This window comes from Nitrospirillum amazonense (assembly GCF_029594735.1).
Lineage (GTDB): Bacteria > Pseudomonadota > Alphaproteobacteria > Azospirillales > Azospirillaceae > Nitrospirillum > Nitrospirillum amazonense.
Genome location: NZ_JARPAF010000004.1, coordinates 1,436,732 through 1,493,418, shown reverse-complemented (window position 1 = coordinate 1,493,418; position 56,687 = coordinate 1,436,732). Strand labels below are relative to the sequence as shown.

The following is a 56,687-nucleotide window of genomic DNA, read 5'->3' as shown; positions in this document are numbered from 1 at the left end:
CCATCGTGGCCGTGGGCGTGGCCTCGGCCATCACCCTGCTGGTGCCCAACCATCTGCGCGGCCTGTGCCTGGGCCTCATGAGCGCCCTGGGTGTCTTCATCAGCCTGGGCCTGGCGCCCAGCATCGTCAGCCTGCTGGCGCAGGCGCTGGGGGGCGAGGAGCACCTGCCCCTGGCCCTGGCGCTGGAGGGGGCGGTGGCCAGCCTGGTGGGGGTGCTGACCTTCCGGCGGGCGCTGCGCGCGGCTCGTTCTTAAGGACAAGGGACAATAAACCCTTGAATTGTTTTTCAAGGGAAAAAGTCAATCCTCATATGGCAGCATTGTTGAGTTTTCCCGCCTGTCTATAGTCATCCCACCCATTCCGCGAAGAATTGAGGGGAGGAAGACTATGGCGATCTACACCCACGTTTCCGTCGGCACCAACGACCTGGCCAAGGCCCGGGGCTTCTATGACGACGTGCTGGGCAAACTGGGCCTGAAGCGGGTGGCCGACCTGGGCGACAACGGTTCCATCTGGGGTGAGGACAAGCCGTCCTTCTTCGTGCTGAAGCCGGCCAACGGCCAGCCCGCCACCGTCGGCAACGGCGTCACGGTAAGTTTCGAGGCGCCCAATCGCGCCATGGTCGACGCCTTCCATGCGGAGGCCCTGGCAAAAGGCGGTGTGTGCGAAGGCAAGCCGGGCCCCCGTGGCTGGGCGCCCAACGCCTATGCCGCCTACGCCCGCGACCTGGACGGCAACAAGCTGGCCGCCTATTGCTTCAAGCCCGAGTGACCGGTTCCACGATCTCATGAAAACGGCGCCGCAGCGATGCGGCGCCGTTTGCTTTTGAACACAAGTAGCCGGACGCGATTGCGCCCGGTGCCCATGGGTGTCCTTACCCGCCGATCTGCAGCATGCGCAGGTTGTTGGTGGTGCCGGCCTGGGCGAAGGGGATGCCGGCCACGACGATGATCTGGTCGTGCAGCTTGGCGAACTCGGCGCTCTGCGACATGGTGGTGGCGACATCCACCATCTGCTCGTAGGAGTGGATGTCCTCCGACAGGGCGCTGTGCGTGCCCCACAGCAGGCACAGGCGGCGCGACACGGCCTGGTCGGCGGTGATGGCCAGGATGGCCACTTCCGGCCGCTTGCGGGCGATACGGGCGGCGGTGGTGCCGCTGGAGGTGAAGGCGACGATGACCGGCGCCCGCACGGCTTCCGCCAGGTCGGCGGCGGCGGCGGCCACGGCATGCGGCGGCGTCTGCTCTTCCGCCGGCTCCGACGCGCGGATGAGGGAGTGGTACAGCTTGTGCCGCTCGGTCGTGGCGATGATGCGGTCCATCATGGACACTGCTTCCAGCGGATAGGCGCCGCTGGCGGATTCCGCCGACAGCATGACGGCGTCGGCGCCGTCATAGATGGCGGTGGCCACGTCCGATGCCTCGGCGCGGGTGGGGGTCGGGGCGGCCACCATGCTGTCCAGCATCTGGGTGGCGACGATGACCGGCTTCACCGCCAGGCGGCAGGCGCGCACCAGTTCCTTCTGGCGGCCGGGCACCTCCTCCTGCGGGATTTCCACGCCCAGGTCGCCGCGGGCCACCATGATGGCGTCCGACAGGCGGATGATGTCGTCGATCTGGTCCAGGGCCTGCGGCTTCTCGATCTTGGCCATCAGGCCGGCGCGGTCGCCGATCAGGCCGCGCGCCTCGATCATGTCGCTGGGCTTCTGCACGAAGGACAGGGCCACCCAGTCCACGCCCAGGTTGAGGCCGAATTCCAGGTCGGCGCGATCCTTGGCGGTCAGGGGCGACAGGTTCAGCAGGGTGCCGGGCAGGTTCACGCCCTTGCGGTTGGAGATGATGCCGCCCACCACGACCTCTGCCGTCATGCTGTCGTCGCCCAGGCTGGTCACCTTCACCCGCACGCGGCCGTCGTCGATCAGCAGGTGATGGCCCGGCAGGACGGCGGCGAAAATCTCGGGGTGCGGCAGGGGGATGGCGTCGCGGTCGCCGTCCTGGCCCTTCAGCACGAAACGGATGGTGTCACCCTTGGCCACCGCGATCTTGCCGTCCTTGATGGTGCCGACGCGGATCTTGGGGCCCTGCAGGTCCTGCAGGATGCCGATGGGCCGGCCCACTTCCTTTTCCAGCGCCCGGATGTGGGCGTGGACCTTGGCATGGTCCTCATGGGTGCCATGGCTGAAGTTCAGGCGGAAGGTGTCCACCCCCGCCAGGAACAGCGCCTTCAGCATCTCGGGTGAGTTGCTGGCGGGTCCGACGGTGGCGACGATCTTGGCACGGCGGTGGCGACGCATTGTTGTTTTCGGCCCTGGCGGGCCGCCCCAGAAGTGAAGGCCGGTTGGAAACGGTGCCCGGGCGCATCGTCGGCATGGCCAACGGTTGCCCGGTCCGGTTGGCGGCGATGGTAACCGCTTCGCCCGCCGACAACAACACGGGGATATGCGAAATTCCGGTTAAAGGCGGTAATTTTACTACATGGCAGATGGGCCCTCTGGGCGGGTCATGCCACGATGTTGGCACCCCCATCGATATAAAGGGTGCTGCCCGTCAGGCGCCGGGCGAAGGGGCTGGCCAGGTAGGCGCAGGTGTAGCCGACGTCCATGATATCGACCAATTCCCCAACCGGCGCGCGGCTTATGGCGTCGTTCAGGAGGCGATCGAAGTCCTTGAGACCGGATGCCGCACGGGTCATCAGCGGACCGGGCGACAGGGCGTGCACGCGAATGCGCTGTGGTCCCAGCTCATGCGCCAGGTAGCGGCACGACGCCTCCAGCGCTGCCTTGACGGGCCCCATGACGTTGTAATTGGGCACCACGCGGTCGGCACCCAGATAGCTCATGGCGAACATGGCGCCGCCGTCAGCCATCAGGGGAGCCGCCAGCTTGGCCATGCGGATGAAGGAATGGCAGGAGATGTCCATGGCACGGGCGAAGCCCTCGGCTGAGCAGTCCAGCAGGCCGCCCTTCAGATCCTCCTTGGGGGCATAGGCGATGGAATGCACCAGGATGTCCAGCCCGCCCCAGGTTTCGCGCACCGCGTCGAATACCGCCTCCAGCTGTCCCGGCGCCGTCACGTCCAGGGGCAGGAACAGGCGGGCGCTCAGCTCCCGCGCCAGGGGCTCCACATGCGGCTGGGCCTTATCGTTCAGGTAGGTCAGGGCCAGCTCCGCCCCCACCTCGTGGAAGGCCTTGGCGCAGCCATAGGCGATGGACTGGTCGTTGGCGATGCCCACCACCAGGGCGCGCCTGCCGGCCAGGATACGGTGGGGGGTGGGCAGATTGGATGTCTCGGTGCTCATCAGGTCGCTCCCGTCAGCAGGCGCCGCGTGTGGCGGGCGATCATCTGTTCCTCATCCGTGGGCACGATCCAGGCGGCCGTGCGGCTGCCGGGCGTGCTGATGCGCGCGGCACCCTCACCGGGGTGCGCATTGGCCCCGCTGTCCAGCTCCACCCCCAGCCAGGCGGCGTGGCGGCAGACCGCCTCGCGCACGCCGGCGCTGTGTTCCCCGATGCCGGCGGTGAAGACCAGGGCGTCCAGCCCGCCCAGCGCCGCCGCCAGCGACCCGATCTCCCGCCCGATGCGATAGGTGAACAGGTCCACCGCCAGCTTGGCCCGGGGTTCGGGCGAGGTTTCCAGCGTGCGCATGTCGCTGGAAATGCCGGAGACGCCCAGCAGGCCGGACCGCTGGTAGAGCAGCTTTTCCAGGTCGCGCGGCCCCATGTGCATCTCATCCATCAGGTACAACAGCACGCCGGGATCCAGGGTGCCGCTGCGGGTTCCCATGGGCAGGCCCTCCACGGCGGTGAAGCCCATGGTGCTGGCGACACTGCGCCCGGCATCGATGGCGCACAGGCTGGCGCCGTTGCCCAGGTGGGCGACGATGACCTTGGCGTCGTCAAGCCCCAGGGCCGGCAGCTGGCCAGCGATGTACTCGTAGGACAGGCCGTGGAAGCCATAGCGGCGCACGCCCCGGTCGGTGATGTCCGCCGGCAGGGCGAAGGCCTGGGCCAGGACCGGCTGGGTGGCGTGGAAGGCGGTATCGAAGCAGCCGACCTGGAACAGGCCGGGCGTGCTGGCCAGGATGCTGCGCGCTGGTGCCAGGTTGTGCCGCTGGTGCAGGGGCGCCAGGGGCACCAAGGTCGCCAGCCGGTCCAGCACGGCGGCGTTCAGCGCCGCCGGGGCGGTGAAGTCGCCGCCGCCGTGGACGATGCGATGGCCCACCGCCTCCACCGTGTGGCCTTCCAGATGGGTGTTGATGAACGCCATCAGGAAGCGCGTGGCGGCGTCATGGTCGAAGGCGCCGGCCTCGGCACCGGTCCAGCGCCGCTCCCCCACCAGGTCGCCGGCGGGGTGGCGGGCGATGAAGTGGGCGTTGTCGGTGCGCAGCCCCTCGATCTGGCCCTTCAGGAACAGTTCCAGCTGCCGCGTCTCATCCGCGAACAGCGAGAACTTGATGCTGGAGGAGCCGGCGTTGATGACGATGATGGCGTTGCTGATCTTTCTCCGGCGCATGGGCTTACCCCACCGCCTTGGCCGAGAGGGTGCGGCGGTGGCGGGCGATCAGGGCCGCCACCGCGCAAGAGGCCAGGCGCGCCGGCACGCTGTCGGCCCGGCTGGTCAGGATGATGGGGACCCGGGCGCCCAGCACGATGCCGGCGGCGTCCGCACCTGCCAGGAAGGTCAGGCTCTTGGCCAGCATGTTCCCCGCCTCCAGATCCGGCACCAGGATGACGTTGGCATGGCCGGCGACGGGGGAGGTCAGGTGCTTGATCGTGGCGGCCTGGGGGCTGATGGCGTTGTCCAGCGCCAGGGGGCCGTCCAGGATGGCGCCGGTGATCTGCCCGCGTTCCGCCATCTTGCACAGGGCCGCCGCCTCGATGGTTGAGGGGATCTTGGGGTTCACCGTCTCCACCGCCGACAGGATGGCGACGCGCACCTCGCCGAAGCCCAGGATCAAGGCCAAGTCGATGGCGTTCTGAACGATGTCCACTTTCTCCGCCAGCGTGGGCGCGATATTGACGGCGGCGTCGGTGATGATCAGCGGATCGTCATGCCCCGGAATGTCCATGACGAAGCAATGGCTGAGGCGGCGGGCGGTGCGCAGGCCGGTGTCCGTCTTGACCACGGCGCCCATCAGCTCATCCGTGTGCAGGCTGCCTTTCATCAGGGCCTCGGCCTTGCCCTCCCGCACCAGTTCCACCGCCCGCTGGGCGGAGGCCACGCTGTGCGGCGTGTCGATGATGGGCAGGGACGCGATGTCCAGGCCCGCCTGCTCCGCCACCGCGCGGATGCGCGCCTCCGGCCCCACCAGGATGGGGGCGATCAGGCCGAGACGGGCGCCGTCCACCGCCCCCTCCAGCGCGCTCAGGTCGCACGGGTGGGCCACCGCCGTTGGCGGCGGGCCGGCTTGGTGGGCGGCGGCGATCAGGCGCTGGTACTTCTTGTGCCGGGCGATGTCGGCCTGCACCGTGGGGGTGGTCGCGGCGGTCGGGCTGTCCATGGCGGTCTCCATAGCGGGGCGGTTTCAGGCGATGGCGGAGGTGCGGCGGGGCTTGGGCGCCGCCGGCGGGGGTACGGCCTGGAACAGCGCCGTCACCTCGTCCAGGCGTGCCGTCACATCGGGGCCTGGCGCCTCCCCCGCCTCGACCACCTGGCGCAAGGCGTCGGCGGCGCGGGCGCGCGCCTCCGGGTCCGCCGGCAGCAAGTCGGAAAGGGCCGCCATGGCCGCCGCAGTGTCCCGGTGCAGCAGGGCCGACTGCTCCCGTACCAGGGCCTTGAACTGGGCCAGGGTCAGGCGCGCCTGCGCCGGGGCCTGGTCGCGCAGGGCTCGCAGCACGGCGAAGCGCCGCTCGTCGGCGCCGGCATGGGCATCCGCCTGCAGGACGTACAGCAGGCCGCGGACGACGGCTGCGGGGATGCCGCCCTGGCGCAGCCGGTTGGCGCCGACCTCTGCATCCTCAAGGTCGGCCAGCACCGGCCGGTCCCGCGTCGAGGCGTTCACGCCGACGGCGGCTTGGAGCAGGGCGGAGCCGTAGAAAGTCAGGAAGAAGGTCTCCGTCGCCAGATCGCGCAGGTCGCGCCACGTGTTCAGCATTTCCACGATGCCGTCCGACACCGTCTCCTGCGCTTTCAGGAAGGGGTTGTCGTCCGCCGCGGGCCGGCGGTGGGCGCGAACGGCGTCCGCCAAGCCGGCGACGGGCAGCATCATGGGGTTCTTGTCGGAGAAGATCTCGAAGCGCAGGCGGTTGGGGTGCATCCGCCGCAGCCACTCCGCGCCCTGGTCCGTCGCCATGCGCTTAACAACCGGGCGCAGGGTGCGGCCATACAAGTCGCGGTTCAGGGCGGAGACGCGGGCCACGGTGGCGAAGCGGCGGTCGTCGCGCGCGTCGTTGCCGCCCAGCGCGCGGATGTCGTCCAGGCCGCGCCGCTCGAAGCGGGTCAGGTAATGGCCGGACACCAGCTCGGCATGGGCCACGCCCGTTTTTTCCGTGAACACCGCCTCGTACAGGCCCGGCGGCAGGACGTCGATCAGATCCATGGTCCGGGTGAATTCGTCATGCTCCTTGGCCGCGACCTTGGCGGAGACGAAGATGCCCAGGTGGCCGATGCTGGGGTGCAGGGAGTAGACGATGGTCTGGCCGCCGGCCGCCAATTCCGCGTCGCTGTCGTAGAGATCCAGGATCCAGTCCAGCGCCTGCTGTGGCGGGGTGATGTCGTCCCCCCAGGAGCAGAAGACGACGATGGGTGACTTGATGGCCCGCAAATCGACCTTGGTGCCATCCGACAGGGCGATGCCGCCCCGGGTCAGGCGGTTGCCCAGGAACAGCTCATCGGCGATGTATTGCATCTCCCCCGCGTTCAGCAGGATGGGGCTGCCCCACCAGCGTTCGAACTCCAGGAAGCGCGGGCCTTCCGTGTCCACTCTGGAATAGACGGCGTAGTTCTTTTTCCACAGGGTGTTGGCGGGGTTCATGCTCTCGAAATTGGCGATCAGGGCGGCGCCGTCGAAGATGCCGTTGCCCAAATCGCCGCTCAGCGTCGTCAGCCAGGTGCCGCCCAGCAGTCCGCCCAGATAGCGCAGCGGGTTCTTGGCATGCACCCCCGCCCAGTACGACAGCGGCGACCCCGCCAGCACGATGGGGCCCGTCAGGTCCGGCCGGGTGGCGGCCATCATCATCACCTGCCAGCCGGCCTGGCAATTGCCGATCAGGCTGGGCTTGCCGTCCGCCTCCGGATGCAGGCCGGCCACCGTTTCCACGAAAGTGGCCTCCGCCCGGCAGACATCCTCCACCGTCTGGCCCGGCACCGGCTGGGGCAGGAAGCCCACGAAATAGCAGGGATGCCCTTCCGCCAGGGCTACGCCGATTTCGCTGTCATGCTTCATGCCGCCGATGCCGGGGCCGTGGCCGGCGCGGGGATCGAAGACGACGAAGGGACGCAGGCGGGGATTGGTGGGCCGTCCGTCTGGCGGCAGGATGCGTACCAGGCAGTAGTTGACCGGCCGCGCCAGCGTCCGTCCGTCCGTCACCAGCTCGTAGGGGAAGCTCAGGACGTTGGGCCAAGCCTCGTCCATATAGCGGAAATGGTCGTTGCCGCGCTGGCGCAGCACATCCAGGAACAGCAGGGAGCGCTGGCCCGCGTCCACCCAGTAATCCACGGCCTGCCGGGCCAGGGTGGCCCAGGGGGCGAGGGGCGGCGATTCCGTCCGCGTGGGGGTCGTCGCGATGGCCGCCGATGCCGTATCCATGAAGTTTCCTCATTTCAGGAAGAATGCTGCATAGCGGTAATAGTAGAGTAGAAATATGAAAGATAGGCGAAATTCTCCAGTCAAGCCTGTTAGTTCGGCGACGAAACCAATTGAAGGCGGACTGGTGTCTATTTATGTAGTTCGAGGCTTTATTGAATATAGAACGCTTTGCTTATTATTTGATCGCAAAACGCTGAATTCTTGAAGCCGGGGCCATGCTCCCCGGCTTCACCCCGGACGGAATGGATTTGCGAACCATATCAGCGACCTACCAAAAAATATGCGTCACGGAGGATATAGGTCGCCTTCCGGTGATATCCGCGCGCTACCGCGATCACACATACAGCCGGGGATTGTGGCACCTCACGGTGAGGTGGGGCGCCAGCCGCCGCCCAGCGCCTGGGCGAGGGTAATGGCGGCGGCCAACCGGTCGGCGCGTGACTGCACCAGGGCCAATTCCGCCGACAGCAGGCCGCGCTCTGCGTCCAGCTGCTCCAGATAGGGGGAATAGCCGGCGCGGTAGCGGCTGGTGGCGATGGCCAGGGTGCGGGCCAGGGCGTCGCGCTGGCGTAACAGCACCGCCTCCTGCTCCCCGCTGCGCTGCACGCCGGCCAGCCCGTCCTCCACCTCGCGGAAGGCGGTCAGGGCGGCCTTGCGATAGCCGAAGGCTGCCGCGTCCCGCCGGGCCGCCGCGCCGTCGGCCTGGGCCCGCAGGCGGCCGCTGTCGAACAGGGGTGCCAGGATGCTGCCGCCCAGGGTGAAGACGTTGACCGGGTCGATCAGGCTGCTGACCACGGTACCGCCGGCGGCGCTCAGCTGCACGTCAGGCAGGAAGGCCGCGCGTGCCGCGTCCAGGCCGTGGTCGGCCGCCACCAGTTGCTGTTCCGCCTGCGCGATGTCCGGCCGGCGGCGCAGCAGGTCGGCCGGCAGGCCCGCCGGCACCGGCGGTGGCGTCAGGCCGGCCAGGTCCAGTCCGCGCTCGATGGCGCGCGGGTTTTCACCCAGCAGCAGGCTCAGGCCATCCTCCTGCCGGGTGATCGCCAGTTCGGTGGCGGGGATGAGCTGGGCCGTGGTCTCGTATTCGGCTTGCGCCTGTGCCAGGTCCAACTGGGCGGCGTAACCCGTCTCCGCCCGCCGCCGGGCCAGGTGCAAGGAGGCTTCGCGCGCCGCCAGGGTGCGTTTCAGCACATCCAGCCGGGCGTCCAATGCCCGCAGCCCGACATAGCCGGCGGCGGCCGAAGCAGCGACGGCCAGGCGCACGCTGTCATGCGCCGCCTCCGTCGCCAGCAGCGTGGCGCGGGCGGCTTCGCGGGCATCTTCCAGGCGGCCGAACAGGTCCAGGTCATAGGCGGCGGTGGCCTGCCACTGCCCGGCCGTCTGCTGGCGCGGCTGACCAAAGGGGCTGACGTCGCGCTGCCGGCCGCCGCCGGCGGCGAAGGCCACGTTGGGCAGGCGCTGGGCTTCCGCCAGGCGGTATTGCGCCCGCGCCTCCGCCACATGGGCCGCCCCCGCCATCACGTCGGTGTTGTTGGCCAGGGCCTGGTCGACGATGCGGGTCAGCACCGGGTCGCCGAAGGCCCGCCACCAGGCGGCCTCCACGGCGCCATCGGCGGTATCGCGACCACGCCAGGCGGGCGGCGGCTCCACGGCGGCGGTCAGCGGGGCCTCCGGCCTGGGGCCGGTGCAGGCGCACAGGAGAAGAAGCGCCAGGGGATGGGCCAACCGCCTCATCGTGCGGCCTCCGGCGCGGTCCCGTCGGGCTTGGCCCCGCCGGCGGTATCCACCCGCGTCTCCACTGACATGCCGGGGCGCAGGCGGTCGGCCAGGGGTTGGCCGGGGGTGATGGCGATGCGCACGCCGATGCGCTGCGGCACCTTGATGAAGTTACCGGTGGCGTTGTCGGGCTTCAGCACCGCGAATTCGGAACCGGCGGCCGGCGACAGCATCTCCACCGTGCCGGTCAGTTCGGCCCCGTCCAGCGCGTCGACGGTGAAGCGCGCCGGCTGCCCCACGGCCATGTGCGCGGTCTGCGCCTCCTTGTAATTGGCGATGATCCAGCGGTCGTCCGGCACCAGCGACAGGAACTGGGTGCCATTTGTGACGTACTGGCCCAGGCGTACGCCGACCTCGCCCACCTGGCCGTCCTCGGGGGCGTAGATCACCGTATGGTCCAAATCGATCTCCGCCAGGGCCAGCTGGGCCTGCGCCGCCTCCACCTGGGCCTGCAGCCCGTCGCGGCCCACGTCCACCGTGCGCACGTCCTGGCGGGCGATCTCGCCCCCCGCCTCGGCCTGGCGTACCTGCGCTTCCGCCTGGGCCAGAGCGGCCTGGGTCTGGTCGCGCTCCCGGATGGAGACGGAGCCGTCGCGCACCAGGTCGGTCACACGCGCCATGTCGGCCTTGGCGCGGGCCAGCTGGGCGCGGGCGTTGGCCAGGTTGGCGGTCTGGCCCGCCAGGCTGGCGGTGCGCGCGGCATGGGCCTGCGCGCTGTTGGCCAGGGCCGCGCGCTGCGCCGCCAGGGTGGCCTGGGCCTGGTCCACCCGGGCACGGTAGATGCGGTCGTCGATGCGGGCCAGCACCTGGCCGGCCTTGACGTGGGCGTAGTCGCCGACCAGCACCGCCACGACATAGCCGCTGACCTGCGGGGCGATCACCGTGGTGCGCCCCCGGATGTAGGCGTTTTCCGTCGCCTCCACCGCGCCGGCGAAGGGCGGCAGCCGCCAGGCGGCTAGCAGGGCCAGGATGGCGCCGACGGCGACGACCAGGATGGCCAGGGCGGTCAGCCGGCCGCGCCGGGGCGGATGCCAATAATGGTGGGTATCGGGGGCGCTCATGATCCGCGTCTCCGGCGCAGGGTGTTGAACAGGACGAGATAGCCGACATAAAGCGCGTTCAGCAGCGCCAGGCCGGCCACGAACAGGAAGACGTCGTTGAAGGCCAGCACGGCGGCCTCGCGCCCCAGGGCCTGGCCCAGCGCGCCGCCGCCCCCCATCGCCAGGCGGGCCACCACCTGCGGGTCGGACGCCACCAGATGTTCCGACAGGGTTTGGGCATGCCAGTGGGATGAGGCCACCTGCAGGCTGCCCAGCAGGGCCGACCCCGCCAACCCACCCACATTCTGGGTGATGCTGAACAGCACCATGAAGGTGACCAGGTAGTCCGGTCCCTTGGCCACCATGCGCAGGAAGCCCAGCACCAGGGCCGGCCCGATGAACAGGGTGGTGCCGAAGGCGATCAGCGCCTGGCTGAGGTACAGCTGCGGCGGGCGCACCAGGCTGGTGGCGTCGCTGTCGAGCCAGGCGCCGGCTGCGATCAGCAGCGAGGCCGCGATGATCTGGTAGGGCAGGCGCCGTTCCGACAGGGTCAAGGCGGCCGTCAGCGTGCCGCCCAGCATGGCCAGGACCACGATGGCGAACAGGGGGTGCAACTGGTCGTTGATCAGGCCGCCCGCCGTCAACAGGCCGACCGCGCCATAGGTCTGCTCCGCCAATGACACCCGCATCAGCAACGCGGCGGCGGCGAAGCGCGCCATGTCCAGCGTGGTCAGCCAGTGGACGCGGATCAGCGGCCGGTTCCGCCGCCGCTCGATCAGCCAGGCCAGGGTGAACAGGGGCACGGCCGCCGCCAGCGCCCAGCCCAGCCAGGGCGTGTCCACCCACCACAGCAGGCGGCCTTGGCCCAATACACCGCAGACCAGCACCAGGCAGGGCAGCATCAGGCCGATGACGGCGAAGTCCAGCGGCTGGAAGGCGGGCGCGCGGTCGCTGGGCGGCAGGGGCAGGGCGGTGATCGCCGCCAGCACCGCCAGCGCGATGCCGATCTCCATCAGATGCAGGCCCTGCCACTGGTGTAGGGCCAGCATCTCCACCGGCACCAGGCGGGCCAGCGGCGTGCCCAGCTGGGTCAGGCCGATGCCGATGACCAGGGCCAGGGGCCGTAGGCGGCCAGGAAACACCTGCAGCAGGTTGTAAATGGTCATGGTGGTCAAGCCGGCCGCCGTCATGCCGCTGACGGCGCGGATGATGGCGGCGGCGGCGAAGCCGGGAATGACGAATTGCAATAGGCCGGCCAGGGCGTAGGCCACCAGCAGTGTGCCGGTCACCGCCGGAATGCCGAATTGCACCCGCGCCTTCACCAGCATCAGGTTGGCGCCGGCGTTGAAGGCGACGTAGAGGGCGGGAAGCCAGCTGGCCTGGTCGATATAGATGCCCAGCGCGCCGGACAGGCTGGCCAGGTTCACGTTCACCAGCGCGTTGCCCAGGCTGGCCGCCACCCCCACCAGCACGGCGACGGCGGCATAGCCCAACCGGCGGCCCAGCGGGTGCGCTGGCGCGGCGGGCGAGCCGACGAAGGTCGGCCGCTCCTCCGGCCGGAACGCATAGTCGTCGCCGGTGACCGTCATGGGGCCGCCGCCGGGTCGCGCAGCTGATGCAGCATCAGCGAGGTGTCCAGGTGGACGCGGTAGTCGACGATCCAGCCCCGCTCCCACCGGCAGATGGCCAGGCGGGGCACGTCGAAGGCCCGTTTGAGCGGTGCGGCGTCCGGACCGTCCAGCAGGTCGGTCGGCAGGGTCAGGCCGCCGCTGGCGGTGCCGGTCAGCCGCGCCACGGCGCAGCTGTGGTGGCCGTCGTGGCTGCTGAACAAGTCCAGGTAGGACTCCACATGGATGCGGGCATCGGGGAAGGCGGCGCAGAAGCGGATGGCCTGATCAATGTGCGCGCGCTTGTGCAGGGGTGGTGCCGCACCATCGCCGTGCGCCACCAAATCCTCCCCCAGGAACTCGGCATAGTCGTGCCAGCGCCGGTCGTTCCAAGCGCGGTCCAGGGCGCGCATCCGGTCGAGCGTGCGGCGTACCGCCATGTCAGGCCCGCGGCGGGCGCTGTGACATTCCAAGTGTCAACCCCATCAGCACCACTCCCCATTTCCCCGGAAGCCGTCCTCCGGTTGCCTCTCGGGGGCCAATGCTAGGGGCGGGGACCGGCGGGGATGGAGTGAGCTGTCAGGCGCTTACGGTTAGCCCGCCTGGACCGCCGCTTTGGGCGGCAGCAGCCGGCTCATCACCGCCTGGAATCCCGGACGGTCGCGCCAGGCGTCGAAGCGGCTGTCGGTGTGCAGCCAGACGGTCGACAGTTCCCGCCGGTCAATGGCGTGGTTGAGGGCCGCCAGGCCGCGCGCCTCGTCGTTTAGGGCGGCGGCCAAGGTGGCGCGGGCGAAGGCGGTGGCGGGGACGGTGTCGGACGTGGCCAGCAGGCGCCAGCCCCGCTCCGGCTCGCCCAGCCAGCCCTCGATCTCCGCGCGGGCGTAAACCAGGTCGGGATGCTTGGCGGTGGTGCGTTCAATGGGGCCGACCAGGGTCCGGGCCCCGTTGGGGGCGCCGCCGAAGACATGGGCCAGGGCGCGGCAGACCAGCACCTCCGCCGATAGGCCCGCCGCCTGTCCGTCCGCTTGGGGCCCGGCGGCGATCAGTTGGGCATGGCGGCGGCCTTGATAGTGGCTGATGGCCTCCGCGATGTCTTGTTGCACGGAAAAAGGCTCGATGGCGCGGGCTTCGCGGAACAAGTGCTCCGCCTCCTCCTGCCGGTCGAGGATGGTGAGAAGGACGCCGTAGAGGCGGGCGGCGCGGGCATGATCGCCCAGGCGCAGGGCGCGGGCGAAGTCCGCCTCCGCCGCCGGGGCGTCGCGGTCCAGCCAGGCGGCCACGGTGGCGCGCGCCGTCAGCGCCTCCACCGACTGGGCATCAATTTCCAGGGCACGCCGCACGGCGGCGTCGGCCGTCGCCTTGGCCTCGGCATGGCTGAGCAGGCCCAGGCGGAACAGGTCGCACTGGCAGTCGGCCACGCCCGAATGGCCCCGGGCGAAGTCGGCCGCCCCCTCCGCCACCCGCTGGAATATCTCCAGCGCCTCATAAAGGGCGGTCGGCGTCTGCTGGTCCTGCAGCTGCCGGGCGCGATAGATGCGGGCGTGCGCCTCCAGCGCCACCGGGCCGGGAGAGATGCGCGAGGCGCGCATGGCGCTGCTGTCCAGGCGCACCCGGCTCAGCACCGTGGCGGCGATGCGTTCCTGCAGGCGCAGATGCTCATGGTCGGGGGCGTCGAAGCGGTCGGACCAGATGACGAAACCCTTGGGGTTCGACACCTCCACCGTCACGCGCAGCATGCCGTCCTGGCGGCGCACCGTGCCTTGCAGCACGGCATCCACCCCCAGCTCGCGCGCCAGGGCGGGCACGGTCCAGCCCTGGCCGTGCGCCTGGAAGGCGACCGCGCGCGAGGTGACGCGCAGGCCCTGTGCCCGGCCCAGGGCATAGATCAGTTCGTCCGTCAGGCCGTCGGCGAAGCTTTCATCCTCGGGCGCGCGGCTCAGCGCCCGCAACGGCATGACGGCCACGGCGGCGCCGAAACCGGGGGTGTAGGTCGGGCCTTCCGCCAGGGGTGCCGGCGCGTCCATCTCTACGGCCGCCGGCGTGGTGTTCAGGGTGAAGTGCGGGACGTAGCCGCCGGTCGGCAGGCTGACGACCACCGGATCGGCCCGGCCGGGGCCGGCGTAGTGATCCTCCAGCTTGCGGCGCAGGCGCCGCGCCTCTACCCGCACGGTGCTGTCGATACGGGGGTCGTAGGGCGGTTCGCGGCCATAGACGGCGTTGCCGATCACCGCCTCCCTCAAGGTGGCGCCGCCGTCCTTCAGCGTCTCCTCGACGATGAAGTGCAGGAAGGCCAGCAGCCGTTCCGACCCGGCGAACTGGGGGCTGGCCCGCAGCCGATCGACCTGTTCGCGCACGGCCCAGGGCGACGGCGTCTTGGTGGGATCCACGGGGGCCCTGTCCTTCTGAAAATTGGGGCTGAAAATTGGGCTGAAAATTTGACTATTGCGCAATTTATGACGGGCACCGCCAGCGCCGGTCAAGGCGGGCGCCCCGTCTCACAGGTTGGTATAACGGTTAGCGGGCGCGGACTAACGGTGCTTGGACCTTGTGAACCATTATTGTCCGGTGGGGCGGGCGCAAAGGGGGATGGGATGGTGGAGTTTCCGTGGTTGCAGATATCGGGCGCCGTCGCCGGTGGGGTGGTCGGTGGCTTCTCGGGCTTCGTGGCCAATACCTTTCATGAACGGCGCGTGCGCCTGCGGGCCAAGCGCAACATCGCCTGTGCCCTGATTGGCGAGATCGGCGCCCTGTCGCAGCATATCGAGGAGAATTACCTGTCGATGCTGCGCGCCGACCTGCAGGCCTGCGGCGACGCGCCATCGGTCGTGCATCACGCCTTCCGCGGTGACCGCGACTACATGCCTGTATTCCGTGCCCTGGGCAGCACGGTGGGCTACCTGCCCACGCCGCTGCCGCGCGACCTCGTCTCCTGGTACACCAGCCTGGCGGCGGGGCTGGAGCGGGCGCGGGCCCTGCATGAGCTGTCCGGCCAACGCGACCCGGAGGCCGTGGCCTTCGCCGTGCGGCTGGCCAAAATCCAGGATGCGGCGTTCATCGACCTGCTGGCCCGGTCGCGCAAGCTGCTGGAAAGCTTAGATCGTATTTAGGATACGATCTTATAAAATTCGTTCTGAAATGCGTTCATTTCAAGGGTGGTCTTCCCATAGGAAGGATCAGCAACGTTTTATTGTGGGCTTTGACTGGCAGCGCGCCTAAACGGACGTGTCTATAAATTAGGCGCTTAAGAAAATCCGAAATGATTCAAATACCTATCGACGGATTTTTGTAAATGTGCCGCCAGCGTTAAATCTAAAATTTTATGAATATTGTCTTTGTTGTTAAGCAAGATACCTTGCCGAGGCCTGGGCCGTGCCTAGATGAAAGGCATAGGCGGGGGCCGAAACACCAACTTATCCCATCTGTTCACGGGCTGTTATCGCCTGATTTATATAGAATTTCCAAGATGATGAGGGAATCGCCGTCGATTCATGGGTCGGACATACCCCCTAAGAGCTAGACGTTGAGACCTAGGCCCTTCGCGATATATTAACCTTTACGACCTAGAACTATTCCCTAGCAAAGCACCCGGTATATTCCGCATCCAGTTTTAAAAGGTATACTACGTGACCGCCCATCAACACTCAGCTGTCCGTGCTGTTACCGATACCATGCAGCGGCACGACCACCAGGACGACCCCTTGACCCGCGTCCTGTCCGCGTTGGCGGCACAGGGCCAGCTGGCCAACGGCGCGGTGGCGCGTGCGCAGGCGGCGGGTGGCCGGGTGGACCGTCGGCTGGTGGACCTGGGCCTGGTGTCGGAAGAGCATATGGCGGGGGCGTACGCCCAGGCCCTGGGCCTGGCGCTGTGGCCGGCCGACCATTTGCCCGAGGCGCCGGTGATGGTGGAAACGGCCAACCTGTCCTTCCTGAAGACCAAGCTGATGCTGCCCCTGACCGCGGGCGGCACCCCTGGCGACGGCACCCAGGCCGTGTTCGCCGTGGCCGACCCGCTGGATACCCAGGCGTTGAAGGCCGCGGCCTTCCTGGCCGGCCGCCCGGTGCGGCCCGTGGTCATGACCGGCACCGCCATCGCCGCGGCGCTGGACCGCCTGTATGAGGCCGCACCGGCCGCCGCCAACCAGGACGAGATACCGGACCTGCTGGAGGGCGATGCCGAGCGCCTGCGGGACCTTGCCAGCGAGGGCCCGGTGGTGCGCCTGGTGGGCAACGCCATCCAGGCGGCGCTGGCCGCCGGCGCCACCGACATCCATGTCGAGCCCATGGCTGACCGCCTGGTCGTCCGCCACCGCGTCGATGGCATCCTGCGCGAGGCCGAGGTGCTGCCCCGCCGCGTGGCCGCCGGCTTCATCACCCGCGTCAAGGTCATGGCCGGCCTGGACATCGGCGAGCGGCGCCTGCCCCAGGACGGCCGCATCCGCCAGACCCTGCAGGGCCGCGAGATCGACTTCCGCGTCTCCACCACCCCGACCGTGCATGGCGAGGACGTGGTGATGCGCATCCTGGACCAGCAGACCGCCGGCGGCCGGCTGGACAGCCTGGGCCTGCCCGCCTGGGTGGCGGACCCGCTGGCGGCCGAGCTGGACCGCCCCCACGGCATCGTGCTGGTGACGGGACCTACCGGCAGCGGCAAGACCACCACCCTCTACGCCGGCCTGCGCGGCATGGACGCCGCCCGCCGCAAGATCCTGACCGTCGAGGACCCGGTGGAATATCTGCTGGACGGCATCAACCAGACCCAGGTGAAGCCGGGCATCGGCCTGACCTTCGCCCATGCCCTGCGCAGCTTCCTGCGCCAGGACCCCGACGTCATCCTGGTGGGCGAAATGCGCGATGGCGAGACCACCAAGGTGGCGGTGCAGGCGGCCCTGACCGGCCACCTGGTGCTGTCCACCCTGCACACCAACGACGCTGCCGGCGCTGTGCCGCGCCTGATGGACATGGGGGTGGACCTCTACCTGCTGGCCTCCACCCTGAACGGCGTGCTGGCCCAGCGCCTGGTGCGCACCCTGTGCCCCCACTGCCGCCAGCCCCACGCCCTGTCGGCCGAGGCGGCGGCGGCCCTAGGCCTGCCGGCGCGCCTGACCACCGTCTACCGCGCCGTGGGCTGCCCCGCCTGCAACGGCACGGGCTACCGCGGCCGCTGCGCCATCGCCGAGTGGCTGCCCATCAACGACCAGGTCCGCGCGCTGATCCGCCAGGGAGCGTCGTCCGCGGAGATCGAGGCGGCGGCGGTGGCGACCGGCGGCATGGTGCCCCTGTATCAGGACGGCCTGCAGCGGGTGTTGGATGGTGTGACCACGCCTGAAGAAATTTTGCGCGTGACCAAGGCGGATTAAGAAAAATGACGACGATGGCCATGACCAACTTCACCTACCGATCCGTCGATGCCAATGGCCGCGCGAGCCGGGGCACCATCGAGGCCGCCGACCGCCGCGCGGCCGTCGATCAGCTGATGCAGCGCGGCCTGACGCCGCTGTCGATCAAGGCGGAAGGGGCCAGGAGCACCTTCGGCGGAAGTGGTGCCAAGGGCCTCAAGCGGGCGGAACGGCTGTCCCTGGTGCGGGACCTGGCCAACCTGGTCTCCGCCGGCTTCGCGCTGGAACCGGCTCTGGGTCTGGTCGCCGACCAGATGCAACGTCCGGCCGCCGGTGCCCTGGTGGGTGAGATTCGCGCCCGGGTGCGCGCCGGCGACAGCCTGGCGGCCGCCCTGGCGGCGCAGGGCGGGGTCTTTCCGCCGGAGTTCGTCGGCCTGGTTGCGGCGGGGGAGCAGGGCGGGTCCCTGGCCGCCGCCCTGGGCCACCTGGCGAGCTTGGAGGAGGATCGCGCCCAGTTCCGTCAGCGCCTGATCAGCGCCATGACCTATCCCGCCCTGATCGGCCTTCTGACCCTGGCGGCCCTGGCCCTGATGGCCGGCTATGTCCTGCCGCAGTTCCAGGACCTGTTCGCCGGCAGCAAGGCCAAGCTGCCCGCCGCCACCGCCGCTGTCCTGGCCATCGGTGACCTGCTGGGCCGCTTCGGCCCCGGCCTGCTGGCGGGCGGCGCCCTGGCCGTGCTGGCGACCCTGCGCGCCTACCGCCAGCCCGAGTTGCGCCTGCGCATGGACCGCATGCTGCTGGTGGCCACGGGCCCCCTGGGCCGGCTGATCGGGGACGCCCAGCTGGCGCTCTACACCCGCACGCTGGCCAGCCTACTCAGCGGCGGCGTGCCCTTGGCCTCCGCCCTGTCCACCGCCGGCGGCTGCGTCGCCAACCGCGCGTTGGCCGGCGCCGCCGACCGGGTGCGCGTCGCTGTGCGCGGCGGGTCCGACCTCAGCCGCGCCGTGCAGGCCGAACCGCTGTTCCCCCGCCGGCTGTCGCGCATGCTGGCCATGGCGGAACAGACCGCCAGCCTGCCCCAGGGCCTGCTGGATCTGTCGAAAGTGTTGGAGCGCGAAAGGGGCTTAGCGCTGGATAGGGCCTTGTCTTTGGTGACGCCCGTCCTAACCCTTGTTCTCGGCGGCATGGTCGGCGGCATCTTCGCCGCCCTCATCGCGGGGATCCTCAGCCTGAATGACATCGCCCTCTGACATCCTGGACCTGAACCCCATCTTCCGTCGTGACCGCGGGAGGCAGTGGGGGTTCACCCTGGTCGAGGTGCTGGTGGTGCTGGTGATCATCGGCCTGTTGGGCCTGCTGGTCGCCCCCAACCTGGTCGCCCGCTTGGGAAAAGCGAAGGGGGAGGCGGCGCAGGCCCAGATCAACACCCTGGTGGCGGCTGTTGACCTGTTCTACGTCGATGTCGGCCGCTATCCCACGATGCAAGAGGGGCTGGAGGCGCTGGTGACCGCGCCCGCCGGCGACGCCAGCTGGCGCGGGCCCTACCTGCGCAAGCGCCAGGCCCTGATCGACCCCTGGGGCAACGCCTACCGCTACAAGGTGCCGGGCGACCACGGCGCCTATGACATCTTCACGTACGGCAGCGACAACGCCCCGGGTGGCGAGGGTGACGCCCGCGACGTCACCAGCTGGTAGGTCATGATGATGGCCGAGGTCCCACCGCGGCATGCGGCCGGCTTCACGCTGGTCGAGGTGCTGGTGGTGCTGGTGATCCTGGGCATCCTGGGGGCGGCCCTGGCCCTGGGCATCCAGGACCGCCTGCCCGGTCTGCGCTTCAGCGCCGCCGTCGCCGCGCTTGAGGATGAGCTGCGCAACCGCCAGGTGGAGGCCATGGTGACCGGCCAGCCGGTGGCTTTTTCCCTGGATGACCTGAAGCATCCCGCCGGGGGTGCCGCCGGCCGGCGGCTCCGCCGTATCGCTGCCGTGACCCTGGCCATCGACAGCGCCGATGCCGGCCGGCCCGGCGCCGTGGTGTTCCTGCCCGGCGGCTGGTCCCCCGGCGCCGAAATCCGCCTCAGCGAAGGCGACCGCGCCGCCACTGTGCGGGTGGACTGGCCGCTGGGCACGGTTCACCGCGAATAGGAAGGGGCCAGATTGACGGGAATACCCATGCGCCGCGCGGCCGGCTTCACCCTGCTGGAAATGCTGATCGCCCTGGCCATCTTCGGCCTGGGCACGGCGCTGCTGATGCAGTCCGCCTGGTCCGGCGCCTGGGCGGCGCGGCAGGCGTGGGGGGAGACGGCGGCCCTGCGCCTGGCCCAGTCGGTGGCGGCGGAGGCGGGCGTTGCCATCCCCCTGGCCGACCGGCCCACCGACGTGCCGCTGGAGGGAAAGGAAGGAGGCCTGCCCTACCGTGTCAAAATTGTGCCGGTGGCCGTTTCCCCGACCGGCGACCGGGACTATCGGGTAGAAGTCCGCGACATGGCCCCGCCGCCCCAGACAATCACAGGCACAATTACAGGCGCGCCTGGGACGGCGCGGGGAACGGAGGGGCCCGTATTGGCGGTCGTCACCAGCCGGGCCGTGGTGGACGACACGCGATGACGGCGATGGCCCGCGCGATCCTGAATACCCCCAGCGGGCGCATTAACGGCCGCTCCGACAGCCGCTCCGATGGCCGCCAGGGCATGACCCTGGTGGAGGCGCTGGTTGCCCTGGCCCTGCTGGGCATGTTGGCTGTGGCGGCCGTGGGCCTCCTGCCCCTGATGAACCGCATGGCCGACCGCAGCGGCGCCCTGCAGCGCGCCGCCGCCGACCTGGGCCGGGTGCATGACTTCACCCGCTTCCTGGTGACCAACGCCCTGACGCCCGCCGACCTGGGCGCGGCCGGGGTTGATATGCCACCGTTGGAACGCGACGCCCGCCATTTCGACGTGCTGGCGCCCCTGCCCACCGGCTTGGGCCGGGGCGGACTCTACCGCATCGCCCTGACGGTGGAGGGGCCGGCCGGCCATCTGGCCCTGCGCCTGCGGGTGGCGCCCCTGCGCCCGGACGGCCCGCCGCCGGGCGACGGCGTGCTGGTCGGCGGCGCGACGCGCATCGCCTGGTCCTATTTCGATGCGCAGGCCCACGCCTGGACCGACCGGTGGACGGATCCCGCCCGCGCCCCGGCCCTGGTGCGGCTGGACGTGGCGCTGGCGGGTGGGGACGGTCCCTGGCCGCCCATGATCGCCGCCCCCCTGGTGCGGGGCGGGGTGCTGTGCGCCTACGATCCCGTGCAGGGCGGCTGCCGCCCGGGAGGGTCCTAGATGCCCACCCTGGCCCGCCGCCTGACACGCGTGGCCGTGCTGGCCATGGACGGATTGGCCGACGGTGTCGTCGCGGCCTTGCCGCGCCGCTGGCGCCAGCCCCTGGGGCTGGAGGTGCCGGTCGTGTTGGTGCCGCCCGGCGGTGCCGGCGTGACCGCGCCGGTGGGGCGTGCGCCCGTGCGCCTGGTTCTGGACCCGTCGGACGTGCACACGGTGGATGTGCCCCTGCCCAAAGGCGGGCTGGGCGGTGCCATCGTCGACGCGCGCGGCTTCGTCGAGATGCAGGCCCATCGCTTCATGCCCCTGCGTCCCGACCTGCTGGCCTGGGACGTGGTGATGGCGCCGCGGGGCGACGGGGGCGGCACCGCATCCGCCTATGTCGCCCGCGTCTACATGGTACGGCGGACGGTGCTGTCGGCGGCGCTGGGCTCGGCGGTGGCGGCGGGCCTGACCTTGGCCGGCGTCACCGCGTTGGTGGCGGGCGGACGGGCGCCGGAATTCCTCCGCTTCAACACCCTGCGTGTGCGCCGGCGGGCCTTGGGGATGGCCATGGTCGCCGGTCTGTTCTGGCTGGCCCTGCCCATTCCCTTCGCGGTTGCCATCTGGATCCTGGATCAGCAGACCGTCAACGTGGAGCAGAAGCTGGCGGCGGTGGCCAAGGAGGCGCGGGCCGCGCAGGACCTGCGCGACCGCATCCTGTTCCTCAGCCCCGACGCCCCGGCGACCGCCGTGCTGCTGGCCCAGCCGGGCCGGGGCCAGGTGCTGGACGAACTGGCGCTGGCCTTGCCCGACAGCGTCTGGCTGAAGGACGTGACGCTGACGCCTCAGGCCGTGACCCTGCAGGGCCGGGCATCCGACCTGGCCGATGTGCTGGCCCGCGTCCGGGCGGCCGGTCCCTTCACCAACCCGCATTTCACCGACCCGGCCGACGCCGTGGCCGCGCCGCCGACCGCGCCCGTGGCCGGCCAATCCGGCGGCCCGGTGCGCGACTTCACGCTGGTGACCAGCCTCGCCGTGGGGAGGCCTTGAGATGGCCGCCGCCCCCCGCCCCGTGTTTGTGCTGGCCATCGCCCTGTGCCTGCTGGCGCTGCCCCCCTACCTCTACCTGGCGCCCCTGGTGGATGGGGTGCAGGAGGCCGCCACCCGCCGCGTTGCCCGTCTGGACCAGTTGGAAAGCGCCCGCGTCCTGCTGACCCAGCGCGATGATCTCAGCCGCCGGGCGGCCCTGTTCGACCAGGCGTTGGGGGCACACACTCTGCTGCGCAGGGGCGTGGACGTGGCGGCGGTGCAGGCCGATGCCGAAGGTGACATTCGCGGCGCCCTGCGGCAGGCCGGCGTCACCGTCCGCACCCTGACGGCGCGATCGGACGCGGGCCGCGGCGCCTACCGCCGCATCCACCTGTCCGTGGCGGCGGAGGGGGACGCCGTGGCCGTGACCAACGCCGTGGCGGCGCTGGACGGCGTGCGCCCCCGCCTGCTGCTGCGATCCGTGCATGTGCATGCCGACGCGGCGGAACCGGCGGCAGCCGGGCCCAGTTTCGGCCGGGCCGCGCATGGCCCCGCGCCGGGCCCCGTGCCGGGCGAAGACCGCCCCGTGACCCTGGAGCTGGAGATCGACGTCTATGCCGACCTGGCCGCCTCTTGACCGGCCCGCGGTGATGCTGGCGACGGCCGGCCTGGCGATTGGTGCCGGCCTGGCACTGGCGGTGGCCGTCGATGCGTCGGACCAGCCGTTGCGTGTGCGCGCACCGCTGCCGGCGGTTCCGGCACTGGCCGGCCCGACCGCCATGGGCCTCTCCGCCGAGCCGGGGGAGGCGGCGCGCCGCCCCCTGTTCACGCCCGACCGGCGCCCCCCCCTGAAGGGAGGGGGGGCGGTGGCGCCGGATGGGCCGGACCTGCAGGTGACGGGCGTCGTTACCGGCGCGGCGGGCGGGGCCGCCACCGGCCTGGACCGCAAGACGCAAAAGCCATTCAGCGTGCGCCTGGGTGATGACCTTCAGGGCTGGACGGTGGAGGCGATCGGCCGCGCCACCCTGCGCCTGCGCCGGGGGGCGGCCGTGCGCGACTATCCCCTGGTCCTGCCACCGCCGCCCACGCCAGGCGTCCCCATCGTGCCCGCGGCGACGCCTGCGCCCACACCGTCTCCTGTCACGAGTGCTCCCGGTGGAGGAGCGCGTCCGCCGAGCGCATCTCTGCCCGCTGCGCCCTCCGCCCCCGGTGCACCCTCGGCCACCGGCACGCCGCCGCCATCCGGTGTGGTGCCGGGGCCGACGGCGCCCTCGGCCAAGCCTTCCGGGGCGCCGCCGCCGGCGACCGGCTCCGCCGCCAATCCGCCGCCGCCCGATCCCCAGCAGCTGGATGCCCAGCCCAGCCATCCGCCCTCCCGGCCCCCTTCTGACAGTACGCCCAGGCAGCAGCCATGAACCCAGTCCGACCCAGTGCTCCGCCCCGCCTGCTGCTCGCCGCGTGCCTGGCCTTGTTCGGCTGTTCGGAAACCACCGTGACGCGCGGGCCAGGCACGCCCTTGCCGTCCTCGCCGCCCGCGGCCACCGCCCCGGTCAGCAGCGTCATCGGCCCCAATGCCCCGCCGCCGCGCGTGCCGGCGCAGACCGTGACCGGCACCGGGCAGCTGGTGCGCCAGACCCGGCCGGTTTCGGGCGTGACCCCGGCCGGCGCGGACGCGGGTGAGCCGGTGGAGATGAACTTCGTCAACGCCGATGTCCGTTCCGTGCTCGACGCCGTCCTGGGCGGCATGCTGGGCTTGAATTACACCATCGATCCCAAGGTGCAGGGCCAGGTGACCATCCGCACCACCCGGCCGCTGGTGCGGGGGCAGGCGCTGGCGGCGGTGGACGCGGCCCTGCGCACCCAGGGCTTCGCCATCATCGGCGGCGACGGTTTCTACCAGGTAGTGCCGGCGGCCGACGCCGCCGGCCAGGCGCCGGTGCAGACCACCTCGGCGGCGGAGCGCACGGCGGGCTTCAGCACCGCCATCGTGCCTATCCGCCATGTCTCGGTGGCGGAACTGGACAAGATCGTCCACCCCCTGACCCGCCAGGGCTTCATCCAGCTGGCGGACGCCGGCCGTAACATCTTCATCGTCAACGGCACGGCGCATGAGATCGAGTCCTTCACCCAGCTTGTGGCCAGCTTCGATGTCGACTGGCTGGCCGGCCTGTCCTTCTCCCTCCACACCCTGCAGTCGGTGGAGCCGGCCCGGCTGGAGGCGGAGTTGCGCCGCGTGCTGCAACTGGACGGGGGGCCCTTGCAGGGCATGATCGACTTCGTGCCCATCAACCGGCTGAACGCCCTGCTGGTGGTGGCCAAGCGGCCAGAGTTGCTGCCCACCGTGGGCACCTGGATCGACCGGCTGGACCGGCCCGGCCCCGACGGTGGCAAGGTGGTGCACTTCTATGAGGTGCAGAACGGATCCGCCGTGGAGTTGGCCAACGCCCTGAACCGGTTGGTGGGCCGTGCCGGCGCCGAGCAGCAGCAGGCGGAGCAGCAGGGCCGGGGCCGTGCCGGCGGCCGGTCCACGACGACGACCACGGCGATAGCCGCCAGCCGGGGCGGGCTGTCCACCGGCGCCAGCACCAGCCCGCCCAGCGGCAGTGCCGCCACCGGCGCCTCCGGTTCCGCCGCCAGCGCGCCGCCCAGCCCCGTGGCCAGCGGGGCCACCCTGCCGGCCAGCGGTGGCGGCGAGGGTGGGGGGGAAGAGGACGGGCTGTCGGAACTGAAGGGCGTGCGCGTCGTGGCGGATGAGCGGCGCAACGCCCTGCTGATCTTCGGCTCCGGCGCGCAGTACGCCCTGCTGGAACAGGTGCTGACCCGCCTGGACGCGCCGCGCGAGCAGGTGCTGATCGAGGCGACGATCGCCGAGGTGACGCTGAACGACCAGCTGAACTTCGGCGTCCAGTGGTTCCTGGACCGGGGCAGCAGCACAGCGGGCTTTTCCAACACCAACGGCGCCACCGTGGGGGCCAGCTACCCCAACTTCAACTACACCTTCCTGACCCCCAATACCCGGGTGGTGCTGAACGCCCTGTCCAGCGTCACCGACGTGCAGGTGCTGTCGGCGCCCCGCCTGATGGTGCTGAACAACGAGACGGCGCGCCTGCAGGTGGGTGACGAGGTGCCGGTGGTGGTGCAGTCGGCCACCAGCACGCTGACCAGCGACAGCGCCGTGGTGAACTCAGTCGAATATCACGACACCGGCGTGATCCTGGAAGTGACGCCGCGCATCAACCGCAGCGGCGCCGTGGTGCTGGACGTGAACCAGGAGGTCAGCACCGTCACCAACACCACCACGTCCGGCATCGACAGCCCCACCATTCAGCAGCGCAAGATCACCAGCGTGGTGAACGTGCAGGATGGGGAGACGGTGGCCCTGGGCGGCCTGATCAGCGACACCTCCAGCCGCAACGGCGCCGGCATCCCCTACCTTCGCGACATCCCGGTGCTGGGCAAGCTGTTCGGCACCGACGGCCATACCAAGGGCCGGACCGAGCTGCTGGTCTTCCTGCGCCCGGTCATCGTGCGCGACGCCACCCGGGCGCGCGAGGTGACGGACGCCCTGCGCGCCAGCATGAGCCGCCTGGAAATCTTCGCCGGCGCCACCGGTGGCACGCCGGTACCGCCGCCGGCCGTGGTGCCGCCGCCGGTACAGACCATGCCCTTGCCGGCCACGCCGCCGTCCTACGAGCCGGCGGCGCCCATGGGGCGATGATGGCCGGGGGCGGGCCTAGGGGAGTGGGCTCCAGCAGGGACGGCTATGCCCTGCTGCTGGTCCTGTTCCTGCTGGCCATGGCCACGGCGGTGGGCCTGGTCGTCATGGGCAATGGCCTGTCGGCGCGCAAGCTGGCGCGCGTCGCCTCCATCGCGGCGGGGCAGGACCAGCGGGCGGCGGCCGCAACCTGGGTGGCGCTGGACGCCCTGCTGGCGCGGGGGGATGCCGACATCCCGCCGCCCCGGCGGCTGGTGCTGGACGGCCAGGCGCTGACCGTCATCGTGGCGCCGGAAACCGGCCGCATCGACCTCAACGGCCTGTCGCGCAAGGCGCTGGCCCAGGCCATCCACACCCTGGGCTTTTCGGAAGGCCAGGCGCTGAAGGCGGCCGATGCCATCGCCGCCTGGCGCGGCATGGATCCCCCGGGCGCCAGCGGCCTGGACCTGACCATCGATCCCGTGCGCGCCCTCTGGTCGCTTGAGGACCTGGATGCCATCCCGGGCCTGGATCCGGACGTCGCCGCCTGCCTTCGCCGCTGGGGCACGGTTTATGCCCGGGGCCCGTTCCGTGGCTTGGCGCCGCTGGTGCGCCGCCCTGGCGCGAAGCCGGCGGCGGGGGAGGGGCGGGGCGAGGGGCCGCTGGGCCTGGTCGCCGGCGGCATGGTGCGGGTGACGGTGGCGGAGGAGGGGCGGCCGCAGGTACGGCGCAGCGTGCTGCTGTATCGCGGCGTGGGCCGGCAGTCGGCCGGTTCCGGCACGGAGGCCGAGTCTCCCTGGCTTACGCTGGAATGGCAGCGCCCCGTCCTGGCCGGCCGCGACGCCTGCGCCGTGACGGATCGTCTGGGGACCGACCGGGGCGGGGTTCCCTGATGGGCGCGGCGGAAGACGTCCTGTGGACGGCACTCTCCCTCATGGCAGCCGCCCTGCTGGGCCTGGTGGCCGGCAGCTTCGCCATGGCGCTGGCCTGGCGCCTGCCGCGCGACGAGCCTTGGGTGACGGGACGGTCGCGCTGTCCCGCCTGCGGCACGCCGCTGGCGCCCTCGGCCCTGGTGCCGGTCTTCTCCTGGCTGGCGCTGGGGGGGCGGGCGCGCTGCTGCGGCGCCCCCATCCCGGTGGCCTATCCGGTGGGGGAGGCGTTGGCCGCGCTGGCCTTCATGGTGGCGGTGGCGCGCCTGGATTGGGGGCCGGAGACGGCGGCCCTGTGCCTGCTGGCCACCCTGCTGTTGGCCAGCGCCGTCATCGACCTGCGCCACCGCATCCTGCCCGATGGCCTGACCCTGGCGGCGGCCCTGTTGGGCCTGGGGTGCAGCCTGGCGGGTTGGACCGTGGCGCCGTTGCCGGGCCTGGCGGCGGCCGTCCTCGTCGCCCTGCCATTGCTGGCGGTGCGCTGGGCTCTCAGCCGGCGCTTGCGTCGGGTGGCGCTGGGCCTGGGGGATGTGAAGCTGTTCGCGGCCGCCGCCTGGTGGGTCGGCCCGGCCGGCATGCCCTGGCTGGTGCTTCTTTCCGCCGGCCTAGGCCTGGCGTTCTATCCGATCTGGTGGCTGGCCCGGCGGCATCAGGGGCGGGAGTGGACCGAAATGCCCTTCGGTCCCGCCATCGCGCTGGCCTTCTACGCGCTGGCCTGCTTCAGCCTGTGATCGTCACTTGTCGCCGGTATAGGCGGCTCGGCATTCGCCCACGTTGGCGCAGTTCAGGGACTGGGCGCCCGCAACGGTGCCGGTGTTCGCGGTGTTGTTGCGGGTCAGGCGGTCGCCCCGGCTGACCGGCGGCGGCTCAGGGGCGTAGATGCCTTTCAGCCGGCCGTATTCCTCATCATGGAAGGCCTTCACTTCTTCCGGCGAGGGCAGGAAGCTGGGGGTGACGATGATATCCTCGCCCATGGTCGCGTCTTGGCCCGGGTTCGTCGCCGGCCCGGCGGCCACCGGGGCGCCGCTCTGCGCCCGGGCCGCACCCGGCGACAGGGCGGCCGCCAGGATCAGCGCGAGCCAGCCCGCGCTTGTGATCGATCGCAATGTCATGATCAGCCCCCTTGGGTCAGCTAGGTATCTCAGCTTCGTATCAAGGCGTCGTCGTCCCCGCCGCACTCCGCCACGGCCTTCTGCCAGAAATGCCAGGCGATATAGGGCGCCAGGGTCAGCAGCAGGTTGATGGCGATGTGGCGCAGACAGTCGTTCAGGCCGGGCCAGGGCGTGGCCAAGGCGAAGCGGATTTCCAGTTCCATGATGCCGTGCGGATCGGCGGGCCGGATGAAGTCCAGGGTGCCGCTGCCGCCGATGATGCCCACGATCAGCATGGCGACGCTGGGCCACAGCGCCGCCATGCGCTGGCGGGTGGCCATCCAGGCGAAGACGGCCGCCAGGGCCAGGGGCAGGACCAGGCCGTGAACATAGGTGATGGTGGCGAAGGCGCTGTCGAACCAGTCGGGCAGCACGGGCCGGGCGTCCGGCGTGGGGCGATGCGTTTCCACGATGGCGGCGACGGCGGCGATGGCCAGCCCGTATGTCATCGCCACGCCCAGCATCGACCCCAGGCCGTAGACCGCCCAGGGTGCCCGGGCGCCCCAGGACCGGAAATCGCCGCGCGCCACCATCGCGCGGACTAGGTCGTCGGCCGTGCCCAGGCGGGCCAGGGCGCGGCTGTGCGCCTCCTCCGGCGCCAGGCCGGCGGCCAGTTCCTCGTCCGCCAGGTCGGCGGCGTGGTCGCGCAGTTCCGCGACATAGCGGCGGGCATGGCGGGGGGCGATGCCGGCGGTCAGCAGCCGGTGGCGCAGGGGGCCGAACATCTCAGGCATGTTGCACCCCGACCAAAATGGACTGGATGGCGCCGGTCAGGCGCGACCAGTTGCCGGCCAGGTCGTCCAGGCGCTGGGCGCCGGCGGCGGTCAGGGCGTAATAGACGCGGCTGCGGCCATTGACCGTCTTGCGGCTTGAGGACAGGGCGCCGTCGCGTTCCAGCGCATGCAGCACCGGATAGATCACGCCCTCGCCCAGGGCGATGGCGTCGCGGCTGCGCTCCCGGATGGCCTGGACCAATTCATAGCCGTACATCTCCTTCTCCCGCACCAGGCGCAGGATCAGCAGCTCGGGCACGCCGCTCATGAAGTTGGAATTGTTCTCTGCCATGGGACGTCTCTTGTCTCAGGTCTCGATCAGGTGACCATGCTCCGGGCCGCCGGGGCTTTGGGGGACGGCCTTGCGCCAGATGTGCCAGGCCAGATAGGGCACCAGGGTCAGCAGCAGGATCGCGGCGATGTGCCTGAGTGCCATGTCCAGGTTCACGTAGGGGCAGATGAAGGACCAGCCGACCACCAGCTCGACATAACCATCCGGCACCTTGGGCAACTGCACCTCCGCCACACCAGCGCCGCCGACGATCCCGACGATCAGCAGCGCCACGCTGGGCCACAGGGCCGGCATGCGCTGGCGTGTGGCCATCCAGGCGAGGGCGCCGCCGACCAGCAGCGGCAGGATCAGGTTGTGCAGATAGCCCAGGGTCATGGTCGCGGCACCGAACCAAGGGGGTAGTATCGGATGGGCGCCGGGGGCGGGGCGATGCGCCACCAGGATGCCGACGATGGCGCCCAAGGCTAGGCCATAGGTGGCCAGGACGCCCAGCAACGGGGCGACGCCATATACCGCCCACGGCGCGCGGGCGCCCCAGGATCGGAATTCACCGCTCTGCAGCAGGGCCTGGGCCAAGACCTCTTGCCCGCCCAGGCGCTTGAGCGCCAGCGCCTGCGCCTCCCGCAAGGGCAGGCCCGCGGCCATCTCCTCCGCCGTCAGGTCGGCCGCATGCTCCCGCAGTTCCATGACGTAGCGGCGCGCATGGCGGGGGGCGACACCGGCCATCAGCAGGCGTTCACGCAGGGCGTGGAACAGGTCGGACATGCGCGTCTCCGGGGGCGAGGAGCGACGGCACGCCCAGGCGCCGGTCAATACCTTGCAGCGCGAGGTATAATGCCTTGCGCCACAAGGTATGGCAAGAGCCATCCGCCATGGCTGCCCCGCCATTGCATGTTACCGGTATCAGGCCTACATTCCCGATCGCGACCGTTGATGCCGCACGCCCTCGAATGGCCCAGCTAAAAGGCACGTCCACCGGGGAAGTGTGGATTTATCGTACAAATTTGGCTAACAAGGGGCGGCGCCCCGGCAACAGGCCACCCGTCGGGGGGGCCACCAGAGGGATAGGAACACCAGATGTCTTTGCACGGTAAGCTGCTGATCGGCAGTGCCCGCGTCGCCACCGACGCCACCTTCACCGCCATCGATCCCGCCACCAACGGGGCTCTGGACACCGCCTTCGCTCAGGGTGGCCCCGACCATGTGGCCCAGGCCTGCGCGCTGGCTTGGGAGGCCTTCGACACCTTCCGTGAAACCAGCCTGGAAGTGCGGGCCAGCCTGCTGGAAAAGATCGCCGACAACATCCTGGCCCTGGGCGACGCCCTGCTGGAGCGTGTCGGCCAGGAAAGCGGCCTGCCGCGCGCCCGCCTGGAAGGCGAGCGGGGCCGCACCATGGGTCAGCTGCGCCTGTTCGCCAGCGTGGTGCGCCAGGGTGATTGGCTGGGCGTGCGCGTGGACCCGGCCATGCCGGAGCGCAAGCCGCTGCCCCGCGCCGACCTGCGCCTGCGCCACATCCCGGTGGGCCCGGTCGCCGTGTTCGGCGCCAGCAACTTCCCCTTGGCCTTCTCCGTGGCCGGTGGCGACACCGCCTCGGCCCTGGCCGCCGGCTGCCCGGTGGTGGTGAAGGGCCATCCCGCCCACCCCGGCGCCAGCGAGATGGTGGGTGAGGCCATCGCCGCCGCCGTCAAGGAACTGGGCCTGCCCGAGGGCGTGTTCAGCCTGCTGAGCGGCACCACCAACGAGTTGGGCGGCGCCCTGGTCGCCGACCCGCGCATCAAGGCCGTGGGTTTCACCGGCTCCCGCGCCGGCGGTCTGGCCCTGGTGCGCATTGCCCAGAGCCGTCCGGAGCCCATCCCCGTTTATGCGGAGATGAGCAGCATCAACCCGGTGCTGCTGATGCCCGCCGCCCTGAAGGCGCGTGCCGAGGCCCTGGGCCAGGCTTTCGTCGGTTCCCTGACCATGGGTGCCGGCCAGTTCTGCACCAACCCCGGCCTCATCATCGCCGTCGAGAGCCCCGACCTGGAGCGTTTCATCGCCGCCGCCACCGAGGCGATCGGCAAGACCACGCCCTTGGTCATGCTGACCCCCGGCATCGCCAAAGCCTACAAGCAGGGCGTGAAGGCCCTGGCCGACAGCCCCAGCACCACCATCCTGGCCCAGGCGGCCGAGGGCGAGGGCAACACCTGCTCCGGCGTGCTGTTCAGCGTGACGGCGGCCGACTTCGTGGCCGACCCGGCCCTGGCGCACGAGGTCTTCGGCTCGTCCTCCGTCATCGTCCGCTGCCCGGACATCGACGCGGTGAAGGCGGTGCTAGAAGGCCTGGAAGGCCAGCTGACCGCCACGCTGCACCTGGATGAGGCGGACTATGACGCCGCCGCCACCCTGCTGCCCACGCTGGAACGCCGTGTGGGCCGCATCCTGGCCAACGCCTGGCCGACGGGTGTCGAGGTTTGCCATTCCATGGTGCACGGCGGCCCGTACCCGGCCACCTCCGACTCCCGCACCACCTCGGTGGGCACGCTGGCCATCGACCGCTTCCTGCGCCCGGTCTGCTACCAGGACCTGCCGGATGCGCTGCTGCCGGCGGCGGTGAAGCATGGTAATCCGCTGGGCCTGAACCGCCGCGTCGACGGCGTGGTGCAGCCCGGCAAGTAAGTCGCCACGGGGGGCGGGCCGGAAACGCGGCCCGCCCCTTTTTTATAAAAATCAGGGGAGCTCAAGAGCGCATGTCACCGATCAAGATCGGCCTGGTGGGCGTGGGCAAGATCGCCCGCGACCAGCACCTGCCCGTCATCGCCGCCAATTCGGATTATGACCTGGTGGCGGTGGCCAGCCGCAATGCCACGCTGGACGGCGTGGACAGCTACGGCAGCCTGGACGCCCTGCTGGACGCCCGGCCGGAGATCGAGGCCGTCGCCCTCTGCACCCCGCCGCAGGGCCGCCATGCCCTGGCCCGCCACGCGCTGGAGCGTGGCGTCCATGTGCTGCTGGAAAAGCCGCCGGGGGCCACCCTGGCCGAGGTGCACGACCTGGTTGGCCTGGCCAAGGAAAAGGGTCTGGCCCTGCTGGCCACCTGGCATTCCCGGTACGCCCCGGCGGTGGAACCTGCCCGCGCCTGGCTGGCGGGCCGCACGCTGAAATCGGTGTCGGTGTCGTGGAAGGAAGACGTGCGCCATTGGCACCCGGGCCAGGAGTGGATCTGGCAGCCGGGTGGCCTGGGCGTGTTTGATCCCGGCATCAACGCCCTGTCCATCATCACCCACATACTGCCGCGTGCCCTGGTGCTGAAGGCCGCCACGCTGGAATTCCCGGCCAACCGCCAGGCCCCCATCGCGGCCCAGCTGGACTTCCAGGACCTGTCCGGCGTGCCGGTGCGGGCGGAGTTCGACTGGCGCCAGACCGGCCCCCAGAGCTGGGACATCGTGGTGGAGACCACGGATGGTACCCTGGCGCTGAACCGTGGCGGTGCCGCCATGAGCATCGACGGCGTCGCCCATCTGGAAGAACCGGAGGCGGAATACGCCAACCTCTACGCCCTGTTCAGCCGCCTGGTGCGCGACCGCCAGGTGGATGTGGACCTGGCCCCGCTCAGCCATGTGGCCGATGCCTTCCTGTGCGGTCACCGCGTGCTGGTGGAAGAGTTCCACGACTAAGCCCGACTGCTGCGGTTCCAGGGTCCGAGAAAGCCGGCAGCGCCCCCGCCGGCTTTTCATTGGTGTGAAAGCGCTTGGAGGGAACGGTGGAGCCATCCACGACTTCTGGAAGGTGTCGGGAATATCCATGACATCTACGATCCAGATGAATGCGAGAACCGTCGTGCTGTCGGTAGCTATGGCACGGTCTTTCCGACCTATGACGCTGATCTTTTTCAGCCGTCTTCGCTCAAGGTCGTAATGATCGCCAGCGCTCATACTTCGGACGATAAGCTCCCGCCGGCGATGTGGGGGTTCCACACTTTGCCCAGAACTGGTGACAGGCCGGCAGCAACGGCGTAGCCTCATGCATGGCGGGTAGGGCGTCCCTCCAGCGGCTAGCCGCTAGGATCAAGTGCGGTGCCATGAAGAGCGGGGCCTCATGAGCAATCAGCCAGCACAGTTGTCAAATCTAGTTTGCGGGTTCGCGAAACGAATCGTGGTAATATGCGGATTATTGACTCTAAATTCCGCCGCAATGGCTGAAGAGAACTGTGCAGGTGCTAATATATTGAGCGCTGACTGGGCATCAGATTGGAGCGATAAAAATCTGGAAAGTGTGTTGGCGTTGTATTCGTCAGATGCGATATTTCTGCCGAGCTCGCATGAGCGCTGGGCTGGTCTTACGGAAATTCGTCAAAACTTCGCCGCCCTACAGGAAAAATTTGCACCTGACATTCATCTGAAGAGCCTTGTCTGCGAAGCCTCCGGTGATCTCGCTTACGATAGTGGGCAATACGAAGAAGTATTACTGCCAATAAAAGGTGGGCCGGTGATGCACTTCAGTGGTGATTACCTTTTCATCTTTCGGCGCGAAGCATCTGTGTGGAAAATTCTAGAGCAAACTTTCACGGTCTACGATCCGAAGAATCTGTAATTTCATGAGCGGCTCCTGGCTTTAACAAAAAAGGTGATCGCCTCTTTTGATAAAGGGATTGCGCTCGCTGAACAGAACGGCAGTGCCAATCCGGAAACATTGCGCAAGCGTCTCGCACGGCTGTCGTCGCAGGAGGTTCAAAGATAGCTAGCGCAATCGCGTCGCCATCAGCCTCCTGCCGGATCTGTCCTTCAATCCGGGGCTCGCGGCGGAATACAACCGCTTCTGCGGACTTCGCCATCCCCAATGGGGGAAAAGGCGGCGGCGCTTTCCGGCACCGCCGCCTTGTTCCTGTCCGCGCCTCAGTGGTTGTCGCGCGGGATGCCGTTGGTCTGGGCCACGCGCTGATACTTCACCGCCGGCTCCAGCACGGCGCCGTCGCCCAGCTGGCCGACCATGCCGCGCTGGATTTCCTGCCACGGCGTCTGGCTGGCGGGGTACTGGTAGCCGCCGGCGGCCTCCAGGGTCTGGCGGCGGGCCGCCAGTTCGGCGTCGCTGATCAGGATGTTGGCGGTGCCGGCCCTAAGGTCGATGCGCACCCGGTCGCCCGTGCGCAGCAGGGCGATGGTGCCGCCGGCCGCCGCCTCCGGCGAGGCGTTCAGGATGGAGGGGGAGCCGGAGGTGCCGGACTGCCGGCCGTCGCCGATGCAGGGCAGGGCGGTAATGCCCTGCTTGATCAGGTAAGCGGGCGGCCGCATGTTCACCACCTCGGCGGCACCCGGGTAACCCACCGGGCCGGCGCCGCGCATGAACAGCAGGGTATGGGCGTCGATGCCCAGGGCCGGGTCGTCGATGCGGTGGTGGTAATCCTCCGGCCCGTCGAACACCACGGCCCGGCCCTCGAAGGCGTCCGGGTCGTCGGGGTTGGACAGGTAGCGGTCGCGGAACTCATCCGAGATCACGCTGGTCTTCATGATGGCGTTGTCGAACAGGTTGCCGCGCAGCACCAGGAAGCCGGCATCCTTCTTCAAGGGCTGGCCGAAGGGACGGATGACGTCGGGCAGCTTGATCTCGGCATCGCGGCAATTGTCGCCGATGGTCTTGCCGTTGGCGGTCAGCGCGCCTTCGTGGATCAGGCCCTGCTTCATCAGTTCCGCCACCACGGCCGGCACGCCACCGGCGTGGTGATAATCCTCACCCAGGTATTCGCCCGCCGGCTGCAGGTTCACCAGCAGCGGCACCTTGTGGCCATGGGTCTGCCAATCCTGAAGTTCCAGGTCCACGCCGATGTGCCGGGCGATGGCCGCCAGATGGATGGGGGCGTTGGTGGAACCGCCGATGGCGGAGTTCACCACGATGGCGTTCAGGAAGGCCTCGCGCGTCATGATGTCCGACGGCTTCAGGTCCTCGTTCACCATTTCGACAATGCGCTTGCCGGTCTCATAGGCGATCTGCTGGCGCTCGCGGTAGGGGGCGGGGATGGCGGCGGAGCCCGGCAGCTGCATGCCCAGCACCTCAGCCAGGCTGTTCATGGTCGTGGCCGTGCCCATGGTGTTGCAATAACCGGTGGAGGGGGCGGAGCTGGCCACCAGCTCGATGAACTTGCGCTGGTCGATCTCGCCAGCCGCCAGCATCTGGCGGGCCTTCCACACGATGGTGCCGGAGCCGGTGCGCTCGCCATTGTGCCAGCCGTTCAGCATGGGGCCGACGGACAGGGCGATGGCCGGGATGTTGACCGTGGCGGCGGCCATCAGGCAGGCGGGCGTGGTCTTGTCACAGCCGATGGTCAGCACGACGCCGTCCAGCGGGTAGCCGTGCAGCAGTTCCACCAGGCCCAGGTAGGCCAGGTTGCGATCCAGGCCGGCCGTGGGACGCTTGCCGGTTTCCTGGATGGGATGGACGGGGAATTCGATGGCGATGCCGCCGGCTTGGCGGATGCCCTCGCGCAGGCGCTGGGCCAGCACCAGGTGGTGACGGTTGCAGGGGCTGAGGTCCGACCCCGTCTGGGCGATGCCGATGATGGGCATGCCCGACTGCAGCTCATCCAGGGTCAGGCCGTAGTTCAGGTAGCGCTCGAGATACAGCGCCGTCATGTCCGGGTTGTCGGGGTTGTCGAACCAGGCGCGGGACCGCAGTTTGGGCTTGCCGTTGGAAGGATCGGACGACGTCATTGCAGGGCTTTCTTCAGGAATGCGGTCAAGGCGTTGAATGGGAAGGCGGGGGAACTTCAGGCGGCGTCGGGGTCGGGCAGGTCCAGCCGGCCGAACCCGGAATCGATGACGGCCAGCATGGCGTGCGCGGCGGCCGCGCTGTCGCCCGCCTCGATGGCGTCGGCGATGGCGGCGTGGCTGTCGACCACCTCCTGCTGCAGGACGGTTTCATCCACGGGGGACGAGAGCGAGAACGAGGCCAGCAGCGCCGCCTCGATCACCGCCGCCAGCGACCGCATCATGGGGTTGCCTGAGGCGGCGCTGACCGCGACGTGGAAGGCCAGGTCCGCTTCCGCGAAGCTGCGCCGGTTGTGTCCGGGCTCCGCCATGCGGGCGACGGCGCGGCGCATGTCGGCCAGCTGTTCGGGTGTGCGGCGCTTGGCCGCCAGGGCGGCGGCCCGCGGCTCCACCGCGCTGCGCATCTCATAAAGGTGGCGGCGCATGGCGTCGTCCAGGCCCAAGCTGACGCGCCACGACAGCAGGTCGGCATCGAAGAAGTTCCAATGCGTCGGATCCTGCACCTTGGTGCCCACCCGCGTCTTGGAAACGACCAAGCCCTTGGCCGCCAGGGTTTTCATCACCTCCCGCAACACCGTGCGCGAGATCTGGAAGCGGACCAGCAGGTCCGGCTCCGGCGGCAGGTTCACGCCCACGGGCAGGGCGCCGCTCAGGATCTCCATGCCCAGGGTGCGCACGATCTGTTCATGGTGCGACAGGGGGCGTTCAGGCGATGACCAGGTCGAGAGGGTCATGGGCGCGGCTCAGCTGGCGGACGGCGCGGCGGCGCCGGAGGAGGGACGGGAAGCGGGGGCCGACGTGGCCTGATTGGGCGTGTTGGGCGCGGCGGGACCTGCCCCCGACCGGCCATACCGGGCGGAGGCCACCAAAATCAAGCGTTGTACGGCGATGAACAGGAAGAGCAGGGCCCCGATGGCGATTTTGGTCCACCAGCTGGACAGCGTGCCGTCGAAGGTGATCCAGGTCAGGATCAGCCCCTGGATCAGCACGCCGATGAAAGAGCCGGCCACGCCACCCACGCCGCCGGTCAGCAGCGTGCCGCCGATGACCACCGCCGCGATGGCGTCCAGCTCCACCCCGGTGCCCGTCAGGGCATAGCCGGACCGGGTGTAGAGGGAGAAGACGATGCCGGCCAGCGCCGCCATCAGACTGCAGAAGGCATGCACCAGGATCGTGGTGCGCCCGGTGTTGATGCCCATCAACTGGGCGAAATGGCCGTTGCCGCCCAGCGCGAACACCCGCGCGCCGAAGCGTGTGCCGTGCAGCAGGATACCCCCGGCCAGGAAGGTCAGCAGCATGATGCCGGCCACCAGCGTCAGCCGGCCGCCCCCGGGCAGGGTCAGGGCTGCGGCTGCGAGGGTGTCGTAGGCGGCGTTGTGGATGGGGATGGAATCGGTGCTGATCAGCAGGGCGCAGCCCCGGGCGAGGAACATGGCCGTCAGGGTGACGATGAAGGCCGGCGCCTTCAGGTAATGGATGGCGGCACCCACGCCGGCGCCGAACAGGCCACCCAGCGCCAGCACCAGGGCGAAGGCCAGCGCCGGGGGCAGGCCGGCGCCCTCGATCAGGCGGGCCAGCGCCACCGTGGTCAAGCCCATGACGGCGCCCACCGACAGGTCGATGCCGCCGGCCACCACCACCACGGTCATGCCGACCGCCAGGATGCCCAGAAAGGCGTTGTCTGTCAGCAGGTTGCCCATGACGCGCAGGCCCAGCATGGCCGGATATTGGGCGGCGCAGACGGCATAGATCAGGACGAAGACCACCACCGTCGCCAGCAGCGGCAGGGTGCGGGTGTTCATGAAACGGCCCATCACGCCTGGGCCTCCTTATTCTTGAAGCGCGCCAGCAGGGACTGGGCCAACGGCCGGAAGGCGGGCGATTGCTGGGTCAGCACGGCGGCGACCACCAGCGCCATCAGCACCAGGTTCAACTCCGGCGGCAGGCCCGCCCGCAGGATGGCGGTACGCATGGCCTGCAAGACCAGGGCGCCCAGGACGGAGCGGCCAATGCTGAACCGCCCGCCATACAGGCTGGTGCCACCGATGACGACGGCCAGGATGGCGTCCAGCTCCAGCCACAGGCCGGCGTTGTTGGCGTCGGCCCCCTTGATGTCGGCCGTGGCGATCAGGCCGGCCAGCGCCGCCATCAGACCGGACCAGACATAGACGGCGCCCAGCACCAGGCTGGTATGGACGCCGGCCAGGCGGCTTGAGCGCGGATTGGTGCCCACCGCCTCAACGAACAGCCCCAGCGCGGTCGCCCGCACCAGCAGGCCGGTAAGGCCCGCGGCGGCCAGGGCCAGCACCACCGGCAGGGGCAGCGCCGCCAGCGTCGCGCCGGCCACGGCGATCAGGTGCGGCTCGGTGAAGGTCAGGATGCGGCCCTCGGTGATCAGCTGGGCGATGCCGCGTCCGGCCACCATCAGGATCAGCGTGGCGACGATGGGCTGCAGGCGGAACACCGCGACCAGCAGCCCGTTCCACAGGCCGCAGACCAGGCCGGTGGCCAGCGCCGCCAGGATGGCCAGTGGCCAAGCGAGGCCGGCGTTCACGCCCGCCGCCGCGACGGCGCCGGATATCGCCATGATGACGCCCACCGACAGATCGATACCGCGCGTGGCGATGACCGGGGCCATGCCCACGGCCAGCAGCATGACGGGCGCCCCCCGGTTCAGGATGTCGATCAGGCCGCCGAACAGCCGCCCGTCCTGCAGGCGCAAGTCCAGGAAGCCCGGTGCCACGAAGACATTGACCAGCAGCGCCAGCACCAGCAGCGCCAGCTGTGGCCGCGCGGCTTTCAGGCGGATCAGAATAAAGGCGCTCATGCCGCACCTTGGGTGTGATGGTCCGCCGCGATGGCGTTGACGATGGCGGCGGGGGTGATGGAGTCCCCTTCCAGCAGGCCGGCGGGGGCGCGATCGCGCATGACCAGCACCCGGTCGGAGTAGGCGGCCACTTCCTCGATCTCGGACGAGATGACGTAGAGGGCCATGCCCCGGTCCCGCAGGTCCTCCAGCAGGCGCACGATTTCGGCATGGGCGCCCACGTCGATGCCGCGCGTGGGCTCATCCAGGATCAGCAGGCGGGGTTCGGTGGCCAGCCAGCGGGCCAGCAATGCCTTCTGCTGGTTGCCGCCCGACAGCAGCTGGATGGGCTTTTCCGCATCCGGTGTGCGGATGTCCAGCAGTTTGATGTAACGGTTGGCCAACTCATGCTGCTGCGCCGTGGACAGACGTCGCCACCAGCCGCGCTTGGCCTGCAGGGCCAGCACGATGTTTTCCCGGATGCTGAGGCCGGCGACGATGCCATCCAGCTTGCGATCCTCCGGGCAAAAGCCGAAACCCAGGCGGATGGCGTCGCGCGGGCTGCGCAGGGTGACGGCCTTGCCGTCGACCAGCAGCTGGCCCTGGTCGGCCGTCTCCACCCCGAACAGCAACAGGGCGGTTTCCGTGCGGCCGGAGCCCAGCAGCCCGGCGGCCCCCAGCACGGCGCCGGCGTGCAGCGCCGCGTCGAAAGCCCCCACCAAGCGGCGCCGGCCCAGGCCTTCCGCCCGCACCAGCGGGGCGCCGGCGGGGATGGCCGCGGCCGGGCGGCGGCTCAGGTGGCTTTCCGCCGTGGGTGTCTTGCCCAGCATCATGGCCACCAGGTCCAGGCGGGGCAGGTCGGCGGTCCGCCGCTCCCCCACCAACCGGCCGTTGCGCAGCACGGTGATGCGGTCGGTCAGGGCATAGACCTGGTCCAGGAAATGGGTGACGAAGACGATGGCCAGGCCCTGGTCGCGCAAGCTGCGCAGCAGGGTGAACAGGGTCTGCACCTCCGCCGTGTCCAGGCTGGCGGTGGGTTCGTCCAGGATCAGCACCTTGGCCGACAGGTCCACCGCCCGGGCGATGGCGATCAGCTGCTGCACGGCGGTGGAAAAGTCGGACAACGGCCGGCTGGCGTCGATGGTGAGGCCGAAGCGGCGCAGCAGGGCCGCACCCTCCCGGTTCATGCGCGACCGGTGCACCAGGCCCCAGCGCGTCGGCTCCCGCCCCAGATACAGGTTCTGCGCCACCGACAGGTTGGGCAGCAGCGTGATCTCCTGATAGACGGCGGCGATGCCGGCCTTCACCGCCCCGCCGGGGCCGTCCGGATCGATCTCCACGCCGTCCACGGTGATGGTGCCGCCGTCACGCGGCTGGGCGCCCGTCAGCAGGTTGATCAGCGTTGACTTGCCGGCGCCGTTCTCCCCCAGCAGGGCGTGGATTTCGCCCGCCCGCAGGGTCAGGTCCACGCCGTCCAGGGCGCGCACGCCGGGATACTGCCGGGTCAGGCCCCGGGCCGCCAGCACCACCGGGGGTGGGGTGACCGCCATCAGTACAGGTCCTTGCGACGGGCGTATTCAGCGGCGGCGGTGTCGGGCTCATACAGCTTGGACGGCGTCTGCACCCACTTGGGCGGCGGGGCGTGGTCCTTGCGGTAGGCCAGCAGGATGTCGTAGGCGCGCGGCGCCATGTCCGGGGCCAGTTCCACGGTGGCGTTGGCATCGCCATCGGCCATGGCCTTGAAGATATCGGGCACACCGTCGATGGACACGGTCAGGATGTCGGTACCCGGCTTCAGGCCCGCCTCCTTGATGGCCTGGATGGCGCCGATCATCATGTCGTCGTTGTGGGCATAGACGGCGCAGATGCTGCCCGGCGCCTCGGCCTTCAGGAAGCCCTCCATGACCTCCTTGCCCTTGGCGCGGGTGAACTCGCCCGACTGGGTGCGCACCAGGTGCAGGTTGGGGGCGGTCGCGATGGCCTCCTCGAAGCCCTTCTTGCGGTTGGCCACCAGGCTGGCGCCCACCGTGCCCTGGATTTCCACGATGCGGCAATCGCGGCCCTGCACCTTGCCCGCCAGCCAGCGGCCGGCCACGCGCCCCTCCTCGATGGTGTCCGAGGTGACAGCCGTCAGGTAGAGGTCGACGTTGGGTGTGTCGATCTGCCGGTCCAGCAGGATGACGGGGATGTTGGCGGCCTTGGCCTCGCCCAGCACCTCATCCCAACCGCTGGAGACCACGGGGGCCAGCAGGATGGCGTCCACGCCCTGCGCGATGAAGGAACGCACGGCCTTGATCTGGTTTTCCTGGCGCTGCTGCGCGTCGGAGAATTTCAGGGTGATGCCCCGCTGCTCCGCCCCCTGGCGGGCCAGCTTGGTCTCCGCGGCGCGCCAGCCGGATTCCGACCCGATCTGGGAAAAGCCCACCGTCAGGCCCTTCTTGTCGCCGCTGTCGCATCCGGCCGCCAGGCTGCCCAGCAGCACCGCCGTTCCGATACCCAGCATCCGACGCGCCAGACCCTGGCGAGAGATTTTCCGGCTTCCCAGCAGCGTTTTCATATCCATCCCTGTCTCATGTTCACCCCGTCGGGGCCGTCCGCCGACTATCCTTTCCAGGAGATGGCGGCCGTTTGTTATGGGTCATATGATATTATTTATGGGGGCTACTCAAGCCCCTTTGCATCCCCGAACGTCGTCCCCGTGTGACGAAGTCGCTTGCCCCCGAAAAGGGCTTGGACTAGACAGAAATAGTATTATTAAATGAGCACGTCCAGCCCTCTGGTGCCGTCATCCCGGCAGGGTGGACCACAGTCACGCAAAACAATCGTCAGGGAAACACCCATGGTCCTGCGTCTCCTCCAATATGTCGACGCCACGGGCGCCCGTGCCGTCGCCGCCCGCCACGATGATGGCCCGGCGCACACGGTGCCGGGCGTCGCCAGCATCTATGAGCTGGCGCAGCGGGCCATCGCCGGGGGCACGGGTTTTGCGGCGGTGGTCGAGGCGGCGGGCGTGGGCGGTGCCGTGGACCTGGCTGCCTTGGTGGCCGAGGGCCGCCTGTTGGCGCCGCTGGACCATCCCGATACCGCCCACCTGCTGGTCACCGGCACGGGCCTGACCCACCTTGGGTCGGCGGAGGGCCGGGACAAGATGCACAAGGATCTGGCCGATCCCGCCAAGCAGACCGATTCGATGCGCATGTTCCGCCTGGGGCTGGAGGGCGGCAAGCCGGCCGCAGGGCAGGTGGGGGCGCAGCCGGAATGGTTCTTCAAGGGGGACGGCAGCATCGTCACGGCGCCCGAGGCGCCGCTGGCCTCTCCCGCCTTCGCCCTGGACGGCGGGGAGGAGCCGGAGATCGTGGGCCTCTACGTCATCGGTCCCGACGGCACGCCTTTCCGCCTGGGCTACGCCTTGGGCAACGAGTTCTCCGACCACGTGACGGAGCGGCAGAACTATCTCTACCTGGCGCATTCCAAGCTGCGCCCCTGCTCCTTCGGGCCGGAACTGCTGGTGGGGCCGCTGCCGGCCGACATCCGGGGGACGACGCGCATCGTCCGCGATGGCCAGGTGGCGTGGGAGAAGCCCTTCCTGTCGGGTGAGGCCAACATGTGCCACAGCCTGGCCAACCTGGAACACCATCACTTCAAGTACGCCGGCTTCCGCCGCCCCGGCGATGCCCATGCGCATTATTTCGGCACCGCCACCCTGTCGTTCAGCGACGGCTTCACCACCCGGCCGGGCGACCGGTTCGAGGTGGAGGCCGCACCCTTCGGCCTGCCGCTGCGCAACCCGCTGACGGTGAAGGAAGCGGAAGCGGTGACCGTGACGGCGCTGTAGCCCGCGACTGCGGGTGCCGGAGATTTCTGGGGAGCCGAAGGCGGACTGGAAATCGAGCCAAGGCCACGGATGTGGCCGCCCGGCGCCTGAGGGGGCATTTGAGCGGTCACGATCAAATGCCGCACGTATAAGCGCCACGCCCGCGCACCGGCGCCCATCCTAAGTCGGATGGGTAATTTTTTACGGCGACACACCTGCAACCGCCCTCCCCGCCGGGGAGGGCGGTTTTCGGCGTTTGTCTGTCGCGACGCGACTTAACTATTTGAAGTAGCGCAAAGTTTGGTCGCCGCTGATGCGTCGGCGACACACTTTCGAATAAATCATACGATATACGATATAAGATATTTGACAGGTCCGTGGCATTTGCGGGACGGTTGTTCAGCGCGCACTAACGGGGGTGCGCGGTCTGGGAGATAAGAATGCAAAAGATTCATGCGAAGTCCGCCCCCGGGTCGGTGCTCCGCTCGGGCCGCGCGTCGGTCCTGGCGGCGGGGGCCGCCATGGTGGCATTGATGGCGGGTGGCCAGGCGCTGGCCCAGTCCGTCGATGACCTGCAGGAAATCGTCATCACCGGTTCGCGCATCAAGCAGGCGAACCTGACGACGGCCAGCCCCCTGACCACGGTGGGGTCGCAGGACCTGCAGTATCAGGGCACGACCAATATGGTGGACGCCCTGAACCGTCTGCCGCAGGTGACGGCGGACGCCAACGATAACGTGTCCAACGGCGCCGACGGCACGTCGCGCGTCAACCTGCGCAACCTGGGTTCCAACCGAAACCTGGTGCTGATCGACGGCCAGCGCATGCTGCCGCCGGAAACCGCCGACATCAACTTCATCCCCACCGCGATGGTGGACCGGGTGGATGTGGTCTCGGGCGGCGCCTCGGCGGTGTACGGTTCCGACGCCGTGTCGGGTGTCGTGAACTTCATCCTGCGCAAGAACCTGGATGGCGTGCGCGCCGACGTGCAGTACAGCATCGCGCAGCACGACAACGGCAACACCGCCCTGCGGTCCCTCAGCCAGGCCAAGAACTTCACCACCGCGCCCAGCGAGGTGTGGGACGGCATCAAGAAGGACATCAGCGTCGCCGCCGGCACCAACTTCGACGGCAAGAAGGGCAACGTCACGCTGTTCGCCGGCTATCACTATTCCATGCCGGTGACGCAGAATAAGCGTGACTATTCCAACTGCGACCTGAACCTGAAGGACGCCAACACCTTCATCTGCGGCGGCTCCAGCAACAACGCCTATGGCCTGTTCTATCCGCTATCGGGTCCCAACGCGAACACCACCCTGGTGAACGCCAAGGACGGCAGCAAGACCTGGGTGCCGTACAACAGCAGCTTCGCCTACAACTACACGCCTACCAACTACATCCAGCGCACCGACAAGCGCGAGACCGGCGGCCTGGCCGCCCACTATGAATTTGCCAAGGAAATCGAAGCCTACGGCAACTTCATGTACATGAACGACCACAGCTTCTCGCAGGCGGCACCGTCCGCGCTGTTCCAGGGCACGACGTTCAACATCAACTGCAACAACCCGCTGATGTCGTCGGCCCAGGCGTCCACGCTGTGCGGCGCCGACGCCGGCACCAACACCGATGCGCAGACCTTTATCGGTTACCGTCTGACCGGCCCCGGCAGCCAGCCGCGCCGTGACGACCTGCGCCATATCGATTACCGCTTCACCGGCGGCTTCCGCGGCGAGGTGTGGGACGGCTGGAGCTACGACGCCAACTTCCTGTGGTCCAAGGCCATCCTGAACGAGACCTACATGAACAACGTCGACAACACCAAGGCGCAGCGCGCCCTGGAGGTCGTCAACGTGAACGGCGTGCCCACCTGCAAGTCGGTGATCGACGGCACCGATCCGACCTGCGTGCCCATCAACGTCTTCCAGTACAACGGTATCAGCCAGGCCGGTTACAACTACCTCTATTCCCCCAGCCACACCCATGGCGCCCAGACGGAAAAGGTGGGCAGCCTGTCCATCAACGGCGATCTTGAGCAGTACGGGATCAAGAGCCCGTGGGCCAAGAAGGGGGCGGCCATCGCCCTGGGCTTCGAACACCGCGAGGAAACGCTGCTGTTCGAGGCGGACCAGGTGGCCCAGGCCAACGGCACCCTGCCGTCCCACGGCAGCATCAGCGTGGATGAAGGCTACGGCGAACTGCAGTTCCCCATCATCCAGGACAAGCCCCTGGTCGAGGAACTGCTGTTCAACACCGGCTACCGCTACTCCAAGTACGACTACCTGGACGGCGGCGTCAGCACCTACAAGTTCGAGCTGCAGTACGCCCCGGTCAGCGACGTCCGCTTCCGGGGCAGCTACAACCGCGCCGTCCGTGCCGCCAGCATCTCCGAACTGTTCGCGCCGACCACGCTGGGCAACGTCGCGGCGGTGGATCCCTGCTCCGGCTCCAGCCCGACGGCCTCGGCGGCCCAGTGCGCCCTGACCGGCGTCACCTCGGCCCAGTACGGCCACATCGCCGACTGCCCCTCGGCCGTCTGCGTCACCCAGGGCGGCGGCAACAGCGCGCTGAAGCCGGAAACGGCGGACACCTTCACCGCCGGCGTGGTGCTGACCCCGACCTTCATTCCCAACTTCTCCGCCACGCTGGACTACTACACCATCAAGGTTGACGGCTACATCTCGGCGCTGGACGCCCAGACGGTCATCAACCAGTGCGTCCAGACCGCCAATCCGTACTTCTGCGGCCTGTTCCACCGCGCCAAGGGCTCGGGCGTGCTGTTCGGCACCGACGGCTATATCATCGCCGGCAACCAGAACACCGGTCACCTGCAGACCTCGGGTGTCGACATCGACGTGTCCTACAAGCTGGCCTTGGAAGACGTCGTCAACCGCAACTGGGGCGACCTGGACTTCAACCTGACGGGCAGCGTGTTGCTGACCCGTGAGACCCAGCCGCTGCCCAGCCTGGGCACCTATGACTGCACCGGTCTGTTCGGGCCGACCTGCGGCCAGCCCAACCCGCGGTGGCGCCACCAGTTGCGCACCACCTGGTCCAGCCCGTGGGTCCCGGCCACGGTGTCCCTGAACTGGCGCTTCATCGGCCCGACGTCGCTGTCCAGCAACACGGCCAACGACTTCCTGGCCTCCGACTTTGTCGGCATCAACGCCAAGCTGCCGTCGTACAGCTACTTCGACCTGGCGATGACCTACAAGATGACCGACTACCTGTCGCTGCGCGCGGGTGTGAACAACATCCTCGATCGCGACCCGCCGGCCATTGCCTCCAGCCTGCTCAGCAGCTTCGGCAACGGCAACACCTATCCGGGTGTCTACGACCCGCTGGGCCGCACCATCTTCGTCGGTGCGACGGTGGAGTTCTAAGGCCTGGGCCTGGAACGGAGATATCCCCGCCCGGGTGGTCCCGGGCGGGGTTTTTTGTTGGAAAGCGGGCCTTCCGCGCCACAAAATGTCGTTTGAAACGGCTAGGGCAGTTAAGGTGTTGACGCCCGCGCTGATCGGTGTCCAAACAGCTTTCAGCCGACATGCGTCGCCCCAGGGCAAGGGGGCGGGGCCCCTCAGGGGAAAAGGTCGGCGGCGGGGGCTAAAACACGTTCTAGATGGGGACTGCTTTATGACGTTCTGGACGCGCCGTAAGGCGTTGGACGCTTTGGCGCACGTGGACCAAAGCCGGCAGTTGCGCAAGACCTTGAGCTGGCCGCACCTGGTGGCCCTGGGCATCGGCGGCATCATCGGCACGGGCATCTATACCCTGACCGGCATCGGTGCCGAGCGCGCCGGCCCCGCCGTCATCCTGGCCTTCGCCGCCTGCGGCATCCTCTGCGCCTTCGCGGCCCTGACCTACGCCGAAATGGCCACCATGATGCCGGCGGCCGGCAGCGCCTACACCTACACCTACTCGGTATTGGGCGAGGGGCTGGCCTGGATCATCGGCTGGTCCCTGGTGCTGGAGTATGCCGTCACCTGCAGCGCCGTGGCGGTGGGCTGGTCCGGCTATATGGTCGGTCTGCTGGAAAGCATGGGCATCCATTTGCCCAAGGAACTCATCGCGGGACCTTATGCCGGCGGTATCGTCAACCTGCCGGCCATCGTCATCACCGCGCTGGTCACGGCCCTGCTGGCCAAGGGTGCGAAGGAAAGCGCCACGGTCAACATCGCCCTGGTCGCCATCAAGATCATCGCCCTGGCGGTGTTCGTCGGCCTGACGGTGTTCAGCCTGGTGCCGGAGAACTTCACCCCGTTCATGCCCTACGGCTTCGTCTCCCACATGGACGACGCCGGCCATGTGCGCGGCGTGATGGCCGCGGCCGCCATCGTCTTCTTCGCCTTCTTTGGCTTCGACGCCGTGTCGACCTCGGCGGAAGAGGTGAAGAACCCCGGTCGTGACCTGACCATCGGCATCCTGGGGTCCATGGTCATCTCCACCATCATCTATATGATCGTGGCCGCCTGCGCCGTGGGTGCCTGGCCCTTCGCCGAATTCGCCGCCAGTGGCGAGCCGCTGGCCTTCATCCTGCGCAGCCTGGGCCATCCGGGTGCGGCCTGGGCCATCGGGGCTGCCGCCATCGTGGCCCTGCCCAGCGTCATCCTGGTGATGATGTTCGGCCAGACCCGCGTGTTCTTCGTCATGTCGCGTGACGGCCTGCTGCCGCGCGGCCTCAGCGACCTGGGCGCCGACCGCCGCTCGCCGGTGAAGGTGACCCTGCTGGTCGGTCTGTTCGTGGCCCTGTTCGGCGGCTTCCTGCCGCTGGCCACCATCGCGGAGCTGTCCAACGCCGGCACGCTGGCGGCCTTCATCTCCGTCTCGGTCTGCGTCATGGTCCTGCGCGTGACCAAGCCGGACATGCCGCGCCTGTTCCGCTGCCCCGCCGTGTGGGTGGTGGCTCCGCTGGCGGTCATCGGCTGCCTCTATTTCCTGTACTCCCTGCCCGGCACCACGCTGCGCAACTTCGCCATCTGGCACGTGATCGGCCTGGTGATCTACCTGGGCTACAGCCGCCGGGCCAGCCTGCTGAACAAGACTGTGTAAGGCGCTGCCCCGTAAACGAAAAGGCCGCCAACCCCCCGGGCGGCGGCCTTTTCTTTTGTCGATTGGCGCCCTTATTTCCGCCGCGCCTCGCCCCAGGCCTTGGCCTGTTTGATGTAGTCCGCCATGGCGGCGCGTTCCTTCGTGAAGGTGTCGTCGACCACGGTGATGGTTGGGATGGCGCGCTGGTGGGGCGGGATCTCGGGCTTGTAGGTGCCGAAGCCCGCCTCGTGCACGCCGGTGCTGCCCCGGCCGGGGGCCGGGCGGCTCAGATGCTGATAGCTGCGGACATGGCCGTCATAAGCCGCCGGGGCCAGGGCGTAGCGCGTGACATGGCTCATGGGGATGAAGGCCATCTGCGCGTCGTACAGCATCTCCCCCACCGGCGGGATGCCGGGGTGGCGCTGGGCCAGATCCTGCACCAGCAGGCGCGTGCCCTCATGCATGTCGGCCTTGGTGTTATTGATGGCCGCCCCGGCGATGTCCAGGAAATAGCCGTCGACGCCGAACTGCCTGATGGTGGCGGAGATGCGCTCCCCCAACCAGCGGCGCCAGGACTCCACCCCCAGGTTCATGAAGGGCATCCAGCCCTCGCCGGACCGGTCGTTGTCCCAGTCCACCCAGTTCAGGTCGAAGGAATCGCCGTCCACGCGCTCCGTCGTGGCGTCGGCGAACAGCTTGAATTCCTCCCACACCTTGTTGGCGCTGTTGGTGCCGAACATGGGAACGATGCGGAAGCCCAGCTTCTGCGCCTGGGTGACCAGGCGCTTGAAGCCTTCCGCCCCGCCCATGCGCGGGTCGGGCTGGTACAGGGGGTAATTCCAGTAATAGCGCCCGTCCCAGGCCGGCAGGAAGACCATGACGCGCTTCGGGTCGATCTGCGTGGCGGCCCAGCGCAGGATCTCCAGGATGCGGGCATAGTCGTTGAAGATGTAGCCGGTCCAGTGCGCGCCGTGGATGCTCAGCACCAGGTCGACCTCCCGCATCCACGCCGGCATGTCCGGCCGGGTGGCCAGCGGCGGGATGCCGTAGGTCTTTTCCACATGGGCGAAGTGCGGGGCGGCGGCGGCCGCGTAATCCGCCGCGGGTCCCACCCGCCACGGCGGGGTCGCCAGGCTGTTGGCTTTGGCCCAACCCTCGCCCTCATGGATCAGCTCAATGCGATAGCCATCCGGCCCCGGCTGGAAGAAGAAGCGGCAGGTCCGTACCGCCGTCTGCCGCGCCGATAGGGCGAAGTGACGGCCATCGGCGGCCTTCAGCACGGCCAGGGGTGTCGCCACCCCATGGAAGAAGTTGGGATATTCGTAGACCTTCTCATCATCCTTCAAATCGGTGAAATCCTGGCCGGAGACGGAGATTTCACCGCGCGGCAGGCCCCGCACCACGGTGGTGATGGATTTCACCGGGTGCGGCGCCTCGGCCTTGGCCGTCCACTGCACCGTGCCGTCCGCCTCCACCATGAATTCGGCCACCAGCGTGCCCGGCGCCTTCTCCTGACCGCCGGCCCACAGCAGGCCGTCGCAGGTCAGCGTGGTGCGGTTACCGTCGCGCACCACACGCGTCACCGTGGGGTCGATGGCGTAGGCGTTCTCATACGTCTGCACCCGGAAGCCCATCAGCAAAGGGCCCACCTGCACCGACGCCTCGGGGAAATCGAAGCTGAACTGCAGCACCGCCTCGCCCCTGGCCGGGGTGTAGACGCCGCTGCGCGAGGTCAGCAGCTGCAGGTCCGGGCTGGGCGCGCCGGACGCCGCCGCCGCCGGGGCGGTGGCGGCCAGCGCCGCGGCGGTGCCGGCGCCGCTGGCCAGGAAGGCGCGGCGGGTTACGGGATGGGGCACGGATGACGTCTCCTGTTCCTGCTTGTTCTTTTCCGGCGGTCGCCGGCCCGCGAATGGTTTACAACCTCGCTGGCGCCGGATAGTACTATTATACGACTTAAAAACACCACAGGGAGTGCCTCCAGGAATGATCCGTGCTCTTCGCCCCGCCGGGCGCCTCGCCGCCGCCGTTCTGCTGGCGGGCACCGCCCTGGGCGGTACGATGGCCTTCGCCGCCGCCCCCTCGGCCACGGTGACGGTCCAGGCCGACCATCCCGGCCCGGTCATCGCCAAGGAAATCTATGGCCAGTTCGCGGAGCATCTGGGCACGCAGATCTACGGCGGCATCTGGGTGGGGCCCGACAGCTCCATCCCTAACATCCACGGTTACCGCAAGGACGTGGTGGAGGCGCTGAAGGCCCTGCATGTGCCGGTGGTGCGCTGGCCCGGCGGCTGCTTCGCCGATGAATACCATTGGCGCGACGGCATCGGCCCCAAGGAGCGCCGCCCCGTCATCGTGAACACCAACTGGGGCGGAGTGGAAGAGAACAACGCCTTCGGTACCCATGAGTTCATGGACTTCTCGGAACTGATCGGCGCCGGAACCTACGTCAACGGCAACCTGGGCAGCGGCAGCGTGCGCGAGATGGCCGACTGGGTCGCCTACATGACGGCGGACAACCACGGCAGCCTGGTGCAGGAGCGGCGGGCCAACGGCCGGGACAAGCCCTGGACGCTGAACTGGTTCGCCGTGGGCAACGAGGTCTGGGGTTGCGGCGGCAACATGACGGCGGATTACTATGCCGACCTGCTGCGCCAGACCCGCACCTTCCTGAAGCCGGGCGCCGGCCAGCCGACGAAGTTCATCGCCGTGGGTCCCAGCGATGACGACACCGCCTGGACCGAGACCATCATGGCGCGGGCGGCCAAGGAAATCGACGCGCTGTCCATGCACTATTACGACGTGGCCTCACTGAACAGCGTGCCCAAGGGCACCTGGAAGGTGAAGGGCTCCGCCACCGACTTCAATGAGACCGAATGGTTCGCCAGCATCTTCGGCGCCTACCAGATCGGCACCTACATCAGCCACCACAGCGCCATCATGGACAAGTACGACCCGGAGAAGCGGGTCGCCCTGGTGGTGGACGAATGGGGCACCTGGCACGACCCGACGCCGGGCAGCAACCCCGGCTTTCTGCAGCAGCAGAACACCGTGCGCGACGCGGTGGTGGCGGCGATCAGCCTGAACATCTTCCATGCCCATGCCGACCGCGTGCGCATGGCCAACATCGCCCAGATGGTGAACGTGCTGCAGGCCATGATCCTGACCGACGGGCCGCGCATGGTGCTGACGCCCACCTACCATGTCTTCGATATGTACAAGGGCTTCCAAGGCGCCACCAGCCTGCCCGTTGCGGTGACGGGGCCGGACTACAGCCAGGGCGGCCGCACCGTCCCCGCCGTCAGCGCCTCGGCCGGTCGCGGCACGGACGGCGTCACCCGCCTGGCCCTGACCAACGTCGATCCCAATAAGGCGGCCCCCGTGCAGGTGCGCCTGGCGGGCCTGAAGGCGGGCAAGGTGACGGGCCGTATCCTGACGGGCCCGGCCATGAACAGCGACAACACCTTCGACCATCCGCAAACGGTGGTGCCGACAGACTTCAGTGACGCCAAGCTGTCGGGCGACACCGTCAGTGTGACCCTGCCGGCCAAGTCTGTGGTCGTTTTGGAACTGAAATGACCAAGTGTGTCCTTGGCGTCCTGGCCGGTGTTCTTCTCACCAGCCAGGCGTGGGGCGCTGATCTGACGGGCGACTGGGTCTTCCAGGCCGCCCCGTCCTTCCCCCGTTTCACCAAGATGGTCATCCGCCAGGACGCGGGTGGCCTGCACGGCACCATCACGTCCGAATGGTATGGCGACCTGCCCATGCTGGACCTGAAGGCGACGGGGGAGGGCCCGGCGGGGGAAAGGTTGGTCTTCCATATCGACAACGGCAATCCCAAGCTGAAGCCCCTGGACCTGACCCTGGCGCCGGATGAGTCGGGCATTCGGTTGACCGGCCAGGTCTGGTACGAGAAGCAGGACGCCACCGCCCATCGCGCCACGGCGGCGGAGATGGCGGCCCTGGACTTTCCCACGTATCCGCTGCCCGCCCCGGCCCATGTGCCCAGCAACGGCCTGGCCCGCACCCCGCCCATGGGGTGGAGCAGCTGGAACAAGTTCGCCGAGGCCATCGACGACAAGACGGTGCGGGAGATCGCCGACGCCCTGGTGCGCAGCGGCCTGCGCGACGCCGGCTATGTCTATGTCAACATCGATGACGGCTGGCAGGGGGAGCGCGGCCCCGATGGCGTGCTGCATCCCAACGCCAAGTTCCCGGATATGAAGGCCCTGGCCGACTATGTCCATGCGCGGGGGCTGAAGCTGGGCATCTACAGTTCCCCCGGCCCCAAGAGCTGCGCCGGCTATGCCGGCAGCTACGGCCATGTGGAGCAGGATGCCCGCACCTGGGCGGAATGGGGCATCGACTACCTGAAGTACGACCTGTGCTCGGGCGAGGGCTTCTACCACACCGCCGATACGGTCCAGGCGGTGTATCAGCAGATGGGGGCGGCGCTGAACGCGACCGGCCGCCCCATCGTCTACAGCCTGTGCGAATACGGCCGCTTCGACGTGGGCGCCTGGGGCCGTGACGTGGGCGGCAACCTGTGGCGCACCACCGGGGACATCGAGGACAGCTACGCCAGCATGGCGGCCATCGGCTTCGACAAGAACGGCGTGCCGCGTCACACCGGCCCCGGCGGCTGGAACGATCCGGACATGCTGGAGGTCGGCAACGGCGGCATGACGACCGAAGAGTATCGCACCCACATCAGCCTGTGGGCCATGATGGCGGCCCCCTTGCTGATGGGCAATGACGCCCGGTCCATGCCCCGGGACACGCTGGCCCTGCTGGGCAATGCCGAGGTCATCGCTATCGACCAGGATCCGCTGGGCCGCCAAGGCTTGCCGGTGCGTAAGCAGGACGGGACGGAGGTTTGGACCCGGCCCTTGGCCGACGGCTCGGTCGCCGTGGGCCTGTTCAACCGCACGGACAAGCCGGTGGCCATGACCGCCGATTGGCCCGCCCTGGGCCTGGGGGATCATCCCAGCGTGCGCGACCTGTGGGCCCATCGCGGCGTGGCGCCGGGTGCCGCTCATACGGTGCCGGCGCACGGCGTGGTGCTGTTGCGCGCCACCCGGTAGGTGTTAGCGCTAACAGTGCCAGCGGATTTTCATTCGGGAAATGCTATGATGGGGCACGGCAGTTCGCCGCGACCCTCTCCCGACTGAATCCGCCGCATGAGCATCATCGTTCGCAGCCTGCCCGACCAGGCCTATGAAATCGTGCGGGAGCACATCCTGCTGGGCACCATGGCGCCGGGCACCGCCGTGCAGCAGGCGGCGGTGGCCAGCCAGCTGGGCATCAGCAAGATCCCCCTGCGCGAGGCCTTGGGCCGGCTGGAGCAGGATGGCCTGGTCACCTCCTTTCCCAACCGGGGCTATGTGGTGAACACGCTGACGGCGGAAGAGGCGACGGAGGTGTTCGCCCTGCGCCTGAAGCTGGAACCCGGGGCGACGGCGGATGGCGCCCGGCGCGCCACCCCGGCCGACCGCGAGCACGCCCGGGCCGAGCTGCTGGCGCTGGAGCGGGAGCAGGGGACCGCCGGCACCGGCCACGTCACCCACAACCGCGCGTTCCACATGGCGCTGATCCGCCCGGCGGGCGGCATCACCAGCCAACTGATGGAACGCCTGCACATCCTGTCGGAACGCTATGTCCGGGCGCACCTGGAACCCCAGGGCCGTGACGACAGGGCGCGGGATGAGCACCGCGCCCTGTTCGATGCCTGGATGGCCGGCGACGCCGCGGTGGTGGAGACGCTGACCGCCCGGCACATCCAGGGCACGCTGGAGGATTTGCAGCGTGAACTCGCCGGCTGACCGGAACGCGGCGGGTGTGACCCCGCCGCGCTTGACGCCTCACGCTGCCACGGCCGTCACCTTCGGTGCCGCCTTCACCCAGGCGGGCTGTTCCCGCATGTGGTCCAGATAGCGGTTGATGTTGGGGAAGGGCGTCCAGTCAAAGGGCGTTACGCTGCGATAGCCCTCCAGGCAGACCAGGCCGTAGTCGGCCAGGGTGACGCCGTTGCCCACCAGGTAGGTGCGGCCGGCCAGGTGGCTTTCCAGCACGGGGGCGAAGCGGGCCAGATCCTGCTGAAAAAATGCCATGACCTCGGCCGCCGGCTCGCCCAGGCCATTGCGGGGCTTGATGATGCTTTCGAAGATCAGGGTGCCCCAGGCCTTGTTGAAATGCGCCTGCTCCCAGAACTGCCAGCGCGTGATGTCGGCGCGCACGGCGGGATCGTCCGGAAACAGGGATGAGCCGCCGGCCTTGGCCACCAGGTACTGGTTGATGGCGCAGCTCTCCCACAGCGTCAGGCCGCCGTCCACCAGCACCGGCACCATGCCGTTCGGGTTGAGGGCCAGGAAGCCGGGCTGCCGCGTTTCCTGCTTTGTGAAGTCCAGGGTGCGGACCTCGACCGTCAGGCCCAGGTGGTGGACGACGGCCAGGACCTTGCGGACGCTGGGGGAGCCGGGAAGGGTGTAGAGTTCCATGATGCGTATGCTCCTTGGGTTTGGGGAACACCGCTAAGACGCTGGCGGCGCTGCAAAAGATACGGACCCGGACCGGCAAATATTTTTCGCACCCCCTGTAACCTTCCGCCGCCCTGGATCGTCCTTGGGGGATGCACCCCAGCGGAAGGCGTCATTCCCATGCTTCAGATCCACCCCCGGCCCCAGACGGATTTCGACCGCCTGGTGCGCAACCTGCGCCCCCGGCTCTACACCTTCTGCGCCCGCATGGTGGGCTCGGTGGTGGAGGGGGAGGACGTGGTGCAGGAAACGCTGTTGAAGGCATTGCAGGCCTGGCCGGGGATCGAGCGGCTGGACAGCCCTGAGGCCTGGATGTTCCGCATCGCCCGCAACGCCGCCCTGGACGTGCTGAAGCGCGGCGGCCGGACGGAGCCGCTGGAGGATCATGAGCATCTGGCGGTGGAGACGACGGACCCGCTCAGCCAGCGTGAGCTGGCGGAGTTCGGCCTGCGCCCCTTCATGAAGCTGTCGCCGGCCCAGCGCGCCTGCCTCATCCTGATGGACGTGCTGGGCTACACCCTGGCGGAGATCGCGGCCATGCTGGACATGAGCGTGCCGGCGGTGAAGGCCGCCCTGCACCGGGGCCGGGCCAAGCTGCGCGCCCTGGCCGCCACGCTGGAGGAACCGGCACCCCTGGTGCTGTCGGCGGAGGAGCGGGCGCACCTTGCCCGCTATGTCGCCCTGTTCAACGCCCGCGATTTCGACGCCGTGCGCGCCCTGCTGGCCGACGATGTACGCCTGGATTTGATGGGGGAGTTCACGCGCCACGGCCGCGCGGGCGTAGAGCCCTACTTTGGCAACTACAGTCGCCTTCTGGGCTGGCATCTGGTGCCTGGCAGCATCGACGGCCAGCCCGGCCTGCTGTCCTACCGCGACGGCACCATCGCCAACTTCATCTTCATCAGCTGGCGGGACGGGCGCATCACCCGCATCCGGGATTTCTTCCACTGCCCGGTGGCGCGCGGCATGGCCGACGCCCGTCCCCTCGACGCGGCTTCACTCCCGGAGGGTGGGGCCATCCATATCTGATTCCCGGCTGAGATGCCCCGTCAGGCTTTCGGGAGCAATGGGGACGGAGGTGTGCTCCTGCGCGATGAGCCACGCCGTCTTTCCCTGGGGGCCTTCGCGCTTCACCAACTGCCAGCTCAAGCGGTTCTGCATGGACCGCAGCTTGGCCCCCTCCGGCGTCAGGGCGGTGTAGGTCAGGAAGGCGCTGAGGCCCGCGGCCTCACCACCGCCCACCACCCGCACCGCCTCCGCCGTGACCTGCACGCGCTCATCATTGAGCCCGCCCAGCCAGGCCTCCACCGACTGCCGCCAGGCCGCTCGGTCGGGATAGGACCAGGTGTCCCAGGTGTCGAACACCACCACGTCCTCGGCATAAAGCGCCAGCAGCGCCGCCGCGTCCCGGTTCCACACCGCCTGGCGATAGGCCTCCAGAACCGCTTTCACCTCTTCTTCCATATCGCTTCTCCTGTGGGCTTTGAGCCTGGAAGACGAATGACAAGGGCTGAAGGATACAGGGGCGATTGGGTTTTTTTTAGGATCAGGCGGGGGAGGCCCGCCGGCCCGCCCAAATCTCCGTCGCCATCCGGTCCGGATTGGAGAGTTCAGTTATGTTAACCAAACCACTTTATTGTTCATTGGGATGGCAATTTTTATCTTTGTAAAGGCTGTATTCGAGCAGCTTTTTATCCGTAGTTATTTCATTGGTGTGTTTGATAATGTTGAATGTTGCATACACCCATAAAAATAATGCGGCCATCGAAGCGATGCCGGAAATTCTTAAAAAAGTTTCCCCGCTGAAACTTTTAACCAAATCATTTCGAATTTTCCCGGCTATCCTTGTTGGGAATATGGGCATTATTATGTACATCGCGCTACCGATAAAAAAACTCAAGCCTTTTGTTGCAATCATAAGCGTGAATGCGAAAAAATACAAGGTTCCAAAACGCAGAATTGTAATCTTTATGACATTAATTCCGTGAAGCTGATCGCACGCGGCGACAAATAGGTATGGGAATATGGAAGCCAGGAGAGCAATGAGAGTGGCGAATGTCGCAAAATATAGATTCCTTACTCTCAGGTATAACCCCTCATTAATATAAGAAAACTGTTTTGGCATCGAGAGAACAGATTCTCGGATCCGAAATGCTAATCTATATCTTCTTCTCTCTTTCGCTCTGGACTCTTCAAGAGTATTGCCATAATTATTGAATAATTTCCGCTTCATTTGATTCCACCATTGAATTTTTTAGCAGGTTGTTTTCAATAACAATATTATATATCGTGTGATGCTATTCATTTTTCGCGCTACCATTACTACGATAACCACGCCCCGCCCAAATCTCCGCCGCCACCCGGTCGGCCTCGGCCGGATCATCCGCCAAGCCCAGGGCCAGCGCCCCCAGCGCGATGGTGGCGATGACGGTGGCGGTTTCGGCCTCCCGCCCCGGTTCGCCGCGCCACACGGGCAGCAGGCCCTGGGCGTCCCCCTTGCTGGTGGTTAGGGCGGGAAGGGGGAGTTCCCGGCGCTCTGCGCCGACTTGCAGATAGGCGGTGGTGGGCTTGGCGGGATTGCGTTCGACCTCGCCGCCGCCGCCCTTGACCACCACGAGGCGGGGGCGGTTCAGGCGCTGGGCCACGCCTAAGTGCAGGTCGATGTAGGGCGGGTGGAAGACGCCGTCGACGGCGGCGCGGGTGTCGAACGGGTCCAGCAGGCGGCAGACGGTGTTGATGGGGCTGCGCAGGCCCAGCAGGTGGCGCAGGTTCAGCAGATGGTCCAGCGCCGGGCTGAGCGCCGACAGGGGCAGATAGGCGAAGCCGGTCTCGGCCACCAGGCGCTTGGCATCCTCGTGGCTGGTGGCCGGGCGCAGGCCCAGCTCCCCCAGGGCGTCGGGCACGTCGCGGCCCTGGGTGAAGGCGTTGGACCCGTGCATGATGACGCGGTGCCCGGCCTGGGCCAGCGCCAGGGCGGACAGCAGGAACCAGGGCTCATCGCGGGTGCGGCCGGCGCCGTAGGATGGCCAGTCCAGGTCGGCGGCGCCGGTGCAGGTGCCGTCGCTGATGCCGGCGGCGTCGCGCGCGGCCTCCACCAGGCCCGCCACCTCATCCG

Annotated in this window: 50 protein-coding genes (2 of these 50 running past the window's edge); 25 read left to right on the top strand and 25 right to left on the bottom strand. The window is 68.7% G+C overall.

Annotated elements, in window-relative coordinates; translation table 11 throughout:
• Both P5F91_RS27325 and P5F91_RS27320 read left to right on the top strand, forming a co-directional pair.
• Positions 1-254 carry the end of an MFS transporter gene (locus P5F91_RS27325; protein ID WP_145610328.1) on the top strand. Its footprint begins 1,036 nt before the window's first position, so the window shows 254 of its 1,290 coding nt (coding positions 1,037-1,290); its start codon lies off the left edge, out of view; the stop codon is at positions 252-254.
• Positions 255-387: 133 nt separating this feature from the next.
• Complete coding sequence (locus P5F91_RS27320) at positions 388-771, top strand: VOC family protein (RefSeq protein ID WP_145610327.1); 384 nt, start codon at positions 388-390, stop codon at positions 769-771.
• A gap of 103 nt (positions 772-874) precedes the next feature.
• Here the strand turns inward: P5F91_RS27320 and pyk are convergent, their stop codons facing one another.
• The 10 genes from pyk to P5F91_RS27270 form a co-directional block, all read right to left on the bottom strand.
• A complete protein-coding gene (gene pyk / locus P5F91_RS27315) occupies positions 875-2,293 on the bottom strand; it encodes a pyruvate kinase (protein WP_145610326.1) in 1,419 nt (472 codons plus the stop codon).
• 206 nt (positions 2,294-2,499) lie between these two features.
• Positions 2,500-3,297 (bottom strand): enoyl-ACP reductase FabI, encoded by a 798-nt coding sequence (fabI, locus tag P5F91_RS27310; protein WP_277908800.1) that lies wholly within the window; start codon positions 3,295-3,297, stop codon positions 2,500-2,502.
• Positions 3,297-4,511 carry an acetate/propionate family kinase gene (locus P5F91_RS27305; protein WP_277908799.1) on the bottom strand — a complete coding sequence of 405 codons (1,215 nt, stop codon included), beginning with the start codon at positions 4,509-4,511 and terminating at the stop codon, positions 3,297-3,299. The genes fabI and P5F91_RS27305 overlap by 1 nt, the downstream gene beginning before the upstream one ends.
• Positions 4,512-4,515: 4 nt before the next feature.
• The gene (locus P5F91_RS27300; protein ID WP_338424086.1) at positions 4,516-5,499 is read right to left on the bottom strand and encodes a phosphate acetyltransferase; all 984 of its coding nucleotides are present in this window, start codon (positions 5,497-5,499) and stop codon (positions 4,516-4,518) included.
• A gap of 24 nt (positions 5,500-5,523) precedes the next feature.
• A complete protein-coding gene (locus P5F91_RS27295; RefSeq protein ID WP_277908798.1) occupies positions 5,524-7,746 on the bottom strand; it encodes a DUF3141 domain-containing protein in 2,223 nt (740 codons plus the stop codon).
• Positions 7,747-8,109: 363 nt separating this feature from the next.
• Positions 8,110-9,477: an efflux transporter outer membrane subunit gene (locus tag P5F91_RS27290; protein WP_277908797.1), complete on the bottom strand. Its 1,368-nt coding sequence runs from the start codon at positions 9,475-9,477 to the stop codon at positions 8,110-8,112.
• A complete protein-coding gene (locus tag P5F91_RS27285) occupies positions 9,474-10,580 on the bottom strand; it encodes an HlyD family secretion protein (RefSeq protein ID WP_277908796.1) in 1,107 nt (368 codons plus the stop codon). Before P5F91_RS27285 ends, P5F91_RS27290 begins: the two co-directional genes overlap by 4 nt.
• Positions 10,577-12,148, bottom strand: a complete 1,572-nt coding sequence (locus tag P5F91_RS27280; RefSeq protein WP_277908795.1) for an MFS transporter — start codon at positions 12,146-12,148, stop codon at positions 10,577-10,579. Before P5F91_RS27280 ends, P5F91_RS27285 begins: the two co-directional genes overlap by 4 nt.
• Entirely contained in the window at positions 12,145-12,606 is a 462-nt protein-coding gene (locus P5F91_RS27275; protein ID WP_277908794.1) for an ester cyclase, read from the bottom strand. Before P5F91_RS27275 ends, P5F91_RS27280 begins: the two co-directional genes overlap by 4 nt.
• A 153-nt stretch (positions 12,607-12,759) precedes the next feature.
• The gene (locus tag P5F91_RS27270) at positions 12,760-14,553 is read right to left on the bottom strand and encodes a hypothetical protein (RefSeq protein WP_277908793.1); all 1,794 of its coding nucleotides are present in this window, start codon (positions 14,551-14,553) and stop codon (positions 12,760-12,762) included.
• A gap of 204 nt (positions 14,554-14,757) precedes the next feature.
• On the opposite strand from P5F91_RS27270, the gene P5F91_RS27265 reads away from it, so the two are divergent.
• The 13 genes from P5F91_RS27265 to P5F91_RS27205 all read left to right on the top strand — a co-directional run bounded on the left by P5F91_RS27265 (position 14,758) and on the right by P5F91_RS27205 (position 27,172).
• Positions 14,758-15,273: a hypothetical protein gene (locus tag P5F91_RS27265; protein ID WP_145610319.1), complete on the top strand. Its 516-nt coding sequence runs from the start codon at positions 14,758-14,760 to the stop codon at positions 15,271-15,273.
• A gap of 561 nt (positions 15,274-15,834) precedes the next feature.
• Complete coding sequence (locus tag P5F91_RS27260; protein WP_145610318.1) at positions 15,835-17,523, top strand: GspE/PulE family protein; 1,689 nt, start codon at positions 15,835-15,837, stop codon at positions 17,521-17,523.
• 5 nt (positions 17,524-17,528) lie between these two features.
• Positions 17,529-18,752, top strand: coding sequence for a type II secretion system F family protein (locus P5F91_RS27255; RefSeq protein ID WP_145610317.1), 1,224 nt, complete (start codon positions 17,529-17,531; stop codon positions 18,750-18,752).
• The gene (gene gspG / locus P5F91_RS27250) at positions 18,736-19,197 is read left to right on the top strand and encodes a type II secretion system major pseudopilin GspG (RefSeq protein ID WP_186454695.1); all 462 of its coding nucleotides are present in this window, start codon (positions 18,736-18,738) and stop codon (positions 19,195-19,197) included. The genes P5F91_RS27255 and gspG overlap by 17 nt, the downstream gene beginning before the upstream one ends.
• A gap of 3 nt (positions 19,198-19,200) precedes the next feature.
• Complete coding sequence (locus P5F91_RS27245) at positions 19,201-19,644, top strand: prepilin-type N-terminal cleavage/methylation domain-containing protein (RefSeq protein ID WP_145610316.1); 444 nt, start codon at positions 19,201-19,203, stop codon at positions 19,642-19,644.
• Positions 19,645-19,671: 27 nt separating this feature from the next.
• The gene (locus P5F91_RS27240; protein WP_277908792.1) at positions 19,672-20,106 is read left to right on the top strand and encodes a type II secretion system protein; all 435 of its coding nucleotides are present in this window, start codon (positions 19,672-19,674) and stop codon (positions 20,104-20,106) included.
• A complete protein-coding gene (locus P5F91_RS27235; RefSeq protein ID WP_277908791.1) occupies positions 20,103-20,810 on the top strand; it encodes a prepilin-type N-terminal cleavage/methylation domain-containing protein in 708 nt (235 codons plus the stop codon). The genes P5F91_RS27240 and P5F91_RS27235 overlap by 4 nt, the downstream gene beginning before the upstream one ends.
• Positions 20,811-21,839, top strand: coding sequence for a PilN domain-containing protein (locus P5F91_RS27230; protein ID WP_277908790.1), 1,029 nt, complete (start codon positions 20,811-20,813; stop codon positions 21,837-21,839). It begins immediately after the preceding gene.
• A 1-nt stretch (position 21,840) separates the two neighbouring features.
• Entirely contained in the window at positions 21,841-22,455 is a 615-nt protein-coding gene (locus tag P5F91_RS27225) for a GspMb/PilO family protein (protein ID WP_277908789.1), read from the top strand.
• Entirely contained in the window at positions 22,433-23,233 is an 801-nt protein-coding gene (locus P5F91_RS27220) for a hypothetical protein (RefSeq protein WP_277908788.1), read from the top strand. The genes P5F91_RS27225 and P5F91_RS27220 overlap by 23 nt, the downstream gene beginning before the upstream one ends.
• Positions 23,230-25,536 carry a type II secretion system secretin GspD gene (gspD, locus tag P5F91_RS27215; RefSeq protein WP_277908787.1) on the top strand — a complete coding sequence of 769 codons (2,307 nt, stop codon included), beginning with the start codon at positions 23,230-23,232 and terminating at the stop codon, positions 25,534-25,536. Before P5F91_RS27220 ends, gspD begins: the two co-directional genes overlap by 4 nt.
• A 23-nt stretch (positions 25,537-25,559) precedes the next feature.
• A complete protein-coding gene (locus P5F91_RS27210; protein WP_145610309.1) occupies positions 25,560-26,405 on the top strand; it encodes a hypothetical protein in 846 nt (281 codons plus the stop codon).
• The gene (locus P5F91_RS27205) at positions 26,405-27,172 is read left to right on the top strand and encodes a prepilin peptidase (protein ID WP_277908786.1); all 768 of its coding nucleotides are present in this window, start codon (positions 26,405-26,407) and stop codon (positions 27,170-27,172) included. The genes P5F91_RS27210 and P5F91_RS27205 overlap by 1 nt, the downstream gene beginning before the upstream one ends.
• Positions 27,173-27,175: 3 nt before the next feature.
• Here P5F91_RS27205 and P5F91_RS27200 read toward each other — a convergent pair whose 3' ends face one another.
• From P5F91_RS27200 to P5F91_RS27185, 4 genes are read right to left on the bottom strand one after another with little or no spacing between them, the layout of a single operon-like run.
• The gene (locus tag P5F91_RS27200) at positions 27,176-27,553 is read right to left on the bottom strand and encodes a hypothetical protein (RefSeq protein WP_277908785.1); all 378 of its coding nucleotides are present in this window, start codon (positions 27,551-27,553) and stop codon (positions 27,176-27,178) included.
• Positions 27,554-27,582: 29 nt separating this feature from the next.
• Entirely contained in the window at positions 27,583-28,326 is a 744-nt protein-coding gene (locus P5F91_RS27195; protein ID WP_145610306.1) for a permease prefix domain 1-containing protein, read from the bottom strand.
• Entirely contained in the window at positions 28,319-28,657 is a 339-nt protein-coding gene (locus P5F91_RS27190; RefSeq protein ID WP_145610305.1) for a PadR family transcriptional regulator, read from the bottom strand. The genes P5F91_RS27195 and P5F91_RS27190 overlap by 8 nt, the downstream gene beginning before the upstream one ends.
• A 15-nt stretch (positions 28,658-28,672) precedes the next feature.
• On the bottom strand, positions 28,673-29,422 hold the full coding sequence (locus tag P5F91_RS27185) for a hypothetical protein (RefSeq protein ID WP_277908784.1): 750 nt from the start codon (positions 29,420-29,422) through the stop codon (positions 28,673-28,675).
• Between the two features lie 312 nt (positions 29,423-29,734).
• On the opposite strand from P5F91_RS27185, the gene P5F91_RS27180 reads away from it, so the two are divergent.
• The 3 genes from P5F91_RS27180 (at position 29,735) to P5F91_RS27170 (ending at position 33,226) form a co-directional block, all read left to right on the top strand.
• Positions 29,735-31,312 (top strand): aldehyde dehydrogenase (NADP(+)), encoded by a 1,578-nt coding sequence (locus tag P5F91_RS27180; protein ID WP_277908783.1) that lies wholly within the window; start codon positions 29,735-29,737, stop codon positions 31,310-31,312.
• Positions 31,313-31,383: 71 nt separating this feature from the next.
• Positions 31,384-32,310, top strand: coding sequence for a Gfo/Idh/MocA family protein (locus P5F91_RS27175; protein WP_145610302.1), 927 nt, complete (start codon positions 31,384-31,386; stop codon positions 32,308-32,310).
• A 421-nt stretch (positions 32,311-32,731) separates the two neighbouring features.
• A complete protein-coding gene (locus tag P5F91_RS27170) occupies positions 32,732-33,226 on the top strand; it encodes a YybH family protein (protein ID WP_145610301.1) in 495 nt (164 codons plus the stop codon).
• A gap of 302 nt (positions 33,227-33,528) precedes the next feature.
• Here the strand turns inward: P5F91_RS27170 and P5F91_RS27165 are convergent, their stop codons facing one another.
• The 6 genes from P5F91_RS27165 to ytfQ are packed head-to-tail and all read right to left on the bottom strand — an operon-like array spanning position 33,529 to position 40,763.
• Positions 33,529-35,337, bottom strand: coding sequence for an IlvD/Edd family dehydratase (locus tag P5F91_RS27165; RefSeq protein WP_277908782.1), 1,809 nt, complete (start codon positions 35,335-35,337; stop codon positions 33,529-33,531).
• A 56-nt stretch (positions 35,338-35,393) separates the two neighbouring features.
• Positions 35,394-36,128, bottom strand: coding sequence for a FadR/GntR family transcriptional regulator (locus tag P5F91_RS27160; protein ID WP_145610299.1), 735 nt, complete (start codon positions 36,126-36,128; stop codon positions 35,394-35,396).
• A 9-nt stretch (positions 36,129-36,137) separates the two neighbouring features.
• Positions 36,138-37,208, bottom strand: coding sequence for a galactofuranose ABC transporter, permease protein YjfF (gene yjfF / locus P5F91_RS27155; RefSeq protein WP_277908948.1), 1,071 nt, complete (start codon positions 37,206-37,208; stop codon positions 36,138-36,140).
• Positions 37,208-38,221 (bottom strand): ABC transporter permease, encoded by a 1,014-nt coding sequence (locus tag P5F91_RS27150; RefSeq protein ID WP_277908781.1) that lies wholly within the window; start codon positions 38,219-38,221, stop codon positions 37,208-37,210. Before P5F91_RS27150 ends, yjfF begins: the two co-directional genes overlap by 1 nt.
• Positions 38,218-39,750, bottom strand: a complete 1,533-nt coding sequence (locus tag P5F91_RS27145; protein ID WP_277908780.1) for a sugar ABC transporter ATP-binding protein — start codon at positions 39,748-39,750, stop codon at positions 38,218-38,220. Before P5F91_RS27145 ends, P5F91_RS27150 begins: the two co-directional genes overlap by 4 nt.
• Entirely contained in the window at positions 39,750-40,763 is a 1,014-nt protein-coding gene (gene ytfQ, locus P5F91_RS27140) for a galactofuranose ABC transporter, galactofuranose-binding protein YtfQ (RefSeq protein ID WP_277908779.1), read from the bottom strand. Before ytfQ ends, P5F91_RS27145 begins: the two co-directional genes overlap by 1 nt.
• 276 nt (positions 40,764-41,039) lie before the next feature.
• Here ytfQ and araD1 point away from each other — a divergent pair, with 276 nt between their 5' ends.
• The 3 genes from araD1 (at position 41,040) to P5F91_RS27125 (ending at position 47,060) form a co-directional block, all read left to right on the top strand.
• On the top strand, positions 41,040-42,035 hold the full coding sequence (gene araD1 / locus P5F91_RS27135; RefSeq protein ID WP_277908778.1) for an AraD1 family protein: 996 nt from the start codon (positions 41,040-41,042) through the stop codon (positions 42,033-42,035).
• A 419-nt stretch (positions 42,036-42,454) separates the two neighbouring features.
• Positions 42,455-45,394 carry a TonB-dependent receptor domain-containing protein gene (locus P5F91_RS27130; protein WP_277908777.1) on the top strand — a complete coding sequence of 980 codons (2,940 nt, stop codon included), beginning with the start codon at positions 42,455-42,457 and terminating at the stop codon, positions 45,392-45,394.
• Positions 45,395-45,644: 250 nt separating this feature from the next.
• On the top strand, positions 45,645-47,060 hold the full coding sequence (locus P5F91_RS27125; protein ID WP_145610293.1) for an amino acid permease: 1,416 nt from the start codon (positions 45,645-45,647) through the stop codon (positions 47,058-47,060).
• Between the two features lie 71 nt (positions 47,061-47,131).
• Here P5F91_RS27125 and P5F91_RS27120 read toward each other — a convergent pair whose 3' ends face one another.
• Positions 47,132-48,895 (bottom strand): alpha-amylase family protein, encoded by a 1,764-nt coding sequence (locus P5F91_RS27120; protein WP_277908776.1) that lies wholly within the window; start codon positions 48,893-48,895, stop codon positions 47,132-47,134.
• Between the two features lie 127 nt (positions 48,896-49,022).
• On the opposite strand from P5F91_RS27120, the gene P5F91_RS27115 reads away from it, so the two are divergent.
• From P5F91_RS27115 to P5F91_RS27105, 3 genes are all read left to right on the top strand, one after another.
• Positions 49,023-50,615 (top strand): alpha-N-arabinofuranosidase, encoded by a 1,593-nt coding sequence (locus P5F91_RS27115; protein ID WP_277908775.1) that lies wholly within the window; start codon positions 49,023-49,025, stop codon positions 50,613-50,615.
• Positions 50,612-52,120: a glycoside hydrolase family 27 protein gene (locus P5F91_RS27110; RefSeq protein WP_277908774.1), complete on the top strand. Its 1,509-nt coding sequence runs from the start codon at positions 50,612-50,614 to the stop codon at positions 52,118-52,120. Before P5F91_RS27115 ends, P5F91_RS27110 begins: the two co-directional genes overlap by 4 nt.
• A gap of 96 nt (positions 52,121-52,216) precedes the next feature.
• Positions 52,217-52,858, top strand: a complete 642-nt coding sequence (locus P5F91_RS27105) for a GntR family transcriptional regulator (RefSeq protein WP_145610291.1) — start codon at positions 52,217-52,219, stop codon at positions 52,856-52,858.
• 39 nt (positions 52,859-52,897) lie between these two features.
• On the opposite strand, the gene P5F91_RS27100 is transcribed toward P5F91_RS27105, so the two are convergent.
• A complete protein-coding gene (locus P5F91_RS27100) occupies positions 52,898-53,533 on the bottom strand; it encodes a glutathione S-transferase family protein (RefSeq protein WP_145610290.1) in 636 nt (211 codons plus the stop codon).
• Positions 53,534-53,692: 159 nt separating this feature from the next.
• Here P5F91_RS27100 and P5F91_RS27095 point away from each other — a divergent pair, with 159 nt between their 5' ends.
• Positions 53,693-54,601, top strand: a complete 909-nt coding sequence (locus tag P5F91_RS27095) for a sigma-70 family RNA polymerase sigma factor (RefSeq protein ID WP_145610289.1) — start codon at positions 53,693-53,695, stop codon at positions 54,599-54,601.
• Here the strand turns inward: P5F91_RS27095 and P5F91_RS27090 are convergent.
• From P5F91_RS27090 to P5F91_RS27080, 3 genes are all read right to left on the bottom strand, one after another.
• Positions 54,569-55,036: an SgcJ/EcaC family oxidoreductase gene (locus tag P5F91_RS27090; RefSeq protein WP_277908773.1), complete on the bottom strand. Its 468-nt coding sequence runs from the start codon at positions 55,034-55,036 to the stop codon at positions 54,569-54,571. The genes P5F91_RS27095 and P5F91_RS27090 overlap by 33 nt on opposite strands.
• A gap of 169 nt (positions 55,037-55,205) precedes the next feature.
• Positions 55,206-55,805: a hypothetical protein gene (locus P5F91_RS27085; protein WP_277908772.1), complete on the bottom strand. Its 600-nt coding sequence runs from the start codon at positions 55,803-55,805 to the stop codon at positions 55,206-55,208.
• A 64-nt stretch (positions 55,806-55,869) separates the two neighbouring features.
• On the bottom strand, positions 55,870-56,687 hold the 3' portion of the coding sequence (locus tag P5F91_RS27080; protein ID WP_277908771.1) for a glycosyl transferase family protein. 178 nt of this gene lie beyond the right edge of the window; the window shows 818 of its 996 coding nt (coding positions 179-996); its start codon lies off the right edge, out of view — the gene reads right to left on this strand; its stop codon occupies positions 55,870-55,872.

Excerpts from the sequence above, each read along its gene's own strand:
- P5F91_RS27320 (WP_145610327.1), top strand. The coding sequence starts at position 388 with ATGGCGATCTACACCCACGTTTCCGTCGGCACCAACGACCTGGCCAAG.
- pyk (WP_145610326.1), bottom strand. The coding sequence starts at position 2,293 with ATGCGTCGCCACCGCCGTGCCAAGATCGTCGCCACCGTCGGACCCGCC.
- fabI (WP_277908800.1), bottom strand. The coding sequence starts at position 3,297 with ATGAGCACCGAGACATCCAATCTGCCCACCCCCCACCGTATCCTGGCC.
- P5F91_RS27305 (WP_277908799.1), bottom strand. The coding sequence starts at position 4,511 with ATGCGCCGGAGAAAGATCAGCAACGCCATCATCGTCATCAACGCCGGC.
- P5F91_RS27300 (WP_338424086.1), bottom strand. The coding sequence starts at position 5,499 with ATGGACAGCCCGACCGCCGCGACCACCCCCACGGTGCAGGCCGACATC.
- P5F91_RS27295 (WP_277908798.1), bottom strand. The coding sequence starts at position 7,746 with ATGGATACGGCATCGGCGGCCATCGCGACGACCCCCACGCGGACGGAA.
- P5F91_RS27290 (WP_277908797.1), bottom strand. The coding sequence starts at position 9,477 with ATGAGGCGGTTGGCCCATCCCCTGGCGCTTCTTCTCCTGTGCGCCTGC.
- P5F91_RS27285 (WP_277908796.1), bottom strand. The coding sequence starts at position 10,580 with ATGAGCGCCCCCGATACCCACCATTATTGGCATCCGCCCCGGCGCGGC.
- P5F91_RS27280 (WP_277908795.1), bottom strand. The coding sequence starts at position 12,148 with ATGACGGTCACCGGCGACGACTATGCGTTCCGGCCGGAGGAGCGGCCG.
- P5F91_RS27275 (WP_277908794.1), bottom strand. The coding sequence starts at position 12,606 with ATGGCGGTACGCCGCACGCTCGACCGGATGCGCGCCCTGGACCGCGCT.
- P5F91_RS27265 (WP_145610319.1), top strand. The coding sequence starts at position 14,758 with ATGGTGGAGTTTCCGTGGTTGCAGATATCGGGCGCCGTCGCCGGTGGG.
- P5F91_RS27260 (WP_145610318.1), top strand. The coding sequence starts at position 15,835 with ATGCAGCGGCACGACCACCAGGACGACCCCTTGACCCGCGTCCTGTCC.
- P5F91_RS27255 (WP_145610317.1), top strand. The coding sequence starts at position 17,529 with ATGACGACGATGGCCATGACCAACTTCACCTACCGATCCGTCGATGCC.
- gspG (WP_186454695.1), top strand. The coding sequence starts at position 18,736 with ATGACATCGCCCTCTGACATCCTGGACCTGAACCCCATCTTCCGTCGT.
- P5F91_RS27245 (WP_145610316.1), top strand. The coding sequence starts at position 19,201 with ATGATGATGGCCGAGGTCCCACCGCGGCATGCGGCCGGCTTCACGCTG.
- P5F91_RS27240 (WP_277908792.1), top strand. The coding sequence starts at position 19,672 with ATGCGCCGCGCGGCCGGCTTCACCCTGCTGGAAATGCTGATCGCCCTG.
- P5F91_RS27235 (WP_277908791.1), top strand. The coding sequence starts at position 20,103 with ATGACGGCGATGGCCCGCGCGATCCTGAATACCCCCAGCGGGCGCATT.
- P5F91_RS27230 (WP_277908790.1), top strand. The coding sequence starts at position 20,811 with ATGCCCACCCTGGCCCGCCGCCTGACACGCGTGGCCGTGCTGGCCATG.
- P5F91_RS27225 (WP_277908789.1), top strand. The coding sequence starts at position 21,841 with ATGGCCGCCGCCCCCCGCCCCGTGTTTGTGCTGGCCATCGCCCTGTGC.
- P5F91_RS27220 (WP_277908788.1), top strand. The coding sequence starts at position 22,433 with ATGCCGACCTGGCCGCCTCTTGACCGGCCCGCGGTGATGCTGGCGACG.
- gspD (WP_277908787.1), top strand. The coding sequence starts at position 23,230 with ATGAACCCAGTCCGACCCAGTGCTCCGCCCCGCCTGCTGCTCGCCGCG.
- P5F91_RS27205 (WP_277908786.1), top strand. The coding sequence starts at position 26,405 with ATGGGCGCGGCGGAAGACGTCCTGTGGACGGCACTCTCCCTCATGGCA.
- P5F91_RS27200 (WP_277908785.1), bottom strand. The coding sequence starts at position 27,553 with ATGACATTGCGATCGATCACAAGCGCGGGCTGGCTCGCGCTGATCCTG.
- P5F91_RS27195 (WP_145610306.1), bottom strand. The coding sequence starts at position 28,326 with ATGCCTGAGATGTTCGGCCCCCTGCGCCACCGGCTGCTGACCGCCGGC.
- P5F91_RS27190 (WP_145610305.1), bottom strand. The coding sequence starts at position 28,657 with ATGGCAGAGAACAATTCCAACTTCATGAGCGGCGTGCCCGAGCTGCTG.
- P5F91_RS27185 (WP_277908784.1), bottom strand. The coding sequence starts at position 29,422 with ATGTCCGACCTGTTCCACGCCCTGCGTGAACGCCTGCTGATGGCCGGT.
- P5F91_RS27180 (WP_277908783.1), top strand. The coding sequence starts at position 29,735 with ATGTCTTTGCACGGTAAGCTGCTGATCGGCAGTGCCCGCGTCGCCACC.
- P5F91_RS27175 (WP_145610302.1), top strand. The coding sequence starts at position 31,384 with ATGTCACCGATCAAGATCGGCCTGGTGGGCGTGGGCAAGATCGCCCGC.
- P5F91_RS27170 (WP_145610301.1), top strand. The coding sequence starts at position 32,732 with ATGAGCAATCAGCCAGCACAGTTGTCAAATCTAGTTTGCGGGTTCGCG.
- P5F91_RS27165 (WP_277908782.1), bottom strand. The coding sequence starts at position 35,337 with ATGACGTCGTCCGATCCTTCCAACGGCAAGCCCAAACTGCGGTCCCGC.
- P5F91_RS27160 (WP_145610299.1), bottom strand. The coding sequence starts at position 36,128 with ATGACCCTCTCGACCTGGTCATCGCCTGAACGCCCCCTGTCGCACCAT.
- yjfF (WP_277908948.1), bottom strand. The coding sequence starts at position 37,208 with ATGGGCCGTTTCATGAACACCCGCACCCTGCCGCTGCTGGCGACGGTG.
- P5F91_RS27150 (WP_277908781.1), bottom strand. The coding sequence starts at position 38,221 with ATGAGCGCCTTTATTCTGATCCGCCTGAAAGCCGCGCGGCCACAGCTG.
- P5F91_RS27145 (WP_277908780.1), bottom strand. The coding sequence starts at position 39,750 with ATGGCGGTCACCCCACCCCCGGTGGTGCTGGCGGCCCGGGGCCTGACC.
- ytfQ (WP_277908779.1), bottom strand. The coding sequence starts at position 40,763 with ATGGATATGAAAACGCTGCTGGGAAGCCGGAAAATCTCTCGCCAGGGT.
- araD1 (WP_277908778.1), top strand. The coding sequence starts at position 41,040 with ATGGTCCTGCGTCTCCTCCAATATGTCGACGCCACGGGCGCCCGTGCC.
- P5F91_RS27130 (WP_277908777.1), top strand. The coding sequence starts at position 42,455 with ATGCAAAAGATTCATGCGAAGTCCGCCCCCGGGTCGGTGCTCCGCTCG.
- P5F91_RS27125 (WP_145610293.1), top strand. The coding sequence starts at position 45,645 with ATGACGTTCTGGACGCGCCGTAAGGCGTTGGACGCTTTGGCGCACGTG.
- P5F91_RS27115 (WP_277908775.1), top strand. The coding sequence starts at position 49,023 with ATGATCCGTGCTCTTCGCCCCGCCGGGCGCCTCGCCGCCGCCGTTCTG.
- P5F91_RS27110 (WP_277908774.1), top strand. The coding sequence starts at position 50,612 with ATGACCAAGTGTGTCCTTGGCGTCCTGGCCGGTGTTCTTCTCACCAGC.
- P5F91_RS27105 (WP_145610291.1), top strand. The coding sequence starts at position 52,217 with ATGAGCATCATCGTTCGCAGCCTGCCCGACCAGGCCTATGAAATCGTG.
- P5F91_RS27100 (WP_145610290.1), bottom strand. The coding sequence starts at position 53,533 with ATGGAACTCTACACCCTTCCCGGCTCCCCCAGCGTCCGCAAGGTCCTG.
- P5F91_RS27095 (WP_145610289.1), top strand. The coding sequence starts at position 53,693 with ATGCTTCAGATCCACCCCCGGCCCCAGACGGATTTCGACCGCCTGGTG.
- P5F91_RS27090 (WP_277908773.1), bottom strand. The coding sequence starts at position 55,036 with ATGGAAGAAGAGGTGAAAGCGGTTCTGGAGGCCTATCGCCAGGCGGTG.
- P5F91_RS27085 (WP_277908772.1), bottom strand. The coding sequence starts at position 55,805 with ATGAAGCGGAAATTATTCAATAATTATGGCAATACTCTTGAAGAGTCC.